The sequence below is a fragment of the Plantactinospora sonchi genome (assembly GCF_036422035.1).
GTDB classification, from domain to species: Bacteria; Actinomycetota; Actinomycetes; order Mycobacteriales; family Micromonosporaceae; genus Plantactinospora; species Plantactinospora sonchi.
In genome coordinates this window covers 57,672-115,342 of the sequence record NZ_JAZGQK010000019.1, presented here as the reverse complement: position 1 = coordinate 115,342, position 57,671 = coordinate 57,672, and the positions used below count along the sequence as shown (strand labels likewise).

General features: G+C 70.9%; 48 protein-coding genes (2 of these 48 cut by a window edge). 15 read left to right on the top strand and 33 right to left on the bottom strand.

Features of this window, described 5'->3' with window-relative positions; translation table 11 throughout:
* Both V1633_RS22365 and V1633_RS22360 read right to left on the bottom strand, forming a co-directional pair.
* Positions 1-351, bottom strand: the 5' portion of a protein-coding gene (locus tag V1633_RS22365) for an anti-sigma factor family protein (protein ID WP_331216337.1). It extends 336 nt beyond the left edge of the window; only the first 351 of its 687 coding nucleotides appear in the window; it begins with the start codon at positions 349-351; the stop codon falls past the left edge of the window.
* Positions 348-863, bottom strand: coding sequence for a sigma-70 family RNA polymerase sigma factor (locus tag V1633_RS22360; RefSeq protein WP_331216378.1), 516 nt, complete (start codon positions 861-863; stop codon positions 348-350). The genes V1633_RS22365 and V1633_RS22360 overlap by 4 nt, the downstream gene beginning before the upstream one ends.
* Before the next feature lie 282 nt (positions 864-1,145).
* On the opposite strand from V1633_RS22360, the gene V1633_RS22355 reads away from it, so the two are divergent.
* Positions 1,146-3,272, top strand: a complete 2,127-nt coding sequence (locus tag V1633_RS22355) for a PhoX family protein (RefSeq protein WP_331216336.1) — start codon at positions 1,146-1,148, stop codon at positions 3,270-3,272.
* Between the two features lie 187 nt (positions 3,273-3,459).
* Here V1633_RS22355 and V1633_RS22350 read toward each other — a convergent pair whose 3' ends face one another.
* Positions 3,460-4,242: an IclR family transcriptional regulator gene (locus V1633_RS22350; protein ID WP_331216335.1), complete on the bottom strand. Its 783-nt coding sequence runs from the start codon at positions 4,240-4,242 to the stop codon at positions 3,460-3,462.
* A gap of 153 nt (positions 4,243-4,395) precedes the next feature.
* Here V1633_RS22350 and V1633_RS22345 point away from each other — a divergent pair, with 153 nt between their 5' ends.
* Positions 4,396-5,571: an MFS transporter gene (locus V1633_RS22345; RefSeq protein WP_331216334.1), complete on the top strand. Its 1,176-nt coding sequence runs from the start codon at positions 4,396-4,398 to the stop codon at positions 5,569-5,571.
* 71 nt (positions 5,572-5,642) lie between these two features.
* Here the strand turns inward: V1633_RS22345 and V1633_RS22340 are convergent, their stop codons facing one another.
* The 22 genes from V1633_RS22340 to V1633_RS22235 form a co-directional block, all read right to left on the bottom strand.
* A complete protein-coding gene (locus V1633_RS22340; RefSeq protein WP_331216333.1) occupies positions 5,643-6,425 on the bottom strand; it encodes a DUF1963 domain-containing protein in 783 nt (260 codons plus the stop codon).
* A 268-nt stretch (positions 6,426-6,693) separates the two neighbouring features.
* Positions 6,694-7,692, bottom strand: a complete 999-nt coding sequence (locus V1633_RS22335; protein WP_407952083.1) for a polyprenyl synthetase family protein — start codon at positions 7,690-7,692, stop codon at positions 6,694-6,696.
* 101 nt (positions 7,693-7,793) lie between these two features.
* Complete coding sequence (gene nuoN, locus V1633_RS22330; protein ID WP_331216377.1) at positions 7,794-9,350, bottom strand: NADH-quinone oxidoreductase subunit NuoN; 1,557 nt, start codon at positions 9,348-9,350, stop codon at positions 7,794-7,796.
* Positions 9,351-9,411: 61 nt separating this feature from the next.
* Entirely contained in the window at positions 9,412-10,947 is a 1,536-nt protein-coding gene (locus V1633_RS22325; RefSeq protein ID WP_331216331.1) for an NADH-quinone oxidoreductase subunit M, read from the bottom strand.
* An 82-nt stretch (positions 10,948-11,029) separates the two neighbouring features.
* Complete coding sequence (gene nuoL, locus V1633_RS22320; protein ID WP_331216330.1) at positions 11,030-12,946, bottom strand: NADH-quinone oxidoreductase subunit L; 1,917 nt, start codon at positions 12,944-12,946, stop codon at positions 11,030-11,032.
* A 13-nt stretch (positions 12,947-12,959) separates the two neighbouring features.
* A complete protein-coding gene (nuoK, locus tag V1633_RS22315; protein ID WP_331216329.1) occupies positions 12,960-13,277 on the bottom strand; it encodes an NADH-quinone oxidoreductase subunit NuoK in 318 nt (105 codons plus the stop codon).
* A gap of 1 nt (position 13,278) precedes the next feature.
* Positions 13,279-14,046: an NADH-quinone oxidoreductase subunit J gene (locus tag V1633_RS22310; RefSeq protein ID WP_331216328.1), complete on the bottom strand. Its 768-nt coding sequence runs from the start codon at positions 14,044-14,046 to the stop codon at positions 13,279-13,281.
* Positions 14,043-14,633, bottom strand: a complete 591-nt coding sequence (gene nuoI, locus V1633_RS22305) for an NADH-quinone oxidoreductase subunit NuoI (protein WP_331216327.1) — start codon at positions 14,631-14,633, stop codon at positions 14,043-14,045. The genes V1633_RS22310 and nuoI overlap by 4 nt, the downstream gene beginning before the upstream one ends.
* A gap of 1 nt (position 14,634) precedes the next feature.
* Positions 14,635-16,032 (bottom strand): NADH-quinone oxidoreductase subunit NuoH, encoded by a 1,398-nt coding sequence (gene nuoH, locus V1633_RS22300; RefSeq protein ID WP_331216376.1) that lies wholly within the window; start codon positions 16,030-16,032, stop codon positions 14,635-14,637.
* Positions 16,033-16,037: 5 nt separating this feature from the next.
* Positions 16,038-18,533: an NADH-quinone oxidoreductase subunit G gene (locus V1633_RS22295; protein WP_331216326.1), complete on the bottom strand. Its 2,496-nt coding sequence runs from the start codon at positions 18,531-18,533 to the stop codon at positions 16,038-16,040.
* Complete coding sequence (gene nuoF, locus V1633_RS22290) at positions 18,533-19,852, bottom strand: NADH-quinone oxidoreductase subunit NuoF (RefSeq protein ID WP_331216325.1); 1,320 nt, start codon at positions 19,850-19,852, stop codon at positions 18,533-18,535. Before nuoF ends, V1633_RS22295 begins: the two co-directional genes overlap by 1 nt.
* Positions 19,849-20,727, bottom strand: a complete 879-nt coding sequence (nuoE, locus tag V1633_RS22285; protein ID WP_331216324.1) for an NADH-quinone oxidoreductase subunit NuoE — start codon at positions 20,725-20,727, stop codon at positions 19,849-19,851. The genes nuoF and nuoE overlap by 4 nt, the downstream gene beginning before the upstream one ends.
* On the bottom strand, positions 20,727-22,073 hold the full coding sequence (locus V1633_RS22280; RefSeq protein ID WP_331216323.1) for an NADH-quinone oxidoreductase subunit D: 1,347 nt from the start codon (positions 22,071-22,073) through the stop codon (positions 20,727-20,729). The genes nuoE and V1633_RS22280 overlap by 1 nt, the downstream gene beginning before the upstream one ends.
* Positions 22,070-22,834, bottom strand: a complete 765-nt coding sequence (locus tag V1633_RS22275; RefSeq protein ID WP_331216322.1) for an NADH-quinone oxidoreductase subunit C — start codon at positions 22,832-22,834, stop codon at positions 22,070-22,072. The genes V1633_RS22280 and V1633_RS22275 overlap by 4 nt, the downstream gene beginning before the upstream one ends.
* Entirely contained in the window at positions 22,831-23,505 is a 675-nt protein-coding gene (locus tag V1633_RS22270) for a NuoB/complex I 20 kDa subunit family protein (RefSeq protein WP_331216321.1), read from the bottom strand. The genes V1633_RS22275 and V1633_RS22270 overlap by 4 nt, the downstream gene beginning before the upstream one ends.
* A gap of 13 nt (positions 23,506-23,518) precedes the next feature.
* Entirely contained in the window at positions 23,519-23,884 is a 366-nt protein-coding gene (locus V1633_RS22265; RefSeq protein WP_331216320.1) for an NADH-quinone oxidoreductase subunit A, read from the bottom strand.
* A gap of 120 nt (positions 23,885-24,004) precedes the next feature.
* Complete coding sequence (locus V1633_RS22260) at positions 24,005-25,282, bottom strand: geranylgeranyl reductase family protein (RefSeq protein ID WP_331216319.1); 1,278 nt, start codon at positions 25,280-25,282, stop codon at positions 24,005-24,007.
* A gap of 310 nt (positions 25,283-25,592) precedes the next feature.
* A complete protein-coding gene (locus V1633_RS22255; protein ID WP_331216318.1) occupies positions 25,593-26,207 on the bottom strand; it encodes a hypothetical protein in 615 nt (204 codons plus the stop codon).
* 216 nt (positions 26,208-26,423) lie between these two features.
* Positions 26,424-27,134 (bottom strand): demethylmenaquinone methyltransferase, encoded by a 711-nt coding sequence (locus V1633_RS22250; RefSeq protein ID WP_331216317.1) that lies wholly within the window; start codon positions 27,132-27,134, stop codon positions 26,424-26,426.
* 108 nt (positions 27,135-27,242) lie between these two features.
* Positions 27,243-28,460 (bottom strand): hypothetical protein, encoded by a 1,218-nt coding sequence (locus tag V1633_RS22245; RefSeq protein ID WP_331216316.1) that lies wholly within the window; start codon positions 28,458-28,460, stop codon positions 27,243-27,245.
* A 537-nt stretch (positions 28,461-28,997) separates the two neighbouring features.
* A complete protein-coding gene (mqnC, locus tag V1633_RS22240; RefSeq protein ID WP_331216315.1) occupies positions 28,998-30,197 on the bottom strand; it encodes a cyclic dehypoxanthinyl futalosine synthase in 1,200 nt (399 codons plus the stop codon).
* 170 nt (positions 30,198-30,367) lie between these two features.
* The gene (locus V1633_RS22235) at positions 30,368-31,657 is read right to left on the bottom strand and encodes a phospholipase D-like domain-containing protein (RefSeq protein ID WP_331216314.1); all 1,290 of its coding nucleotides are present in this window, start codon (positions 31,655-31,657) and stop codon (positions 30,368-30,370) included.
* Between the two features lie 105 nt (positions 31,658-31,762).
* On the opposite strand from V1633_RS22235, the gene V1633_RS22230 reads away from it, so the two are divergent.
* On the top strand, positions 31,763-32,239 hold the full coding sequence (locus V1633_RS22230; protein WP_331216313.1) for a YcxB family protein: 477 nt from the start codon (positions 31,763-31,765) through the stop codon (positions 32,237-32,239).
* A gap of 161 nt (positions 32,240-32,400) precedes the next feature.
* Positions 32,401-33,168 carry a GNAT family N-acetyltransferase gene (locus V1633_RS22225; RefSeq protein WP_331216312.1) on the top strand — a complete coding sequence of 256 codons (768 nt, stop codon included), beginning with the start codon at positions 32,401-32,403 and terminating at the stop codon, positions 33,166-33,168.
* A gap of 47 nt (positions 33,169-33,215) precedes the next feature.
* Here the strand turns inward: V1633_RS22225 and paaE are convergent, their stop codons facing one another.
* From paaE to paaA, 5 genes are all read right to left on the bottom strand, one after another.
* Positions 33,216-34,325: a 1,2-phenylacetyl-CoA epoxidase subunit PaaE gene (paaE, locus tag V1633_RS22220; protein WP_331216311.1), complete on the bottom strand. Its 1,110-nt coding sequence runs from the start codon at positions 34,323-34,325 to the stop codon at positions 33,216-33,218.
* The gene (paaD, locus tag V1633_RS22215; protein ID WP_331216310.1) at positions 34,322-34,798 is read right to left on the bottom strand and encodes a 1,2-phenylacetyl-CoA epoxidase subunit PaaD; all 477 of its coding nucleotides are present in this window, start codon (positions 34,796-34,798) and stop codon (positions 34,322-34,324) included. Before paaD ends, paaE begins: the two co-directional genes overlap by 4 nt.
* A 193-nt stretch (positions 34,799-34,991) precedes the next feature.
* Positions 34,992-35,750: a 1,2-phenylacetyl-CoA epoxidase subunit PaaC gene (gene paaC, locus V1633_RS22210; RefSeq protein ID WP_407952081.1), complete on the bottom strand. Its 759-nt coding sequence runs from the start codon at positions 35,748-35,750 to the stop codon at positions 34,992-34,994.
* Positions 35,747-36,049 carry a 1,2-phenylacetyl-CoA epoxidase subunit PaaB gene (paaB, locus tag V1633_RS22205; RefSeq protein ID WP_331216309.1) on the bottom strand — a complete coding sequence of 101 codons (303 nt, stop codon included), beginning with the start codon at positions 36,047-36,049 and terminating at the stop codon, positions 35,747-35,749. The genes paaC and paaB overlap by 4 nt, the downstream gene beginning before the upstream one ends.
* Positions 36,050-36,122: 73 nt before the next feature.
* The gene (gene paaA / locus V1633_RS22200; protein ID WP_331216308.1) at positions 36,123-37,340 is read right to left on the bottom strand and encodes a 1,2-phenylacetyl-CoA epoxidase subunit PaaA; all 1,218 of its coding nucleotides are present in this window, start codon (positions 37,338-37,340) and stop codon (positions 36,123-36,125) included.
* A 290-nt stretch (positions 37,341-37,630) separates the two neighbouring features.
* On the opposite strand from paaA, the gene V1633_RS22195 reads away from it, so the two are divergent.
* Together V1633_RS22195 and V1633_RS22190 are read left to right on the top strand one after the other, a co-directional pair.
* Positions 37,631-38,626 carry a hypothetical protein gene (locus tag V1633_RS22195; protein WP_331216307.1) on the top strand — a complete coding sequence of 332 codons (996 nt, stop codon included), beginning with the start codon at positions 37,631-37,633 and terminating at the stop codon, positions 38,624-38,626.
* Entirely contained in the window at positions 38,626-39,561 is a 936-nt protein-coding gene (locus V1633_RS22190; protein WP_331216306.1) for a hypothetical protein, read from the top strand. The genes V1633_RS22195 and V1633_RS22190 overlap by 1 nt, the downstream gene beginning before the upstream one ends.
* A 55-nt stretch (positions 39,562-39,616) precedes the next feature.
* Here the strand turns inward: V1633_RS22190 and V1633_RS22185 are convergent, their stop codons facing one another.
* The 3 genes from V1633_RS22185 to V1633_RS22175 are packed head-to-tail and all read right to left on the bottom strand — an operon-like array spanning position 39,617 to position 42,489.
* Complete coding sequence (locus V1633_RS22185; RefSeq protein WP_407952080.1) at positions 39,617-40,465, bottom strand: menaquinone biosynthetic enzyme MqnA/MqnD family protein; 849 nt, start codon at positions 40,463-40,465, stop codon at positions 39,617-39,619.
* A gap of 33 nt (positions 40,466-40,498) precedes the next feature.
* Positions 40,499-41,851, bottom strand: coding sequence for an MFS transporter (locus V1633_RS22180; RefSeq protein WP_331216305.1), 1,353 nt, complete (start codon positions 41,849-41,851; stop codon positions 40,499-40,501).
* A 56-nt stretch (positions 41,852-41,907) separates the two neighbouring features.
* Positions 41,908-42,489, bottom strand: coding sequence for an ArsR/SmtB family transcription factor (locus V1633_RS22175; protein ID WP_331216304.1), 582 nt, complete (start codon positions 42,487-42,489; stop codon positions 41,908-41,910).
* Between the two features lie 188 nt (positions 42,490-42,677).
* Here V1633_RS22175 and V1633_RS22170 point away from each other — a divergent pair, with 188 nt between their 5' ends.
* From V1633_RS22170 to V1633_RS22130, 9 genes are all read left to right on the top strand, one after another.
* Complete coding sequence (locus V1633_RS22170) at positions 42,678-44,792, top strand: HelD family protein (protein ID WP_331216303.1); 2,115 nt, start codon at positions 42,678-42,680, stop codon at positions 44,790-44,792.
* Between the two features lie 191 nt (positions 44,793-44,983).
* Entirely contained in the window at positions 44,984-46,729 is a 1,746-nt protein-coding gene (locus V1633_RS22165; protein ID WP_331216302.1) for an SMI1/KNR4 family protein, read from the top strand.
* 221 nt (positions 46,730-46,950) lie between these two features.
* Positions 46,951-48,234 (top strand): serine hydrolase domain-containing protein, encoded by a 1,284-nt coding sequence (locus V1633_RS22160; RefSeq protein ID WP_331216301.1) that lies wholly within the window; start codon positions 46,951-46,953, stop codon positions 48,232-48,234.
* Positions 48,235-48,383: 149 nt separating this feature from the next.
* Positions 48,384-49,079, top strand: a complete 696-nt coding sequence (locus V1633_RS22155; protein ID WP_331216300.1) for a transporter — start codon at positions 48,384-48,386, stop codon at positions 49,077-49,079.
* Positions 49,076-49,402, top strand: a complete 327-nt coding sequence (locus tag V1633_RS22150) for a transcriptional regulator (protein ID WP_331216299.1) — start codon at positions 49,076-49,078, stop codon at positions 49,400-49,402. Before V1633_RS22155 ends, V1633_RS22150 begins: the two co-directional genes overlap by 4 nt.
* On the top strand, positions 49,399-50,349 hold the full coding sequence (locus tag V1633_RS22145) for an ABC transporter ATP-binding protein (RefSeq protein ID WP_331216298.1): 951 nt from the start codon (positions 49,399-49,401) through the stop codon (positions 50,347-50,349). The genes V1633_RS22150 and V1633_RS22145 overlap by 4 nt, the downstream gene beginning before the upstream one ends.
* A gap of 12 nt (positions 50,350-50,361) precedes the next feature.
* Positions 50,362-51,099 carry an ABC transporter permease gene (locus V1633_RS22140; protein WP_331216297.1) on the top strand — a complete coding sequence of 246 codons (738 nt, stop codon included), beginning with the start codon at positions 50,362-50,364 and terminating at the stop codon, positions 51,097-51,099.
* Between the two features lie 532 nt (positions 51,100-51,631).
* On the top strand, positions 51,632-56,815 hold the full coding sequence (locus V1633_RS22135; protein WP_331216296.1) for a DEAD/DEAH box helicase: 5,184 nt from the start codon (positions 51,632-51,634) through the stop codon (positions 56,813-56,815).
* On the top strand, positions 56,812-57,671 hold the 5' portion of the coding sequence (locus V1633_RS22130) for a helicase-related protein (protein ID WP_331216295.1). Its footprint extends 1,984 nt past the window's final position; the window shows 860 of its 2,844 coding nt (coding positions 1-860); the start codon lies at positions 56,812-56,814; its stop codon lies off the right edge, out of view. Before V1633_RS22135 ends, V1633_RS22130 begins: the two co-directional genes overlap by 4 nt.

Sequence of the window (57,671 nt, the reverse complement as noted above, 5' to 3'; positions counted from 1 at the left end):
GTCGCCCCGGTCGAAGGGCCAGGCCAGGCCGAGGGCGACAACCACGGCCATCGCGGTGGCAGCCAGCGCCACCCCGACAGCCCGGGCGTTACGCCGTTCCCGGCGACGCTGTTCCCGGGCCGCGTCGAGCAGCTCCGTCAGCCGCTCCTCCCCGCTCGGCGGCACGGCGATCCGGTCCAGGTTGGCCGGATCCAGCCGCCCCAGCAGACCCGGCAGTACGGCGATCTCGGCGACCGCCTCGCGACAGGTCGCACAGGTGGCGAGGTGCCGCTCGTAGGCTGCCCGCTCGGCGGGAGAGAGGGCACCGAGCACGTACGCGCCATCGTCGTGGGCGTGTTCACACCGCATCACCCGGTCACCCCCATCTCGGCGAGTATCAGACGTAGAGATCGCAGCGCGTAGTGCGTCCGCGATTTGACCGTGCCCGGTGGAATACCCAGCCGGGCTGCCGCCTCGGTCACCGAACGGCCCTGGTAGAAGCACTCCACCAGCACCTCCCGGTGGGACGCCGAGAGCCGGTTGAGCGCCTCCGCGACCGTCCACGCCTCCACCGCCCGGTCCGCCTCGTCAACCACCGGCGGCGGCTCGGGAAGGTCGTCGGTGACCACCTCGCCGATCCGGGAGCCCCGCTTGCGCCAAGCGTCGATGGCGAGGTTGCGGGCGATGGTGAACAACCAGGCCCGGACCGAGCCACGGTCCGGGTCCATCGCCTCCGGATGCCGCCAGGCGCGGAGCAGGGTCTCCTGCACCAGATCCTCGGCCCGCTGCCGGTCGCCGTTCATCAGGCGCAGCGCGTGCCCGAGCAGCGCGTCGGCGTGCTCGGAGTGCATGGCGCGCAGCAGTTCGGCGTCCTGGTCGCTGATGGTGCCACCTCACATCCGCTGCCCGTCACAACCTGCCCCGCCCGTTCCCATCGAACCGACGGCCGACCACCACAACCTGCCTCCGCCCGTTCCCACGGAACGTACGGCCGAGCGGTTCAACGCCGAACGGCTGAACCTGCCGCTCCTGAGACGTTGTTCACCTCCGCTTCACCCGAGGGCCGGTCTTCGATCATGCCGCGCTCCTAGCGTCCGCTGGCATCCGCCCGCACTCCCGTTCTCCGTCCGGGTGGATCCCTCGACCAGCAGAGAGGCTCCATGACGATGAGCGAGCGACCCCGGCTGCTTCCCCTGCTCGGCCACACCGGACACGGCGGCCGTAGCGCCATGACCTGCATCTACCGCTGCGGCAACGCCTGTGCACACCCGGTGCCGAACGAGTCGGACAACCCGTACTTCGGTGACGTCGTCAACGGTGAGGTCACCCGGCGGGGCGTGGTCCGGGCCGGCGCGGTCGGCGCCCTGGTGCTCGGCTTCGGCGGTGCCGCCGCCGGCGCGCTGACCGGCTCTCCCGCCCTGGCCGCCCCGGGCGACCCGACTCCGGCGCTGCCGGAGGTGGACAGCTTCACCCCGGCCCGGCCCGGCTCCGGCAACGGCGCGCTCACCTTCAAGCCGATCCCGCCGAACAAGCTCGACAACCTGGTCGTCCCGAACGGGTACGACCACTCGGTGGTGATCCGGTGGGGTGACCCGGTGCTGCCCGGCGCGCCCGGTCTGGACGTGCACCGGCAGACCGCCGACCGGCAGGCGCAGCAGTTCGGCTACAACAACGACTTCGTCGGCGTACTGCCGCTGGACCGCAGGGGCGAGCGGGCGCTGCTGGTGGTGAACCACGAGTACACCAACGAAAACCTGATGTTCCCGAACTTCACCACCCTCGACGCGCTGAGCGTGGAGCAGATCCGGATCGCGATGGCGGCGCACGGCCTGTCCGTGGTGGAGCTGGAACGGGTCGACGAGACCGGTCAGTGGAAGCCGGTCCGCAAGGGACGGCTGCCGTACAACAAGCGGATCACCGCCTGGACGAAGTTCGCCTTCACCGGCCCGGCCGCCGGTTCGGCCTGGCTGCGGACCAAGGCCGACCCGCAGGGTCGCAGCGTGCTCGGCACCCTGAACAACTGCGCCGGCGGCATCACCCCGTGGGGCACCGTCCTCTCCGGTGAGGAGAACTTCAACCAGTACTTCGTCGGCGCCGACGCCGCCCCGGAGACGCTCAAGCCGAAGCTCGCCCGGTACGGCATCAGCACCACCGCCCGCTACCCCGCCGACAGCCGCAAGTGGGACCGTGCCGACGCCCGGTTCGACCTGGCGAAGCACCCGAACGAGGCGCACCGGTTCGGTTGGATCGTCGAGGTCGACCCGTTCGACCCGGAGGCCACCCCGCGCAAGCACACCGCGCTGGGCCGGTTCAAGCACGAGGGCGCGAACGTCATCGTGGCGAAGAGCGGGCACGTGGTGGCGTACATGGGTGACGACGAGCGGTTCGACTACCTGTACAAGTTCGTCTCGGACAAGAAGTTCATGAAGGGCGACTCCTGGGCCGCCCGGAAGAACAACCTGAGCCTGCTCGAGTCCGGCACCCTGTACGTCGCCAAGCTCGACTACACCAGCGCCGACGAGATCGACGGTTCGGGCACGGTACCGGCCGACGGTGCGTTCAACGGTCGCGGCAAGTGGATCAGGCTGGTCCGGGGCAACACGTCGTACGTCCCGGGGATGACCGCGGCGGACGTGCTCACCTTCACCCGGCTCGCCGGCGACGCGGTCGGGGCGACCAAAATGGACCGCCCGGAGGACGTCGAACCGAGCCACCTGACCGGCAAGGTCTACGTCGCGTTGACCAACAACACCAACCGTGGGGTGGGCAGCAACCCGAAGGCGGACGAGGCGAACCCGCGGACCAACAACAAGCACGGGCACGTGCTGGAGCTGGTCGAGGACCGCGGCGACAACACCGCGGAGTCGTTCGCCTGGTCGGTGCCGATCGTCTGCGGCGACCCGACCGACCCGTCGACCTTCTTCGCCGGCTACGACAAGACCCGGGTGTCGCCGATCTCCTGCCCGGACAACGTGGCGTTCGACGGCGCCGGCAACCTCTGGATCTCCACCGACGGCAATGCGTTGGGCAGCAACGACGGCCTCTTCGCGACCGCGATCGAGGGCCCGGAGCGCGGCCACCTCAAGCAGTTCCTGACCGTGCCGCTCGGCGCCGAGACCTGCGGGCCGTTCATCACCACGGACAACCGTTCGGTCTTCGTGGCGGTCCAGCACCCGGGTGAGATCACCGGTGCCTCGCTGGAGAACCCCGCCTCGAACTGGCCGGACGGGGACTTCGCCAAGCCGGGCGTGGTGGTCACCTGGCGGCTCGACGGAGGTGTGGTCGGCAGCTGAGCCCGTCCGGCCGGCGTCCCGTCCGTCATCCGGCCTCCGGTCACCCCTGCCGTGGGGTGGCCGGAGGCCGCTTCCGTCGCACCCGGCCCGCCGGACCCGCACACCGGCACCGGCCGCCGGCGCCGGGTTCGGCGCCGCGTTCCGGACCGGCGCCGCACCGGGACCGGCGCTCCGACGTACCCCGGGGTCAGGGTTCGGTGGCGAGGCCGTCGGCGACGGCGCGGGCCACCGCTAGCAGCTTGGCCCGGACCACCCGGGCCGAGGTCATCATCTCGGCGGCCGGCAGCGCGCAGGCGAGCACCGTACGCCGCTCCATGTCCTTGTCCGGTGCCACCAGTACGGCCGCACACGCCACCCCGGACCGGAACTGTCCCAGTTCCAGTTGCATGCCGCGGCGTTCCCCGGCGGCCAGGTCGGCCTCGAAGGCGTCGGCGGCGACCAGGGTCTGCGGGGTGAACGGTCGCATGCCGTACTCCCGCAGGTAGCGGAACCGCTGCTCGGGGGTGAGGGTGGCGAGCAGCGCCTTGCCGAGCGCGGTGGCGTGCGCGCCCTCGTCGAAACCGGGCACCAGGTCTTCCAGGTACGGCGACCGGGGTCCCTCGGCGAGCGCGGTCAGCGCCACCTGGCCGCCGACGAACCGACCCAGGTAGTGGCTGTACCCGGTTTCCGAGGCGGCCCGCCGCAGCGACTCGCCGACCGCCGGCGGCCCTCGGAACGCGGTCACCAGCTCGCGGTACCGGTCGGCCACCTCCAGCCCGACGATGTAGGTGCCGTCCTCACGTCTGATCACGTAGCCCTCGTAGGCGAGGGTGCGCACCAGGTGGTACGTGGTCGCCACGGTCAACTCGCAACGCCGGGCAATCTGTTTCACGGTCAGACCCTTCGGTGCCCGTCCAACCGCCTCAAGCACGCGCAGGGCGCGCGACACGCTGCGGATCAGGTCCGAAGGTTCCGCCAAGGGGTCGCGCACAACCACCTCCGACGCCGGGGGACTTACAGAATATGAAAAACCGGGCGCCAGCGAAATGCCCGTTCGGATCGAGGATGCCAGATCTACAGCGACCGTGTGTGCACCCACCGACACGAACGGTTCATAAGGGCGGCTCGCGTAGGCTCGTCGCAAATGGCCGAATTACCTCTCACGTCCCCGCCTCCCGCCACCTTCGCCCACCCCACCCGGACCGTGCTCGGCGCCACCGCCACCACCGTCGCCTGCGTCCTACCGGTCTTCCTGGTCGGTGGGCTCGCCGTACAACTCGGCGACGAACTCCGGTTCTCACCGGCCGGGCTCGGCCTCGCCGTCGCCGTCTACTTCGGCGTCAGCGCGCTCGCCTCCATCCCGTCCGGTGCGCTCGTCGAGCGGTACGGCCCGGTTGTCGTCGCCCGGGCCGGCATCCTGCTCGCCGCCGTCACCACCCTCGCCATCGCCACCCTGGCCCGCTCGTACGCCTCCCTGGTCGGCCTGCTAGCGATCAGCGCCGGAGCGAACACGCTCGGACAGTTCGCCAGCAACACGGCCCTCGCCCGGGGCGTACCGCCCGGCCGGCAGGGTCTCTCCTTCGGCATCAAGCAGTCCGCCATCCCGACCGCCACCCTGCTGGCCGGTGCCGCCGTACCGGCGGTGGCGCTGACCATCGGCTGGCGCTGGGCGTTCGTCATCGCCGCCGGACTGGCCCTGGCCACCCTGCCGCTGGTACCCGGCGACCGGACGCCGGCCGCCCGGGCGACCCGGCAACGCGGCGGCCGGCCCACCGGCGCCCTGGTCGCCCTCGGCGCCGCCGCCACCCTCGCCGCCGCCTCCGCGAACGCCCTCGGCGCGTTCGTCGTCGACTCGGCGGTGGCCCGGGGTCTCTCCCCCGGGCTCGCCGGCCTGATGCTCACCCTCGGCGGCGCGCTCTGCCTGCTCGGCCGGGTCGGCACCGGCTGGTGGGCCGACCGGCGCGGCGGCGGCCACGTCGCGGTCATCGCCGGCATGCTGGTCGTCGGTGCCGGCGGGCTGGCCCTGCTCACCCTGGGCGGCACCGTGCCGCTGATCGTCGGCGTCGCCCTCGGCTTCGGCATCGGCTGGGCCTGGCCCGGACTGCTGAACTTCGCGGTGGTCCGGCTGCACCCGCAGGCACCGGCCGCCGCCACCTCGATCACCCAGACCGGGGTGTACGCCGGCGGCTGCCTCGGCCCGCTCGGGCTCGGCGCGACCGCCGGGCACTTCGGGTACCCGACGATGTGGCTGGCCGCTGCGGTGGCGATGCTGATCGCCGCGACCTTCATGCTGCTCGGCCGCCGCCTCCTCCGGGTGTAAGGAAGGGCCCCCTGTTAACAGTCCTGACCCGGCGACCCGCCCCGCGCGGCCCCGGCGCGCCCCCGGCCACCTCAGTACGTCTCCTGGGTGACCACTGCCTGGCTGAAGTCACCTGCCCGGAACGCCTCGGTGGGGATCGAGAAGTACAGCGTCGGAACCTCTGACGGGCCGTCGGTGAGTGTCAACAGGTGTGTGTGGCTGTCCTCCCAGTTCACGATCGAGCCGAGTTCGCCGACCGGCCAGCCGAACGCCGAAGCGCCGGTCGACAGCTCGCCCATCTCGGGGCAGGAGGCGTAGAGGTCTTCGAGCGCGTCCGCGACCGCCATCGGGTGCTCGTCGCCGAAGTCGACGCCGCGGACCGCCTCGCTCCAGACGTCCGGCATGGTCAGCAGTGGTACGGCGGACAGCGGGCTGTGGTCGAAGACGGCGGCGTCGCCCGGCGGGGTCGGCGCCGGTACGGCCCGCGCCGGATCGGCCGGGAGCACCCGCAGCCAGCGCGGGTCGGCGAAGTCCGTCCCCGGCGGGTACGACACACCCCGCGCCGGCTCCAGGATGAAGACGTTGAGCAGTCCGGCCGGCCGGGGCAGGTGCTCGCCGAGCCACCCGGCCAGCGCCCCGGTGTCCAGTACGGCGAGGAGACTCAGCGGGAAGCCGTCGTACTCCGGCCACGGGGTGCCGGGTTCGAGCAGTGCCGGGCCGCCGAGTGCGCACCGACCGGTCGCGGCGCGTTCGTCGGTGACCTCCTCCAGCTCGAAGCCGGGCCGGGCCAGCGCGGCCAACTGGGAGCCCGCCGGCTCGCCGAAGCGCGCGACGGCGGCGTCCCGGAACCGATCAAGTGCGATTCGAAGATCCACGTCGACATCACAACACGGCGTCCCGATCCGTACCACCCCGCCGGAGGCCGAGCCGGGTCGATCCTCGCCGGAGAACCGACCCGGTCAGTCGTGCCGGCGAGCCTAGCCGGTCCATCGCCGGGGCGGGCCGACCCGTCGGCGGCGGCGAGCCGAGCCGGTCTGTCGTCGGGGCGGGTTGGTCCGTCGTCGGCGGGCGAGCCGACGCGGGGTGGTTAACAGGGGGCCCTTCCTATACCGAAAACGTTGATAGGGGGCCCTTCCTTACACCTCAGCCGGTGCGGTCGGCCATGAAGTCGCAGAGGCTTTCCAGAGCCCGCCGGGGGGCACCGTCCGGCAGCGGGGCGAGGCGGGCGCGAGCCTCCTCGGTGTAGCTGCGTACGGTCTCCGAGGCCCGCTTCATCGCCGGCGACTCCCGCAGCAGGCCGAGCGCCTCGGCGTGCAGCGCGTCGTCGGTGACCGGCCCCTGGGCGAGGATCTCCCGTAGCCGGACCGAGGCGGCGTCGCCGTCGTCGGCGGCGAGTGCGTACAGCACCGGCAGGGTGGGCACACCTTCCCGCAGGTCGGTGCCGGGGGTCTTACCCGACTGCACCGATTCGGAGGCGATGTCCAGCAGGTCGTCGGAGAGCTGGAAGGCCATTCCGATGGTCTCGCCGTACCCGGCCAGCGCCTCGGTGTACTCCGCCGGGGCGCCGCCGAACATGCCGCCGAAGCGCAGCGAGGTGGCGATCAGCGAGCCGGTCTTCTCGGCGATGACCTCCAGGTAGTGCGCGACCGGGTCGACGCCGTCACGCGGCCCGACCGTCTCGGCGATCTGGCCGTGCACCAGCCGGGCGAAGGTCCGGGCCTGCAATCGGACCGCCTCGGTGCCGAGGTCGGCGGCGATGTCCGCGGCCCGGGCGAACAGGAAGTCGCCGACCAGGATCGCCACCGAGTTGGTCCACCGCAGGTTCGCGCTCGGTGTGCCCCGGCGTACCGGGGCCTCGTCCATCACGTCGTCGTGGTAGAGCGTCGCCAGGTGGGTGAGCTCTATCACCACCGCAGCCGGCACCACCTGAGGAGCGTCCGGATCACCGAACTGCGCGCCGAGCGCGACCAGCAGCGGCCGGAACCGCTTGCCGCCGGCGTCCAGCAGGTGCCGGGCGGCCTCGGTCACCAACGGATCGGCGCTGGTGACATTGCTCAGCAGCTGCGCTTCCACCGCGGTGAGCACCCGGGTCACCGAAGCCTCAACCTGTTCATCGACAAAGTCGAGCCCGAGCGCCGTCATCCCGTCAGCCGTTCCCCCCACGCCCTCAACCATGCCACACGCTTCGGCGATCACCCGGTGGGGGGAGGCCGGCGGTGACGGCGCGGGTGCGGGGGAACCGGTCATCGGCCCACGAACTCCGCGGCACCGTTGGCGAGATCGAGCAGCGGCGCCGGGGCGACCCCGAGCACCAGCGTGGCGAGCACGCCGATCATCAGCGCCGCGGTGGTCAGCCCACCCGGCAGCGAGACGGTCGGGGTGGCGTCACCCGGCTCGGAGAGCCACATCATCACCACCACCCGCAGGTACGGGAAGGCAAGGATCATGCTGGTCAGCACACCGGCGATCACCAGCCAGGACTGCCCGGCGTCCAGCGCCGCCCCGAAGACCGCGAACTTGCTGGTGAAGCCGCTGGTCATCGGAATACCGGCGAAGGCCAGCAGGACGAGGGTGAACACACCGGCGTAGAGCGGGGAACGGCGGCCCAGCCCGGCCCAGCGGGACAGGTGGGTCGCCTCGCCGTCGGCGTCCCGGACCAGGGTCACCACACCGAACGCGGCGAGCACCGTGAAGCCGTACGCCACCAGGTAGAACATCGTGCTGGAGAGGCCGTCGCGGGACAGCGCCAGGACGCCGACCAGCAGGTAGCCGGCGTTCGCCACCGACGAGTACGCGAGCAGTCGCTTGATGTCGGTCTGGGTGACCGCCAGCACCGCCCCGACCAGCATGGTGAGAACCGCGATGACGCCGAGGACCGGCTTGAAGTCCCAGTTCGCCCCGAAGAACGCGACGTAGAGCAGCCGGAGCAGACCACCGAACGCGGCGACCTTGGTGCAGGCGGCCATGAAGGCGGTGATCGGGGTCGGCGCGCCCTGGTAGACGTCCGGGGTCCAGACGTGGAACGGCGCTGCCGCGATCTTGAACAGCAGACCGATGGCGAGCAGGGCGAGCCCGGCGAGCAGCAGGATCGGGCTGGCCGTCGAGTTGCCGACCGCGTCCCGGATGGTCTGGAAGTCGACCCCGCCGCCCTGGTTGCCCGCACCGACCGTGAAGCCGTAGACCAGCGCCATGCCGAACAGGAAGAACGCCGAGGCGTACGAGCCGAGCAGGAAGTACTTCAGCGCCGCCTCCTGGCTCAGCAGCCGCCGGCGGCGGGCCAGCGCGCAGAGCAGGTAGAGCGGCAGCGAGAACGCCTCCAGCGCGATGAACATCGTCAGCAGGTCGTTCGCGGCGACAAAGAGCAGCATGCCGGAGACGGCGAAGAGGGTCAGCGGGTAGACCTCGGTCAGCCCGTTCTCCTTCTCGGCCTGCCGGCTGTCCTCGGCGGAGCCGACGGTGACCGCGGCGTGGGCCACGAAGGCGCCGCCCCGCTGCACCGTACGTTCGCCGATCAGCAGCAGCGACATCCCGGCCAGTACCAGGATCGCGCCCTGCAGGAAGAGCGTCGGCCCGTCGACCGCCACCGCGCCGCCGATCGTGATCACCCGGTCGTCGGCGTTCAGCACCACCATCACCAGCGCGGCGACGACGGCGAGCAGGCCCAGGACGAGTTGCACCAGATGCCGCCGGGCCCGGGGCACGAACGCCTCGACGAGGACGCCGAGCAGGGACGCCCCGAACAGGATCAGGATCGGCGCGAGTGCCGCGTAGTCGATCGCCGGAAGCTTGAAGTCCATTATCGGACCTTCCTTACGTTCGCGACTGGGGGCCGTACGACGGCGCCCGACGTGAGGAGGCGGCTCACCGGTGTGCCTCCTGGACGGTGCCCACGGTCGGAGCCGGATCCTGGGTGTTGAGGTCCTGCTCCATGGTGGCCTGGACGGCGGGGTTGATGACGTCGGTGACCGGCTTCGGGTAGAAGCCGAGGACCAGCAGGAGCGCGATCAGCGGGGCGACCACGACCTTCTCCCGTACCGACAGGTCCCGGCGCATCCCCTCGACGCCGGTCAGCGCCGGGTTGAGGGTGCCCTGGGTGGTGCGCTGCACCATCCACAGCACATACGCGGCGGCCAGGATGATGCCGGCGGTGGCGATGATCGCGACCGGCTTGTTCACCGTGTACGTACCGATCAGCACCAGGAACTCGGAGATGAACGGTGCCGTGCCGGGCAGGGCCAGCGAGGCGAGACCGGCGAAGAAGAGCACCCCGGCCAGTACCGGGACGAGCTTGCCGGCGCCACCGAAGTCGCTGATCAGCGCGGAGCCGCGCCGGGCGACCAGCATGCCGACCACCAGGAAGAGCAGGCCGGTGGCGAGACCGTGGTTCACCATGTAGAGCACCGCGCCGGTGCCGGCCTGGCTGGTGAAGGCGAAGATGCCGATCCCGATGAAGCCGAAGTGCGCGATCGAGGTGTACGACACGAGCCGCTTCAGGTCGTTCTGCCCGACGGCGAGCAGCGCCGCGTAGATGATCCCGACCAGTGCCAGCGCGATCGCCCACGGGGCGAACCACTTCGACGCCTCGGGGAACAGCGGCAGGCAGTACCGCAGGATGCCGAACGTGCCCACCTTGTCCATCACGCCGACCAGCAGCGCGGCGGAACCGGCCGGGGCGGCGCCACCGGCGTCCGGCAGCCAGGTGTGGAACGGGAAGAACGGTGCCTTGATCGCGAACGCGATGAAGAAGCCGAGGAACAGCCAGCGTTCGGTGCCGGTGGAGATGTCGATCTGGGTCAGCGCCTGCCAGTCGAAGGTCTTGCCACCGACGACCCAGAGGCCGATCACCGCGGCCAGCATGAACAGACCGCCGACCAGCGAGTAGAGGAAGAACTTCACCGCGGCGTACTGGCGCTGGTGGCCGCCGTAACTGCCGATGAGGAAGTACATCGGCACCAGCATGACCTCGAAGAACACGTAGAACAGGAAGACGTCGGCGGCGGCGAAGACGCCGATCATCGTGGCTTCGAGGAAGAGCAGCAGCGCGAAGTAGACCGGAACCGACCGCTTCAGGTTGTCCGCGTCGTGCCAGGAGGCCAGGATCACCAGCGGTACGAGCAGCGCGATCAGCGCCAGCATCACCAGGGCGATGCCGTCCGCGGCGAAGGTGAAATTCACCCCCCAGCGCGGAATCCACGAGTACGACTCGCGCAGCTGCATTCGGTCGCCGCTGGCGTCGAACGCGATCCACATGAAGACCGCCAGCACCAGGACGGCGAGCGACCAGCCGAGCGCGATGCGCTTGGCCAGTTCACCCCTGCTGGCGGGCAGGAACACCACCAGCAGACCGCCGACCAGCGGTGCGACGGTGAGCACCGAGAGGAAGGGGAAGTCGGACATTATGCGGCCTTACCTCCGTCGTCAGTGCCCGGCCGGATGAGCCCGGCCGGCTGGATCGGCGCGGCCGGTCGGTTCAGGTGGGTCACGCGAACCACCCCGCCTGCACGGCCAGGAACGCCGCAACCACCAGCAGGGCGCCGGTCAGAATGGACGTCGCGTACGACCGGACGAAGCCGGTCTGCAGCCGGCGCAGTCGGCCGGAGCCGCCACCGACCGCGGCGGCGAGTCCGTTGACCAGCCCGTCGACGCCCCGGTTGTCGAGGAAGACCAGCGCCCGGGTGAGGAAGATGCCCGGCTTCTCGAAGACCGCGACGTTGAACGCGTCGGTGTACAGGTTGCGCCGGGCCGCGGTCACCAGCACGCCGGCCGGCTGCTCCTGCGGGGCGGTGCCCTTGCGGAACAGCGCCCAGGCCAGTCCGGCACCGAGCACGGTCAGGCCGAGCGAGAGCACGGTGATCACGGTGTGCGAGAGCACCGGCTCGTGGTGCTCGCCGTGCCCGAGCACCGGCGTCAGCCACTGGGCGACCGGCGACTTCATCAGGAAGCCCGCGACCACCGAGCCGAGACCGAGCAGGATCAGCGGCACGGTCATCAGCAGCGGCGACTCGTGCGGGTGGTGGATGTCCTCGGTCCACCGCTTCGGGCCGTGGAAGGTGAGCACGAAGAGCCGGGTCATGTAGAACGCGGTCAGTCCGGCACCGAGCAGCGCTGCACCGCCGTACAGCCAGGCGGTCCAGCCCTCGCGGGCGAACGCCTCGACGATGATCGGCTCCTTGGTGAAGTAGCCGGAGAACGGGAACATGCCAATGATCGCCAGCCAGCCGAGGCCGAAGGTGACCCAGGTGATCTTCATGTACTTCGCCAGCCCGCCGAAGCGGCGGATGTCGACCTGGTCGTTCATGCCGTGCATCACCGAACCGGCGCCGAGGAACATGTTGGCCTTGAAGAAGCCGTGCGCCAGCAGGTGGATGATGGCCAGCGCGTACGCCCCGCCGCCGAGCCCGACGCCGAGGAACATGTAGCCGATCTGGCTCACCGTCGACCAGGCCAGGACCCGCTTGATGTCGTCCTTGGCGGCGCCGATGATGCAGCCCATCAACAGGGTGAGGGCACCGACGCTGACCACCACGGTCTGCAGCGTCGGGTCGAGCGAGAAGATCGGGTTGGACCGGGCGATCAGGTAGACGCCGGCGGTCACCATCGTGGCGGCGTGGATCAGCGCGGAGACCGGGGTCGGGCCCTCCATCGCGTCCGGCAGCCAGGCCTGGAGCGGGAACTGGCCGGACTTGCCGGCCGCGCCGAGCAGCAGCAGCAGGCCCATCACCAGTACGGTGCTCCCGGCCAGTGCGCCCGCGCCGTTGAAGACGTCGGCGTACTGGGTGCTGCCCAGGGTGGCGAACATGATGAAGATGGCGATGGCCAGGCCGGCGTCACCGACCCGGTTCATCAGGAACGCCTTCTTGCCGGCGGTGGCCGCGCTGGGCCGGTCCTGCCAGAACGAGATCAGCAGGTACGACGCGACACCGACGCCCTCCCAGCCGACGTAGAGCATCACGTAGTTGTTGCCGAGCACCAGCAGCAGCATCGCGGCGACGAACAGGTTGAAGAACCCGAAGAACCGCCGCCGGCCGGCGTCGTGGCGCATGTACTCGACCGCGTACAGGTGGATCAGGAAGCCCACACCGGTGATCAGCAGGACGAAGACCGCGGCCAGCGGGTCGAAGAGCAGGCCGAAGTCGACGTGCAGGTTGCCGACCGTGATGAACTCCCAGAGGCTGCGCTCGACCGAGCGGTTCTCCAGGCCGCGCAGCTGGAAGAAGTAGGTCAGGCCGAGCACGAAGGCGACGCCGACGCTGGCGACGCCGAGCCAGTGCCCCCACTTGTCCGCCCGCCGGCCGAGCAGCAGGAGGATCGCCGCGCTGACCAGCGGGATCGCCACCAGCAGCCACACGCTGCCCAGCAACCCCGTGGCCTGGGCGTACTCCACAGTATGTTCCACTGGTGGGCCCCTCTTAGTACTTCAACAGGTTGGCGTCGTCGACGCTCGCCGAGCGCCGAGTCCGGAAGATCGTCATGATGATGGCCAGTCCGACCACGACCTCGGCGGCGGCCACCACCATGACGAAGAACGCCATGATCTGACCGTTCAGGTCGCCGTTGATCCGGCTGAACGTGACCAGCGCCAGGTTGGCCGCGTTCAGCATCAGTTCGATGCACATGAAGAGGACGATCGCGTTCCGCCGGACCAGCACCCCGCCCGCGCCGATGGTGAACAGCACCACGGAGAGGATCAGGTAGTGGGTCGGCGAAACCGAGAAGAAGTCCGACATGTTATTTCTCCGTCCCCTTCAGCGCGATCTCCTCGTCGGCCAGCTCGCGCTGCGGCAGGATCTGCGGAACGCTCCGGTCGGTCACCGCGCCGTCGGGCAGCCGGGCCGGGGTGGCGACCGAGGACGAGGTGGCGTAGACGCCGGGGCCGGGCTTCGGGCCGGGGTAGTTGCCGGGCCGGAACCGGGCCTTCATCGTCGCCACCTGGTCCATCCGGTCCTGGCGGCGCCGCTCGACGTGGGCCAGCACCATCGCACCGACCGCCGCCGTGATCAGCAGCGCGGAGGTGATCTCGAACGCGAAGACGTACTTGGTGAAGAGCAGCGTCGCGATCCCCTGCACGTTGCCGCCGGTGTTCGCCTGCTCCAGGCCGGCCGCGTCCACCTGGCCGAGCGCCCGCCACAGTCCGGTGGCGACCAGGATGCCGAAGCCGAGGCCGAGAACGATCGCCGCGATCCGCTGCCCGCGCAGCGTCTCGATCAGCGAGTCCGAGGCGTCCCGACCGACCAGCATCAGCACGAACAGGAAGAGCATCATGATCGCGCCGGTGTAGACGATGATCTGCACCATGCCGATGAACGGCCCGGCCTGGAGCACGTAGAAGACACCGAGGCAGAGCATCGTCAGCACCAGCCAGAGCGCCGAGTGCACCGCGTTGCGCGCCCACACCATGCCGAGCGCGCCGAGCAGGGCCAGCGGGGCGAGGATCCAGAACGTCACCTGTTCCCCGCCGGTCACCCCGCCGGCCGCCGCGAGCACCGAGGTGTTCATGGCCTCTCTCCCGTCGTACCGGAGCCGTCCAGCGTGCCCGTCTCGGACCAGGGCGCCCGCTCGGCTCCGGCCGAGGTGCCCGGGTTGGTCAACGCGCCGACGTAGTAGTCCTTCTCGGTGTCACCGAGTCGCATCGGGTGCGGCGGCTGCTCCATCCCCGGCAGCAGCGGCGCCAGCAGCTGCTCCTTGGTGAAGATCAGGTCCTGCCGGGTGTCCCGGGCCAGCTCGTACTCGTTGCTCATGGTGAGCGAACGGGTCGGGCAGGCCTCGATGCAGAGCCCGCAGAAGATGCACCGGGCGTAGTTGATCTGGTACGTGCTGGCGTACCGCTCGCCCGGGGAGAACCGCTGCTGCTCGGTGTTGTCGCCACCCTCGACGTAGATCGCGTCCGCCGGGCAGGCCCAGGCGCACAGCTCACAGCCGATGCACTTCTCCAGCCCGTCCGGGTGCCGGTTGAGGATGTGCCGCCCGTGGTAGCGCGGCGCCGAAACCGGCGGCTTGAACGGGTAGTCGGTGGTGACGACCTTCTTGAACATGTGCGAGAAGGTGACCCCGAACCCCTTGAACGTTCCGGTGATCGCGCCCACGTCACACCTCCTTCTCGTCGAGGCCGGTAGCGGCCCCGCCCTGTCCGGCGCCGACGGCGGCCGGCTCGCCGGTCCCGAGGTTGGCCGGTTCGCGCTCGGCGACCGCCCGCTTCATCCGCGGGCTCGGCGGCACCTGGAGATCCATCGGTGGCAGCGGGAAGCTGCCCGCCGGTCGCCGGTCCGCCTGCTCCTGCAACGTCCGCTTCGGAGGCTGCTGCTTGCTCGGCCAGAGCAGCGAGATCAGCAGTACGGTCAGCACCAGGCCAGCGGTGATCAGGGCCTTGGTGGTGGTACCGAAATCTTCCTTCTGCAGGGTGCGGATGCCGGCCAGCACCAGGATCCAGACCAGGTTGATCGGCAGCAGCACCTTCCAGCCGAGCCGCATGAACTGGTCGTACCGGAGCCGGGGCAGCGTGCCGCGCAGCCAGATGAAGACGAAGACCAGCGCGATGACCTTGCCCATGAACCAGAGCAGCGGCCACCAGCCGGAGTTCGCCCCCTCCCAGAGGGTGATCGGCCACGGCGCCCGCCAGCCGCCGAGGAAGAGCGTCGTGGTGACCGCGGACATGGTCACCATGGCGACGTACTCGGAGAGCATGAAGAGCGCGAACTTCAGCGAGCTGTACTCGGTCATGAAGCCCGCGACCAGCTCCGACTCCGCCTCGGGCAGGTCGAACGGCGCCCGGTTGGTCTCACCGACGGTGGAGATGAAGAAGATGATGAAGCTCGGCAGCAGCAGGATCGCGTACCAGCCGGGGGCCGGCAGGTCCACGCCGGCGATGTTCAGCCGGGTGCCGTCCCCCTGGGCGGCGACGATCCCGCTGGTCGACATCGTGCCGGCGGTCATGAAGACCGCGACGATGGAGAGCCCCATCGCCACCTCGTACGAGATCATCTGCGCGCTCGACCGGAGACCGCCGAGCAGCGGGTACGTCGAGCCGGACGCCCACCCGCCGAGCACGATGCCGTAGACGCCCATCGAGGAGCAGGCCAGCAGCACCAGCACCGCCACCGAGACGTCGGTGACCTGCAGCGGGGTCCGCTCGCCGAAGATGCTCACCATCGGGCCGAACGGCACCACCGACAGCGCGGTGACCGCGCTGATCACCGAGATGGTCGGGGCGAAGAAGTAGACGACCTTGTCCGCCGCCTTCGGCAGGATGTCCTCCTTGAAGGCCATCTTGAGACCGTCGGCGAGGGTCTGCAGCAGACCGAACGGGCCGATCTGGTTCAGACCGGGGCGCTGGGCCATCCGGGCCACCACGCGGCGCTCGAACCAGACACCGAGCAGGGTCGCCAGGACGGCGAAGACAAACGCCCCGACAATCTTGATCAGGACGAGCCACCACGGATCCCTGCCGAAGTCCTGCAGTGTCGGATCCTGGGCGAGATACGTCAGACTCCTCATCGCGCACCCCCAGCGCTGTTCAGCAGCGGCCCCGGCGCGCCGGCCGCGTCGGCGGCGACCGGTCCGGCGGCACCGGCGGTCAGCCGGACGATCGCGCCGGAGGTCACCCCGAGGCTGCGCCGTACGGTCGCGCCGGGCGAGTTGGTGGGCAGCCAGACCACGCCGTCCGGCATCTCGGTGATCGCCGCCGGCAGGGTGATCGCGCCGCGGTCGGTACCGACCGTGACCGCCTCGCCGTCGGCGACGCCGAGCGCCTCCGCGGTGCCCTTGCCGAGCCGGACCAGCGGCGGCCGGGCCGTGCCGCCGAGGTGCGGGTCGCCCTCGGTCAGGGTGCCGTTGTCGATCAGCTGGTGCCAGGTGGCCAGGACCGCCTCGCCGGCACCGGGCCGGACCGGCTCGGCCGGTGCCACCGCCGGGGCGGCGGTCCGGGAGGCCCGGGTCGTCGGCAGCGCGCCGAGCTCGCGGCGGATGCTGTTCACGTCACCGGTGCCGAGCCGTACGTCGAGCTGGGCGGCGATCGCGTCCAGTACCCGGGCGTCGGTCATCGCCGTCGTGTTGAGTACCGCCTCGAAGGTGCGCAGCCGGCCTTCCCAGTCCAGGAAGCTGCCGGGCTTCTCCACCACCGGGGCGACCGGGAAGACCACGTCGGCGCGGCGGGTGACCGCGCTGTGCCGCAGCTCCAGGCTGACCAGGAACGGAACGTTCTCCAGCGCCTCGTCGGCCAGCCTCGGGTCGGCCAGGTCGGCCGGGTCGACCCCGGCCACCACCAGCGCGCCGAGTCCGCCGGACGCGGCGGCGGCGAGGATGCCGTCGGTGTCCCGGCCCGGCGCGCTCGGGATGACCCCGGCCGCCAGGTCCCAGAACTCGGCCAGCTCGCCCCGCGCCGCCGGGTCGGTCACCGGCCGGCCGCCGGGGAGCAGGTTCGGCAGCAGGCCCGCGTCGACCGCGCCGCGGTCGCCGGCCCGCCGGGGCACCCAGGCCAGCCTGGCCCCGGTGGTCTCGGCCAGTTCGGCGGCGGCGGAGAGCCCACCGGGTACGGTCCCGAGCCGCTCGCCGACCAGCAGCACCGCACCCGGCTGGCGCAGCGCCTCGGCGACCGTCGGGTCCTCGGCCAGCAGCCGGGCCTCGTCGCCGGGAACCGCGGTCAGCACGGTCGCGCCGAGCTTGACCAGGCCCCGGCTGGCGAACGGCGCCAGCGCCACGACCCTGAGGCTGCCCTTGCTGTGTGCCTTGCGCAGCCGCAGGAAGAGGATCGGGCACTCCTCCTCCGGCTCCAGCCCGGCGATCACCACGACCGGAGCGTTCTCCACGTCGGCGTAGCTGACGTCGGTGCTGCCGGCGACCGTACTGGCCAGGAACTGGGCCTCCTCGGCGGAGACCGGCCGGGCCCGGAAGTCGACGTCGTTGCTGTGCAGCGCCACCCGGGCGAACTTGGCGTACGCGTACGCGTCCTCGACGGTGAGCCGGCCGCCGGTCAGGACGCCGACGCCGCTGCCCGCGTCCCGGGCCTCCCGCAGCCGCTCGGCAGTGTGCACCAGCGCCTCGCTCCAGGACGCCTCGCGCAGCTCACCGGTCTTGGCGTCCCGCAGCAGCGGAGTGGTGATCCGCTCGTTCGCGGTGGCGTACCGGAAGCCCCAGCGGCCCTTGTCGCAGTTCCACTCCTCGTTCACCGCCGGGTCGTCGCCGGCCAGCCGGCGCATCACCTTGCCGCGCCGGTGGTCGGTGCGCTGGGCGCAGCCGGCCGAGCAGTGCTCGCAGACGCTCGGGGTGGAGACCAGGTCGAACGGGCGGGCCCGGAACCGGTACTGGGCGCCGGTCAGCGCGCCGACCGGGCAGATCTGCACCGTGTTGCCGGAGAAGTAGGAGTTGAACGGGACGTCGCCCTCGTCGCCCTCCTCGCCGCCGTAGACCTCGTCCCGGTAGACGTTGATCTCCTCGGCGCTCGACCGGTTCATCAGGTCGATGAACTTGTCGCCGGCGATCTCCTCGGAGAACCGGGTGCAGCGCTGGCAGAGCACGCAGCGTTCCCGGTCCAGCAGCACCTGGGTGGAGATCGGCAGTGGCTTCGGGTACTCCCGCTTCTGTTCCTGGAACCGGCTGTCGGTCCGGCCGGTCGACATCGCCTGGTTCTGCAGCGGGCACTCGCCGCCCTTGTCGCACATCGGGCAGTCGAGCGGGTGGTTGATCAGCAGCAGCTCCATGATCCCCTGCTGCGCCTTCTTGGCGACCGGGGAGCTGAGCTGGGTTCGGACCACCATGCCCTCGGCGACCGTCTGAGTGCAGGAGGCGACCGGCTTGCGCTGTCCCTCCACCTCGACCAGACACTGCCGGCAGGCGCCGGCCGGCGCGAGCAGCGGGTGGTCGCAGAACCGCGGGATCTCGATGCCCAGCTGCTCGGCGACCCGGATCAGCAGCGCACCCTTCGGCGCGGTGACCTCGATGCCGTCGATGGTGAGCGTGACGGTGTCGGCCTTCTTCGCGACATCAGTCATTAGTGGGCTCCTACGAGCTGCTTGTCCGACAGCTTCGGCGCCGTCCGGCCCTCGATGTAGTCGAGGTAGTCCTGCTTGAAGTACTGCAACGAGGAGGTCACCGGGCTGGTCGCGCCGTCACCGAGACCGCAGAACGAGCGGCCGAGGATGTTGTCGCAGGTGTCCAGCAGGGTGTCCAGGTCCTGGTGGGTGCCCTGGCCGGCCAGGATCCGCCGGTAGGTGCGGACCATCCAGTAGTTGCCCTCCCGGCACGGCGTGCACTTGCCGCACGACTCGTGGTGGTAGAACTCCAGCCACCGGTAGGTGGCGTAGACCGGGCAGTCCTGGTCGGAGAAGATCTGGGTCGCGGTGGTGCCGAGGATCGACCCCGCCGCCGCCACCCCCTCGAAGTCCAGCGGTACGTCGAGGTGCTCCGCGGTCAGCAGCGGGGTGGACGAGCCACCCGGGGTCCAGAACCGCAGGTTGTGGCCGGGCTGCATGCCGCCGGCCAGCTCGATCAGCTCGCGCAGGGTGATGCCGAGGCCGCACTCGAACTGGCCCGGGTTGTTGATCCGGCCGGAGAGCGAGTAGATCATTGGCCCGGAGGACTTCTCCGTACCCATGGTCTTCCACCAGGCCGCGCCACCGAGCACGATGTACGGCACGCTGGCGATCGTCCCGACGTTGTTGACCACCGTCGGGGAGGCGTACAGGCCGGCCACCGCCGGGAACGGCGGACGCAGCCGGGGCTGGCCCCGGAAGCCCTCCAGCGAGTCCAGCAGCGCGGTCTCCTCGCCGCAGATGTACGCCCCGGCGCCGCTGTGCACCACCAGTTCCAGGTCGAACCCAGAGCCGAGGATGTTCCGGCCGAGGTAGCCCTTGGCGTACGCCTCGTTCACGGCGCTGCGCAGCCGGCGGGCGGCGTGCACCGCCTCGCCCCGGATGTAGATGTAGGCACGGTTGGCCCGGATCGCGTACGACGCGATGATGACCCCCTCGACCAAGGAGTGCGGGTCGTGGGTCATCAGCGGCAGGTCCTTGCAGGTGCCCGGCTCGCCCTCGTCGGCGTTGACCACCAGGTAGTGCGGCTTGCCGTCACCCTGCGGGATGAAGCCCCACTTCAGACCGGTCGGGAAGCCGGCACCACCCCGGCCGCGCAGGCCGGAGTCCTTGACCAGCTGGATCAGGTCGTCCGGGTGCGCGGCGAGCGCCTTGCGCAGCGCGGCGTAGCCGTCGAGCCGCTCGTAGACGTCGAGCTGCCAGGCGTCCGGCGACAGCCAGCGCTTGGTCAGGACCGGGGTCAGCTTCTCCAGCGTCTCCCGGCGCGGCGTGCTGCTCATTTGGCCTCCTTGAGCGCCTGCTCCTGGGGCTGCGGGGCGTCACCGGCGGGCTTGCGGTCGCTGGCCGGCTTGCTGGTCCCGGCGCCGGCCGCCTCGGCCGCGGGCGCGCCGCCGGTCGGTGCCTTGATCGGGGTGTTCGGGTCGAAGCCGGCCACCGAGATGCCGTGCTGCTGCGCCAGGCGCAGCCCGCGCAGTGTCGGGTCCCCGGCCACACCGTCGGCCACCGCTTCCGGTCGCGGGTCGGCGAACCCGGCGAGCTGCAGCGACATCTCCTTGAGGGTGCAGAGCCGGCCGCCCCGTGCGGGCTGCGGCCGGCCACCGGCCCGCAGCTCGTTGACCAGTGCGACCGCGGTGTCCGGGTCGACCTGGTCGAAGAAGTCGTAGTTGACCGTCAGGACCGGGCCGTAGTCGCACGCCGCCAGGCACTCGGCGTGCTCCAGGGTGACCTTGCCGTCCGGGGTGGTCTCGTCGTGCCCGACGCCGAGGTGCTCGCTGAGCGTGTCGTAGACCTGCTGGCCGCCGAGCACGTTGCACATCGTGTTGGTGCAGACGCTGACCAGCCAGTCACCGGTCGGCCGGCGCTTGTACATGGTGTAGAAGCTGGCCACCGCGCCGACCTGGGCCTTGTTCAGGCCGAGGACCTGGGCGCAGAACTCGACGCCGGCCGGGGAGACGTACCCCTCCTCGGACTGGACCAGGTGCAGCAGCGGCAGCAGCGCCGAGCGGGACCGGTCGGCCGGATAACGGGCGATGATCTCCTTCGCCCGTTCCGACAGTTTCTCGACGAGGTTCTCCGCGCGGTCCAGGCTGCTCCGCGGCCCGGGGACGTTGCCGGGTCCGGACGCCGAGGCGCCGTTGAGCTGAGTCTCGGTCATTAGCGATCACACCCACCCATCACCGGGTCCAGCGACGCGCCGCCCGCGATCACGTCGGCGATCAGGCCGCCCTCGGCCATCGCCGGCAGCGCCTGCAGGTTGACGAAGCTGGGCTCGCGGTAGTGCACCCGGTACGGCCGGGTGCCCCCGTCGGAGACGGCGTGCACGCCCAGTTCGCCGCGAGGCGACTCGATGCCGACGTAGACCTGGCCCGGCGGCACCCGGAAGCCCTCGGTGACCAGCTTGAAGTGGTGGATCAGCGACTCCATCGACTGACCCATGATCTTGGCCACGTGCTCCAGCGAGTTGCCCATCCCGTCGACGCCGATGGCGAGCTGCGCCGGCCAGGAGATCTTCTTGTCGGCGACCATGATCGGGCCGGGGCGGAGCCGGTCCAGCGCCTGCTCGACGATCTTCAGCGACTCCCGCATCTCGGCCATCCGGACCAGGTAGCGGCCCCAGACGTCACCGGACTCGGTGGTCGGCACGTCGAACTCGTAGTTCTCGTAGCCGCAGTACGGCATGGTCTTGCGGATGTCCCAGGGGAGCCCGGCGGAACGCAGCACCGGGCCGGTGACGCCGAGCGCCAGGCAGCCGGTCACGTCCAGCACCGCCACGTTCTGCGTCCGCTCCAGCCAGATCGGCTGGCCGGAGAGCATGTCCTCGTATTCCTTGAGCTTCTTCGGCAGCAGCTTGAGGAACTCGCGGATCTTGATGATCGCCTCGTCCGGCACGTCCTGCGCGACGCCGCCCGGCCGGATGTACGCCATGTTCATCCGCAGGCCGGTGATCAGCTCGAAGATCTCCAGGACGTACTCGCGCTCCCGGAAGCCGTAGAGCATCACGTTGACCGCGCCCAGCTCCATCGCCGTGGTGGCGATCCAGACCAGGTGCGACGAGATCCGGTTGAGCTCCATCATCAGCACCCGGATGGTGGTGGCCCGCTCGGTCACCTCGTCGGTGATGCCGAGCAGCTTCTCCACCGCCAGCGCGTACGCCGTCTCGTTGAACAGCGGCGACAGGTAGTCCATCCGGGTGACGAAGGTGCTGCCCTGCACCCAGTTGCGGTACTCGAGGTTCTTCTCGATCCCGGTGTGCAGGTAGCCGACCACCGCCCGCGCCTCGCGGACGGTCTCGCCCTCCAGCTCGAGGATCAGCCGGAGCACGCCGTGCGTCGACGGGTGCTGCGGACCCATGTTGACGATGAGCCGCTCGTCGTTGATCGGGTCGTGCCCGCTGACCACCTGGTCCCAGTCGCCACCGGTGACGGTGAAGACCCGCCCCTCGGTGGTCTCCCGGGACTCGGCGTAGCTCGGGGTGCTCGTGCTCGGGTTCGTCGTGCTCACTGGTACGACCTCCGCTGGTCCGGCGGTGGGATCTGGGCGCCCTTGTACTCGACCGGGACGCCGCCGAGCGGGTAGTCCTTGCGCTGGGGGTGCCCCTCCCAGTCGTCCGGCATCAGGACCCGGGTCAGGTTGGGGTGGCCGTCGAAGACGACACCGAACATGTCGTAGGCCTCCCGCTCCTGCCAGTCGGCGGTCGGGTAGACGGCGGTGACACTCGGTACGTGCGGCGCGTCGGCCGACACCGCGACCTCCAGCCGGACCTGACGCCGGAACGTCATCGAGGTCAGCTGGTAGACGACGTGCAGCCGTCGGTCGTCGCTGCCGAGGTAGTCCACACCGGAGACCGAGGAGCAGAGCTCGAACCGGAGTGCCGCGTCGTCCCGCATCACCTGGCAGACCTCGGCGATCCGCGCCGGGCGTACGTGCAGGGTCAGCTCGCCCCGGTCGACCACGACCTTCTCGATCGCGTCCGCGAACCCCGGGTACGCCTCCTCCAGCGCGTCGTGGACCTCGTCGAAGTAGCCGCCGTACGGCCGGGGGCTGCCGGCCACCGCGACCCGCTGCCGGACGAGCCCGCCGAAGCCGGAGGTGTCCCCGGAGCCGTGGATGCCGAACATCCCCTGACCGGCTTTCGTGGCCGGCGGGAACTCGGCCGGGGCACCGCTGGTCGCGCCGACCGGCGGCCGAGCCACCGGCACGCCGCCGCCCGGCTGCTCGCTGGGCCGATTCGGCGTGGCGCCGTTCTGACCGGAGTCACTCACCGACCCGACCCCCCTACCAGGTGGTTCTGTGCCTTCATCCAGTTCTCGATCCGCAGCTGCTCCTCGCGGCCCTCCGCGACGGCCCGGGTCCACTCGGCCCGGCGGGCCTTGTCGTTGCGGTACGACGAGGGCATCGAGCCCGGCGCCACCAGGGGTACGTCACCGCGTGCCTGGCGTGCCTCGAGCATCTTGCGGCCGTTCGGGCCGAGCGGCTCGTGGCCGATCTTCTCGCGCAGCTTGAGGATGGCGTCGATCAGCATCTCGGGCCGGGGCGGGCAGCCGGGCAGGTACATGTCGACCGGCACGATGTGGTCGACGCCCTGCACGATCGCGTAGTTGTTGAACATGCCGCCGCTGCTGGCGCAGACGCCCATCGAGATCACCCAGCGGGGCTCGGCCATCTGGTCGTAGATCTGGCGCAGTACCGGGGCCATCTTCTGACTCACCCGACCGGCCACGATCATCAGGTCCGCCTGCCGGGGCGAGGCCCGGAAGACCTCCATGCCCCACCGGCCGAGGTCGTAGTGGGCGCCGCCGGCCGCCATCATCTCGATGGCGCAGCAGGCCAGCCCGAAGGTGGCGCCCCAGAACGACGACTTGCGGGACCAGTTGACCAGCTTCTCCACCGAGGTCAGCAGGATGCCGGCCGGGAGTTTTTCCTCGATACCCATCTGACGACCTCCCTCAGTCCCAGTCCAGGCCGCCGCGACGCCAGACGTAGGCGTACGCGACGAAGACCGCGACGATGAACAGCACCATCTCCACGAAGGCGAAGGTCCCCAGCACGTCGAAGGAGACCGCCCACGGATACAGGAAGATGATCTCGATATCGAAGACGATGAACAGCATCGCCGTCAGGTAGAACTTGATCGGGAACCGGCCGCCGCCGACCGGCTGCGGGCTCGGCTCGATGCCGCACTCGTACGCGTCGAGCTTGGCCTTGTTGTAGCGCCGGGGGCCGGCGAGGCGCGCGGAGGCGACGGAGAAGAGCGCGAAGCCCGCGGCGAGGGCGAACAGCCCGATGATGGGTACGTACGGCGAGAGCGACATCGTTTTCCCCTGCTCGTCCTTCCCGGCCCTCGGTCAATGCCAAATTCACACTATTCACAGTCCTCCGGGCGACGCTGCCCGGGGTGCCGCTGACGCCCGCGTGCGGGCCCCGACGGCGGTCTACACGGCCGGAGCCGCCTTTGCCAACGCGTTGATGACCCGGTCCATGGCGTCCCCGCCGCGCGGGTCGGTCAGGTTGGCCATCAGCTTGAGTACGAACCGCATCAGGGTCGGATGCGGCATGCCGTGCCTGGTCGCGAGCCGCATCACCTGCGGATTGCCGATCAGCTTCACGAAGACGTTGCCGAGCCGGTAGTAGCCGCCGTAGCGGACCTTCAGCTCGGTCGGGTACGCGGCCAGCGCCCGCTCCCGCTCCGCGCCCGCCGGTCGGGCCAGCGCCTGCACCGCCACCTCGGCGGCGAGTTCACCGGACTCCATCGCGTACGCGATGCCCTCGCCGTTGAACGGGTTGACCATGCCACCCGAGTCGCCGACCAGCAGCACACCCCGGGTGTAGTGCGGTACCCGGTTGAAGCCCATCGGCAGCGCGGCACCGAGGATCGGGCCGTCCGCGTTCGCCTCGTCGGCGAGGCCCCAGTCCTCCGGCGTGTTGCCGAGCCAGTCGGTCAGCAGGCGGCGGTAGTTCGTCTTGCCGAAGCTCGGCGACGAGTTCAGCGCGCCGAGCCCGACGTTGACCCGGCCGTCGCCCATGCCGAAGATCCAGCCGTAGCCGGGCAACAGCTTGTCCGGGTGCTCGCGGCTGCGCAACTCCAGCCAGGACTCCAGATAGTCGTCCTGGTGCTTGACCGCTGACCGGTAGTAGCGACGGACCGCGACGCCCATCGGCCGGTCGTCCCGCTTGGTCAGGCCGAGGGCGAGCGGAAGCCGCCCGGAGACGCCGTCGGCGGCGACGACCAGCGGCGCATGGAAGGTCGCGGGGGTCTTGTCCGGACCGACCTCGGCGGTGACCCCGACCGACCGGCCGGTCTCGTCGAGGACCGGGCCGGTGACGGTGACCCCGGTACGCAGCGTCGCGCCGGCCTCGACGGCACGCTTGGCGAGCAGGTCGTCGAAGTCGAGTCGGGTTCGGACCAGACCGTAGTTGGGGAAGCTGGCCAGGTCGGGCCAGTCGAGTTCGAGGCGTATCCCGCCGCCGATCACCCGCAGGCCGCGGTTGCGCAGCCAGCCGGCCTCGGTCGAGGTGTCGACGCCGAGCTTGACGAGCTGCTTGACCGCGCGCGGGGTGAGCCCGTCGCCGCAGACCTTCTCCCGGGGGAACTCGGTCTTCTCCAGCAGCAGCACCCGGACGCCGTGTCGGGCCAGGTGATAGGCGGTGGTCGAACCGCCCGGACCGGCGCCGACGACGATGACATCCGCGTCGTGTTCGACTGCGGCCATCTGCGCCTCCCCTGCCGGTCGCTCGTGAAATGCTTCACAAGCTTGTTTCGGGGAGGAGTCTAAGACCGCGACGAGGCCGGCAACCGGTTAGGTGACCCTAAGTCGTCGAGGTAGGCGTGGTGGCTACCTTCCGACCTACCCGACGGTGTTGTTCCGCCGTACGTCCTGCCGTCCACTGTGGTCGACCGACGGAGGGCGCCACGTGCGGCGCGTCATCGCCGACGACGTGTGCCCGGTGCGGTTCGGGCCCGACCGCGCCAGCTGGGGCGACGTACCGACCGGGCGTACGACGACCGGCGACCGGGCCGGCTCAGGTGCGGTCGTCGCCGTCCCGCTGCTGTGGTCGGCCGCGCTGGGCGGGACCTCGGCGCAGCGGACCCGGCGTCACCGGCCCCGGCTCCGCCGGATGCGGGTCGGTCGGCCCGGGTTCCACCGGATGCGGGTCGGTCGGCCGGGGTTCGACCGGATGCGGGTCGGCGGGGCCGGGCCGTTCGGGATGTGGATCGGCCGGCCCGGGACGCCCCGGCTGCGGGTCGGTCGGGCGCGGTTCGACGGGATGCGGTGACGGCGGGAACGGCTCGGCCGGGTGCGGTTCCACCGGGTGCCCGTTGGTCGTCGCCGCCGGGCGTGCCCCGGTTGTCCCCGCCAGCTCCGTCCCTTCCGTCGCGGCCCGGTCGCGGCGCAGTTCGCTGTCGTACGGCAACTGCTCGCGTAGGGCGCCGCCGCTGACCCGGTCCAGCGCGGCGAGTACGTCGGAGACCACGGTGCGCACAGTGGCCGGATCCGGCCCGGCCAGCTCCCGGAGCTGGGCGATCAGTTCGGCGGCCTCCGCCTCGGCGTCCGCCTCCGTGGCACCCGACCGCGCCGGTGATCCACTTCGGTCGATCGGCTCCTCACCGTCGGTTCGCCGGTCTGCCCCCGTCATGGGCGCAGCCTACGGGGTCAAAACCGACCATGCGGATCAAACTGGCTAAAGACATTTACCACAATAACCTTCACAATCGACCGTCGCTCCCCTGTCGACGAGGTCGAAGGAGGTGCCGGCAACGCCCGCTGACCGGCCGCCGGCGAACGTGACGACCGGACGGCGCGGATTCCGCCCGCGGGGTCGCGAGACGTCACGACCGGATGACGCGAGACGTCACGCCCGGATGGCACGGTGCAGGGCGACCACCCCGCCGGTCAGATTCCGCCAGGCCACCCGCTCCCAACCCGCGTCCGCGATCCGGGCCGCCAGCCCGGCCTGGTCAGGCCAGGCCCGGATCGACTCGGCGAGGTAGACGTACGCGTCGGGGTTGCTGGCCACCGCCCGCGCCACGACCGGCAGCGAACGCATCAGGTAGGACAGGTAGACGGTCCGGAAGGCCGGGTTGGTCGGCGTACTGAACTCGCAGACCACGAGCCGGCCGCCGGGACGGGTCACCCGGGCCATCTCCCGCAGCGCCGCCGTCGGGTCCACCACGTTACGCAGTGCGAGCGAGATGGTCACCGCGTCGAAGGACTCGTCGGGGAAGGGCAGCCGCAGCGCGTCACCGGCCAGCAGCGGCACCTCGGGGCGTACCCGCCGGCCGGCCCGGAGCATGCCGATCGACAGGTCCATGCCCACCGCGTACGCCCCGGAGGTGGCCAGCTCGGCGGTGGAGACACCGGTGCCGGCGCCGACGTCGAGCACCCGGTCACCGGGGTTCAGGTCCAGGGCGGCCAGGGTCAGTCGGCGCCAGCGCCGGTCCTGGCCGAACGAGATGATGGTGTTGGTCAGGTCATACCGGGACGCCACCTGGTCGAACATCGCCGCGACCTCGTGCGGCTGCTTGTCCAGGCTGGCGCGCCGTCCGGACGGAGTACGGGTCACGTCGCGAGTCTGCCACCGTGGACACACCGAGGGCGAGGTGGTCGCCCACCTCGCCCTCGATGCCGTGCGTTATGTGAACGGCCCTCGCGGACCGATAGGGAACGACCGTCAGGCGTCCGACTTCTCGTCGCCCGGGGTCACCAGGACCACCCGGCGTCGCCGGCTGGCCACGAACATCAGCACACCGGCGGCCACCACGGCGAGCCCGACGCCGCCGGTCAGGCCGGCCTGCACGCCGGTGACCGGCAGGCCACCGCCGTCGCCCTCGCCGGCCCCGCCGCCACCGCCGTCACCGGCGCCGTCGGAGACAACAACCGCGAAGCCGTCCGAGTTGTCGCTCGCGTCGACCTCGGTCACGCCGGCCTCCCCGACGTTGACCATGGTGACGTTCTCCGGCAGTTCCGGGGCCGCACGACGGGCCGCCGGGGAGCCGACCGGCTCCTGCCGCAGCGCCTGCACCGTCCACGAACCGTCCGGCAGGGTCACCGGCCCGGTCACGTCGGCGTCGACGGTGACCGGCCACCAGAACCGGGCGGCCAGGTCGTGGCCCAGCTCGGGGTTGGCGTCCAGCACCACCTCGGGGTACTCGCAGGTCGCCACCCGGTTGTCGGCGCTGTAGTCACAGTCCGGCTCGACCTCGGCGAAGGTCACCCGCTCCGGCAGCCGTACGGTCATCTTGACACCGACGGCGACCGCGTCGCCCCAGTTCGTCACGTATCCGAGCAGCGACGTGGTGTCGCCGGCCCGCAGCGGGGTGCCCGCCGCGGCAGCCGGGGTGGCCTGCCTGTCCTTCACGTCGGGCACCAGTACGCCGAGGTCGACGCCGCCCTCCTCGGTGAAGGTCACGTCGACGGTGCGCGAGTTGTCGTCTCCGCTGGAGTCGCCGGGCGACTCGATGGTGAAGGTGACCGGCGCGCTGTACGCACCCACGTCCGGCATCCGTCGGAAGAGCACCAACGGGAACTCGGCGGTCTGGCCCGGTCCCGGGATCTCCGCCTTCGGTACCTCGCAGTCCCACAGCTCGGGCCGGGGTCCGGTGGCGCCGCAGTCCTCGACGACCGGGATGACGACGGCCTTGTCGTAGTCGACCTTGGAGGTGTCCACGAAGATCGTCAACGACTCCGGGGTGTCGGTGCCGTTGTTGGTGACCTTCACCCACCCTTCCTTGTCCGGGGCGTTGGCGGCCAACCGGGTTCCGGCGACCGAGAGTTCCAGGTCTGTCCCGGCACCGGCGGCGTACGACGGCGCCCCGGCCATGGCCACCGCACCGACCGCGAGCAGTGCGGCTCCGCCGGCCCTGAGCAGGCCGGCACGAACTGTCGTCACGAAGATGACTCTCCCCCGCAGAAAGATCGGAAGTACGAGCCGGGACGTTATCCGGTCCGACTCGGAGGCCGCGACACTCTTGACGGAACCGTTATCCCCCGCCGTACGGCGCCGAAGCCAAGGAATGTCCGGAATTAATCGGCTTCGCGGCGGCCCATTTCTCCGGGACCCAGGACAATGGGCAGAAATTTCATTCACATCGACAGCCCGTGATCCACCATTCGGATGATCACGGAAACCCGCCGACGACCCCCGGACCCACCTGCGGTCGGCGACCACCCACGTCCGGGTCCGCCCCGGCACGCAACCGGGCATCGGGACGCCGACCGGACCGTGCCCGACCGCCGGGCCGGTTGGCCGCTTCGCCGCCCCGGAGGAGATCGACCGGAACGGGGCGGCCCGGAACGGGGCGGCCCGGAACGGGCGGAATCGTCCCGGAACGAAGCGACCCGGCCCGGTCCACGGCCAGGCGTGGACCCGGACCGGGCCGGATGCGATGCGGAAGCTCCCGTCGCGGATGACCCCGGGAGTGACGATTCAGTGGGCCGGCTGCGCCTCGACCAGCGGCAGCGCCCTGCCCACCCCGCCGCCGGGCAGGGCGATCGAGGAGAAGTGCGACACCACGCGGTCGTCGGTCGGGTCGTCGGCCGGCGTCCGGTGCACCCTGAGGTGCCGGTAGAGGGTGTCCCGCTGGGCGGGGATCCGGTCGGCGGACCGGATCATCCAGATCAGCTCGTGCAGGTTGGAGCGGTGCCGGGCGCCGGCGGAGGAGATGACGTTCTCCTCCAGCATGATCGAGCCCAGGTCGTCGACCCCCATGTGCAGGGCGAGCTGGCCGACGTCCTTGCCGGTGGTGAGCCAGGACGCCTGCAGGTGCGGAACCGTCTCGAAGAACAGCCGGGCCACCGCGATCAGCCGCAGGTACTCCGTGGTGGTCGCCTGGGTCCGCCCCTTGAGGTGGTTGTTCTCCGGCTGGTACGTCCACGGGATGAACGCCCGGAAGCCCTGGGTGCGGTCCTGCACGTCACGGATCATCCGCAGGTGCTCGATCCGCTCGGCGTTGGTCTCGCCGGTCCCCATCATCATCGTGGCGGTGGACTCGACGCCCTGCCGGTGCGCGAGCTCCATCACCTCCAGCCAGCGGGCGCCGGACTCCTTCAACGGGGCGATCGCCTGACGCGGCCGTTCGGGCAGCATCTCCGCGCCGGCTCCCGCGATGGAGTCCAGCCCGGCCGCCTTGATCCGGCTGATCGCCTCGTCGAGCGAGACGCCGGAGACCTTCGCCATGTGCAGGATCTCGCTCGGCCCGATCGAGTGGATCGCCAGTTGCGGGTACGCCTTCTTCACCGAGGAGAAGAGTTCCTCGTAGTACTCGACGCCGTAGTCGGGGTGGTGGCCACCCTGCAGCATCACCTGGGTCGCGCCCAGCTCGACCGCCTCGCCGCACCGACGGAGGATCTCCTCGGTGGGGTGGGTCCAGCCCTCCCTGTGCTTCGGCGCCCGGAAGAAGGCGCAGAACTTGCAGGCGGTGACGCAGACGTTGGTGTAGTTGATGTTGCGGTCGATCAGGTACGTGACGATGTTGTCCGGGTACCGGCGTCGCCGTACCGCGTCGGCCGCCTCACCGAGGGCGTGGAAGGGCGCCTCGGTGTAGAGGAGCAGTGCCTCCTCCGGCGTGATCCGTCCGCCGTCCGCGCCGCGTTGCAGGATGTCGTCGATTTCCCGGCTCACCGTCACAGCCCCGAGGGTACGCCGCGCCCGGTCGGGGCGGCAGGCACCGCCCATCCCTGTCAGCCGGACCACCCCTGTCGTCGACGATGCGCCGCGGGGTCGGGTGGGCGGCGGCCGACGTACCTTGTCGCGGCCGGAGAGCGCCCAGCGGGACGACGACGTGGTGACGGCCGGGGTCAGGTGGTGCAGCTGCCGTTGTCCGGGTTGACGCACTTCGCCCGGCTCCACAGCGTCTCGAAGTTGGCCCGGAAGTCGTCCCAGACCGCCGGGTGCTCGATTTTCACCAGCGTCTCGTCGTGGTCCTGCAACGCCGGTCCGGTGATGTTGTGCGAGCCGGTGAAGACCACGCTCCGACCAGGCACGCCGGCGAAGGTGCCCCGGATCACGATGTTCTTGGAGTGCACGGTGACCACCCGGCCGTCGTAGTTGCTGGCCTCGGCGTCGTGGTACTTCTTCAGCGAGATGTTCGGCTGCCCGTTCAGGGTGGCGTACGTGGTGCTGCCCATCGAGCCGTACACCACCCGGACCCGGCAGCCGAGCCGGCCGATCCGGCGCAGCTCGGTGGCGACCTCGGGCCGGGCGTTGGTGATCTGGGCGTGCGCCACGTCCACCGAACAACCGGACTCGTACGCGGTCACCTCGGCCAGCCGGTTAGCCAGGGTGTCACTGTCGGAACGGGGCGAGTGGTAGACCGTCACCGCGGTGTTCGGCGACTTGTAGTAGCCGTTCGTGGCGTTGAAGTAGTTGTTGTTCTTGCGCTGCGCCCGCATGTCGTTGAAGTACGCGGTGAAGTGGTCGTACAGCTCGTAGTCCTCGTGCACGACCAGCGCGGTGTTGAAGTAGTTGTTCTGGCTGAAGGTCAGATTCTGCGAGCTGACCACGACGACCCGTTTCATGGTGCCGCTGGTCGAGAACGTGAAGACCTTGTTGTGGTTGATCGAGTTGCTCTGGTTGCCGATGCAGGCCGTCGACCCGGCCACCGTCGAGGAGGTCTTGCCGCAGATCACCAGGTCGTCGAGGTTGGCCGCGCGGAGCACCTGCATCGCGGCGTTGTCCGCACCGGTGTTCACCCCGCCGCCGGTCTCGTCCAGCACCACCCGGACCACCGCACCCCGGGCCGCCGCGCGGGCCAGTGCCTCGGCCACCACCGGCGAACTCCAGCTGAACATGATGCCCCGGATGTAGCCGCCGGCCGGTACCCCGTCGGCGAGCCGGACCAGCTCGTCCTCGATCGCCCGGTCGCGGGTGCCGTCCTCGGCCGGAACGTTGAACACGGTGTACGCCGGGAACGGGTCGGCGGCGGCCACCCTGCCGGGCACGACGGCCGCCGGCACGGCGGCCGGGCCGGTGACGACCGCGGCGCCGGCCGCCGCCGAACCGGGCAGCGCGGCAGCCAGCACCCCCACCGTCAGGCAGCTCGCCAGCACGACACGGACCGGGGTACGACGCGGGCCAGAACTCCTCATCCGCTCTTACTAGTATAAATCCTTCGATCTGACAACGCCCTGCGCAGGAATTCTTCATCTACCATCCGTCCTGGCCCACCGCACGACAACCCCGACGGAGGACAGATGCAGGTGACGTTCGAGGTGCCCTCGGACCGGAGGCACTGGGTACGGGCCACCCGGCGGGCGATGCGGCCGTACATGGTGACCATCACGGTCGCGTGCCTGATCATCGTGTTGGCCGGCGCCACCCTCGTCGCACTCGACCCGGACGAAGCCGGCCAGGGCATCGGGTTCATCGTGCTCGGCCTCGTCCTGCTGTCGTTGGGCCCGCTCCTGCCCTGGCTGACGGTACGGATGCAGAAGTGGATGCTCACCCCGCCACTCACCATCACCGTGACCCCGGAGAAGCTGGCCAGCCGCTCGGCGACCACCTCCTCCGAGTTCGCCTGGTCGGCGGTACGCCGGGTGCAGGAGACCAGCGACATGTGGCTGGTCCGCCTCGGCCGCTCCCACCTGCTCATGCTGCCCAAGAACGGCACCGACGAGACCGGCCGCCAGGAGTTCCGGCACCTGCTCGTGGAGCGGGGACTGGCCCGGTAGTCGCCCGACCCGCGACGGCCGGCACCCGGCGAGGGGCGGCCGGCACCGCCCCGGCGAGCGGCGGCCGGCCGGGGGCGTCGCCGGCACCGCCCGACCCGACGGCGCCGTACCGTGCGCAAATCCGTTGGCCGTCGGGTGTCCGCTCCCGCTATGGTCCGGCGATGCCGCTGCACCCGGACCCGGACGAGCCCGCCGACTCCGTGCTCCGCACGGTTCGCGGCACCCCCCTCGCCCGGTTGCGCATCAGGGACGACGACGGTGAGCGGATCGCCACCGACGTCCGGCCGCTGCCCGGGGCGGACCTGCCCGAGGTGGTCGACCAGGCCCGCCGGGACCTCGCCGGGCTCCGGCTGGAGACCCCGGACGACAACCTGCTGGCGGCCCTGCTGGCCAGCGGCCTCGAACGTCGCCGGGCCGCCACCGACCTGCGACACGACCTCGCCGACCTGCCGGCCGTCCCCGAACCGCCGGTCGGATGGACGCTGACCGCCGCCGGCTGGGACGACGACCTGGCCGAGGCGTGTGCCGCCGCGTACGGGCCGGACCATCCGGACGGCTCCTGGTCGGACGAGGACACCCGGTACATCCAGGCGATGTACGACACCGGAGAGCCGGTACCACCGCTGCGTACCGCCTCGGCCCGGGTGGTGGGGCCGGACGGACGCAGCGCCGGTCACGTCCTCTGTGCCGGCCCGGTTCCGTGGACCGACGACGTCTGCGCCTGGATCCTCAACATCGCGGTGGCACCGCACGCCCAGGGGCACGGGCTGGGCCGGGCACTGCTGATCCACGCCCTGCACGGCACCCGTGCCGCCGGGCTGCCGACCCTCGGCCTCCAGGTGGCGGACGGCAACCCGGCCCGCGCGATGTACGACCGCACCGGCTTCCGCGTCCGTACCCGGATACTCGCCGTCCAACTGCCGGCCTGAGCCGCACGCCGGGCCCAGCCGTCGTGGTCGATGCCGTCGGGCCGGGCTCAGCCGTCGTAGTCGATCTCCAGGGTGTCGGTCACCGGGCTGGCCTGACAGGTCAGCACGTACCCGGCGGCCAGCTCGTCCGGTTCCAGGGCGTAGTTGCGGGCCATGGTGACCTCACCGGAGACGACCTTCGCCCGACAGGTCGAGCAGACCCCGCCCTTGCAGGCGTACGGCAGCTCGCCGCGGACCCGCAACGCGGCGTCGAGCACCCGCTCGTCCCGCCCCATCCGGAAACTCGACGTCCGGCCGTCCAGCCGGATCGTCACCTCGCTGCCAACCTCGGACCCGCCCACCGGCCGGACCGGCGGGGCGGGCGGGGCGTCCACGTGGAACAGTTCCGCGTGCACCGCCTCCGCCGGCACCTCCCGGGCGGCCAGCACCTCCCGGGCGTCGACCACCATCCCGTACGGGCCGCAGAGGAACCACTCGTCGATCCGGTCGGCCGGCACCAGCGTGTCCAGCAGCCGGCCCAGACGGTCGGCGCCGATCCGGCCGGAGAGCAGCGGCGACTCGCCCGGCTCCCGGGACAGCACGTGCAGCAGGTGCAGCCGTTCCGGATACCGGTCCTTCAGGTCCGCCAGCTCGTCGGCGAACATCACCGTACGGGCGTGCCGGTTGCCGTACACCAGGGTGAACGTGCTGGCCGGTTCGACCGCGAGCGCGGTCGCCACCAGTGAGAAGACCGGGGTGATCCCGGAACCGGCGACCACCGCCGCATAGTGCCGGGCCCGGTCCGGGGAGAACGCCGAGGTGAAGTGCCCCAGCGGTGGCAGCACCTCGACGGTGTCCCCGGCCCGCAGCGCGGTGACCGCGAACCGGGAGAAGGCGCCGCCCGGCACCTCCCGCACGCCGATCCGCAACCGACCGGTCCCGACCAGCTCCGCCGGGGTCGAGCAGATCGAGTACGACCGCCGTACCTCCAGGTCGTCCGCGTCGAACCGGCGCACGGTGAGGTGCTGGCCGGCCCGGAAGGCGAAGCTGTCCCGCAGTTCCGCCGGCACCTCGAAGGTGACCGCGACCGCGTCCTCGGTCAGCCGGTCGACGCTCCGGACCGGCAGCGGGTGGAAGACCGGCCGGCGACGTACCGGTCGGGTGATGGTCACACTCACAGCGCCCTCAGATGGTCGAAGGGTTCCCGGCAGGCCCGGCACCGCCACAGCGCCTTGCATGCGGTCGAGCCGAACCGGCTGAGCTGCTCGGTGTCGGCGGTCCCGCAGCGCGGGCAGCGTACCGAGAGGGTCAGTGCCACCGGGCCGCCGGAACCGGCCGCCGGGCCGGGTGGGGCGATGCCGGCGGCGGCGAGTTTGGCCCGACCGGCCTCCGAGATCCAGTCGGTGCTCCAGGCCGGGGCGTAGATCGTGCGTACCTCGGCGTCGGGGTGCCCGGCGGCGGCGAGCGCGGCCCGGATGTCGGCCCGGATCACGTCCATCGCCGGACAACCGGTGTACGTCGGGGTGATGGTCACGGTGACGCGCCCGGTCTCCGGCTCGACCGTCACGTCGCGCAGGACGCCGAGGTCCTCGATGGTCAGTACCCGCAGCTCCGGATCGACCACCGCCGCCACCGCCGCCCGCGCGCTCACAGCGCTGACCTTTCGTTCGCGACTGCGGGGCTTGGTCGCTGGGCTCCCGCACTCCTCGCGCTCACCAGCGCTGACCTTTCGTTCGCGACTGCGGGGCTTGGTCGCTGCGCTCCCGCACTCCTCGCGCTCACCAGCGCTGACCTTTCGTTCGCGACTGCGGGGCTTGGTCGCTGCGCTCCCGCACTCCTCGCGCTCACCAGTTCGCCCCGGGGTGGGCGCGGTGCAGGACCTGCATCTCGGCGAGCAGGTAGGAGAGGTGCTCGGTGTGCCGTCCGGCACGTCCGCCATCCGGGGCCCAGCCGTCCGCCGGCCGGTCCAGCGTCGCGGTCGCCAGCACCGGCTCGACGACGGCCAGGAAGTCGGCCCGCAGCCCGGCCGGGTCGACCGGCGCGGTCGGATCGGCCGCGAACAGCTCGTGGGTGTACGGCCAGACCTCGTCCACCGCCGCCTGCATCCGCCGGTGCGACTCGGCGGTGCCGTCACCGAGCCGAAGTGTCCACAGTCGAGCGTGGTCGAGGTGGTACGCGACCTCCTTGCCGGCCTTGCCGGCGATGGCGGCGAGCCGCTCGTCGGGGCAGCCGCGGAGCCGGGTGTAGAGCGGTAGCTGGTAGGCGGAGAGGAAGAGCAGTTTCGCGATGGTCACCGCGAAGTCGCCGTTCGGCAGCTCGACCAGCAGGCAGTTGCGGAACTCGCGGTCGTCCCGCAGGTATGCGAGCGCGTCCTCGTCCCGGCCGGCCCCTTCCAGCTCGCCCGCGTACGTCAACAGCAGTCGGGCGGCGCCGAGCTGGTCCAGGGCGATGTTGGCCAGCGCGACGTCCTCCTCCAGCTCCGGTGCGGCAGCCACCCACTCGCCGAGCCGTTGCGCGGCGACCAACGCGTCGTCGCCGAGCGCCAGCAGGTGCTCCACGGTGGTGACCCCGGGCGTGCCGGTGCCGTTCACAGACGTGTTCACAGGTGCGCCGCCCCGTCCGGTACCTCGTAGAAGGTCGGGTGCCGGTAGACCTTGTCGGCGGCCGGGGCGAAGAAGGCGTCCTTCTCGTCGGGGCTGGAGGCGGTGATCGCGGCGGCCGGAACCACCCAGATCGACACCCCCTCCTGGCGTCGGGTGTAGACGTCCCGGGCGTTGCGCAGCGCCAGCTCGGCGTCCGGGGCGTGCAGGCTGCCCACGTGGTTGTGCGACAGCCCGCGCCGGGGGCGGACGAAAACCTCCCAGAGCGGCCAGCCACGCCGGTCCGTCGAGTCACCACTCATGCCGTCACCCCGCTACGCTCGGCGGCCCCGTGGGCCGCGACACCGGGCCGACCGGTTCGCTCGCCACGCCCGCTCACACCGCCACCTCCAGTTGGTCGGCGGGCCGGGCCGCCCGCTTCGCCGCGTACGCCTCGGCGGCCTCCCGGACCCAGGCCCCGTCGGTGTGGGCCCGGCTCCGGTGCGCGGCCCGCTGCCGGTTGCACGGCCCGTCGCCGGAGATCACCCGCATCAGCTCGGCGTAGTCCGGCTGGGTGAAGTCGTACGCCTGCCGTTCGGTGTTCCAGCGCAGGTCCGGGTCGGGAATCCGGAGACCGAGCACCTCGGCCTGCTGCACGCACATGTCGACGAACCGCTGCCGCAGCTCGTCGTTGGAGAAGCGCTTGATCTTCCACGCCATCGACTGCTGGGAGTGGGTGGAGTCGCCGTCCGGTGGGCCGAACATCGCCAGTGACGGGTACCACCAGCGGTCGACCGCGTCCTGGGCCATCTCCCGCTGGGCCGGGGTGCCGTGCGCCAGGATGTGCAGGATCTCGTAGCCCTGCCGCTGGTGGAAGGACTCCTCCTTGCAGACCCGGATCATCGCCCGGGCGTACGGCCCGTACGAGCACCGGCACAGCGGCACCTGGTTGACGATCGCCGCGCCGTCCACCAGCCAGCCGATCGCGCCGACGTCGGCCCAGCTCAGCGTCGGGTAGTTGAAGATCGAGCTGTACTTCTGCCGGCCCGCCAGCAGCAGGTCGACCAGTTCGTCCCGGGTCACCCCGAGGGTCTCGGCGGCGGCGTACAGGTAGAGGCCGTGCCCGGCCTCGTCCTGGACCTTGGCGAGCAGGATCGCCTTGCGCTTGAGCGACGGCGCCCGGCTGATCCAGTTCCCCTCCGGCTGCATGCCGATGATCTCGGAGTGTGCGTGCTGGGCGATCTGCCGGATCAGGGTCTTCCGGTAGGCGTCCGGCATCCAGTCCCGGGGCTCGATCTTCTGGTCGGCCTCGATCAGCGCGGTGAAGTACGCCTGCGGGTCGGTGTCGGCGGCGGGGCCGTCCGCGACGTCGGGACGGCCCTGGGCGGCGGCGGCCCGCAGTGCCGCCTCCGCCGCCTCGACCTGGCCGAGCAGGCCGTCGGCCGGCCCGTCGCCGGGTCCGGCGTGGGGCCCGTCCGGGGGTCGGACGTCCGGGTCGGGAAAGTGATGTCCGTACACAGAGTAAGTGTTACAGCTCAACCGGCCGGTTACCAAGACGTGTAACAGAAATGCGGCCCGAGGCCGGAGCGGTGCCGGTCGTGACCACGAGACCATTTGTCCCGGTGGCGGGTGAATGACCCCGGTCACAGTGGCGCCGATCTTTCGGCATCAAACGCTGGATAAGAGGTTATTTCAGGGCACCTCATGCCAATTTCACAATCGCGCGCCCTGGCAGATCGGCCCGGGCCACGTAAACTTTTCCCGTCCCGTACAGCCGTTTCACCCCGGTGGTACGGAGGCGCGGAGCGCCGGTGTGAGGCCTGCGGACGCGCCGACGCGCCCCAGCAAGACCCCCGGTGCCCTGGACTCGCGGCCCCCCGCCCTCACGCTTGGAGCCCCTTCTCATGCGCTCCCGCATGCCCCTGGTGCTCGCCATGGCGACAGTCGTGCTTGGCGGGCTGCTGCTCGTCCCCCTCGCCCACGCCAAGCTCACCCCGTCGAACCCGCCTCCGGACGCCCCACCCACGACGGAAGCGCCGGAGAAGCCGGTTCCGGCAGGGATCACACCCGCCGCGCCACCCGCGCCCACCCTGGTCGCCGGGCCGGTGACCGTACCGGACGTGGACGGCTTCTTCTCCTGGGCCCTGCTGGACCGCCGGAGCGGCAGGATCTCCGGCGCCCGGAACATGACGGCGACCAACTCGACGGAGTCGATGATCAAGGTCTGGATCGTCTCGGACTACCTCCGCCGACTCGGCGACAGGAAGCCGCCGGCCGAGATGCTCAAGGCCGCCAGCACCGCGATCCGGGACAGCAACGACAACGCCACGGAGTTGCTCTTCAACCAGGGCGGCGGGGGCCCGGTGATCGACCGCCTGATCAAGGTGTGCGGACTCACCGACACCAAGAAGGTGGTTCCACCCAGGTCAAGGACTGTCTGGTGGAGTTACACCCGAATGTCCGCTCGGGACGCCGTCCGGATGGGAGAGTGCATCAAGGACGGCACCGCTGCCGGCAAGAGATGGACCAAATGGGTGCTCGACGAGATGACCAAGGTACGCGGTAGCACCGCCAAGAAGGACCAGAAGGCGAACCAGGGTGGGGGCCGCTGGGGCATCATCGACGGCCTGCCGCCGGAACTGGCGAAGGGCGTGGCCATCAAGAACGGCTGGACCCGGATCGGTGCCGACGGGAAGTGGCACCTGAACTGCCTCGCGGTCTCGGACGACTGGGTGCTGTCGGTGCTGACCCGCTACCCGGTGAACAAGAGCCTCGACTACGGCGCGAACCTCTGCGCCAGCGTCGCCAGCCAACTGGTCGCGGCGCGTCCGGGCGCCGTACTCAAGATCCCGCCGCCGATCGGCAACGCGGCGGCCAAGCCCGGTGGGGGACCGTCCTGATGGCCGCCAGCCAGCGACGCGGCACGTCCGCGCCCGACTCCAACCGTTCCACCCTGGTCCGACTGGGCCTGATCACCGGCGTCCTGCTGGTCCTGGTGCTGGTCGCGCTCCGCTTCCTGCCCGGATCCCCGTTCGCCGAGACCGCCGCCGCCAGGTGGGGTGAGCCGGCCGGCTCCGGCGCGACCGCCGGACCGGGGCAGGCGACCCCCACACCGACACCGAGCCCCGCCCTGCCGGCGCTGCCGGTGGCGCCGACCGACGTGGAGATCGACACCGACGGCTGGTGGAACTGGGCACTGATGGACACCCGGACCGGCAAGATCACCGGGTCGGACAACATGGACGAGACCAACCCGACCGCCTCCATGATCAAGGCGTGGATCGGCGCCGACTACCTGCGGCGCGCCGCCGAGAAGAACCAGACGCCGAGCGACGCCCGGCTGGACGAGGTCTCGATCATGATCCGGGACAGCGACAACAACGCCGCCTCGGATCTCTACGAGGTCAACGGCGGCACGGCGTCGATCAAGCGGCTGATCAGCATCTGCGACCTGACCGACAGCAGCCCCGCCCCGGACGGCGGGTGGAGTCGTACCGCGCTCTCGGCCCGGGACGCGGCCCGGATGGGCGCCTGCATCGCCGACGGCCGGGCCGCCGGGCCGAAGTGGACCTCGTGGCTGCTCGACGAGATGCGGGCGGTCCGCGGCGTCGGCAACTTCGGCATCCGCAAGGCGTTCCCGACCTCGGTGCAGAAGACCATCGCGGTCAAGAACGGCTGGGTGGACCGGACCCCCGAGCAGAAGTACACCGTCAACTGCCTGGCCGTCGGCGACGGCTGGACCATGGCGGTGGAGACCCGCTACGCGATCGACCTCGGCTACACCTACGGCGCGAAGATCTGCGAGGAGGTCGCCGCGCAACTCCGTACCGACTGAGGTGTCAGGAAGGGGCCCTTCCTATACAAAAAGCGATAGGAAGGGCCCCTTCCTTTCAGCCGACGAAGAAGGCCGGGCCGTCGGCCGGCAGCGCCGGCAGGTCGGCCAGCGAGGAGGCCCGCCGGGCGAACTCCCGCAGGCCCGCCACCTGGCGGTCGCCGAGCGAGAAGTCCAGCGTCCGGAAGTACGTCGCCAGCGTCGCCGCGTCGAACGTCTCCCACCGGGCCGCCGCCTCGGCCACCTCGTCGAGTTCGGCGAGGCAGAGGTCCCGGGACCGGAGGAACGCCTGGTGCACCTCCTTGACCAGACCCGGGTGGTCGGCGGCGAAGTCACGACGTACCGCCCAGACGGCGAAGACCATCGGCAGCCCGGTCCAGTCCCGCCACGCCTGGCCGAGGTCGGTGACCTCGAGCCCCCGGCCCGGTGCCTCGTGGAGGGCGCGCAGCGCCACGTCACCGATCAGCACCCCGGCGTCGGCCTCGAGCAGCATGGTGGTCAGGTCCGGCGGGCAGCTGAAGTACTCCGGGTGCACCCCGTACTTCTCGGCGAGCATCAACCGGGCCAGCATCACGCCGGTCCGGGAGGTCGAGCCGAGCGCGACCTTGGCGCCGTCCAGTTCCGCGAGCGGGCGGGTGGAGACCACGTTCACCGAGAGCACCGGCCCGTCGCTGCCGACCGCGAGGTCGGGCAGGAGCAGCAGTTCGTCGGCGTACCGGAGATACTCGACCAGCGTGATGGGCCCGATGTCGAGGTCACCGGCGACCAGCTGGGCACTCAACCGCTCCGGTGAGTCCTTCTGCAGGTCGACGTCGATCAGCGCGCCGGAGCGCATCAGGCCCCAGTAGATCGGCAGACAGTTGAGGAATTGGATATGTCCTACCCGGGGTCGCCGTAGCTCGGTCATGATCCGACCGTAACCGGCGGATCGAGCGCCTGCTCAGCTGACCGGTGCGGAAGTGGCCGGTGCCGCATCCCCCGGTTCCGGCTCCCGGCGCCGGTCCGACTCCCGGCGGACCGCCCGGAGCACCACCGGTACGACCATGAGGATCACCGCCAGACCGGTCAGCCCGGTCGCCGCGACCAGCGGACGCGGCGCGAACCGGGCGAGCAGCAGACCGCCGGCCAGGTAGCCGAGCATGCCGGCGCCCTGGATCGCCGCGTTCTGGGTGGCGTAGGCCCGCCCTCGTACCGCCGGCGGCACCCGCTCGACCATCACCAGGTTGCTGAACACGTTGAGGCCGCCGTTCGCGACGCCGCCGAGCAGCCAGAGCGGGATCAGCCAGCCGGCCGTCGGGACCGTGGCACCGGCCAGCACCGCCAGGCAGGCCAGGCCGAGCATGGCCAGCACCCCCCAGACCCGGGCGCCGTCGTCGGGTACCCGCCGGGAGGCGCCGGCCAGCAGCCAGGTGCCGGCCAGCATCCCGGCGGTCCAGGACATGGTCACCAGGCCGTACGTCGTCGTGCCGGCGCCCAGGGTCTCGCGTACGTAGAACACGTCGATCACGTTGACCGCGCCCACGCCGGCCACGGTCGCCGCGATGGCGGCCACCATCGTCCAGAGCAGCGGATCCTGCCGCAGTCGCCAACCGGTGCCGGTGGACCGGCCGGCACCGGCGGGCCGGCGGGCGCCGGTTTGCGCAGGGCCGCCTGGCGCACGGGGCGGTGACCCGCCCGCCCCGGCCGTCGCCGTGCTGTGCCGCCCACCCCGACGGGTACGCAGCAGCAGCCCCGCCACGACCAGGGCCAGGTAGCTGGCGGCGTCGAGCAGCAGCGGCGGCCGGACCCCGAACTCGCCGACCAGCAGTCCCGCCAGGGCGGGCGCGAGCAGCAGGCCCAGGGACCCGGCGGTCTGGTTGACCGCGCTGGCCCGCGCCAGGTCCTCGCGACGCACCATCTCGGGCAGCAGCGCGGCCAGGGTCGGCTGGGTCACCGCCAGTCCGCAGGCGAGCAGTGCGACCAGTACCAGGATCACGTCGACCCGTTCGGCGTACGCCAGCGCGACACAGCAGCCGGCCTGGGCGAACCCGGCCCAGACGAGCAGCGTACGGCTGTCCACCCGGTCGGCGAGCCGGCCGGTCAGCGGGCTGAGCAGGACCAGCGGGAGGGTCGCGGCCAGCAGCACCCCGGACACCGCCAGCCCGCCGGCGCCCGCTGTCTGGAGCGCGAGCGCCAGCGCGGTGGCGGCGAGGAAGTCGCCGCAGGTGGAGACCGCCCGGGCGGCGGCGGCCAGGTGGACGTCGCCCCACCGGGTGGTGGGCAGCCCGCCGTCGCCGGCAGTTGCGAAGGACATATTTCGAAAGTAATCCTTCATAACCGCCGACGGCAAGACCCGGCATCCCGCCAGGGTCAGTCCATCGGCATCGCCGCGTAGTGGACCACCACCGCCCGAGCGCCCTCCGGCGGCCTGGTGCGATCACTACGCCGGTACGGCCGCATCAGCTCCCGTACCGCCTCGTTCAACGTGGTCAACTCCTCGGCGGTCAGCATCAGCACGGACCCGCCGTAGGTGGTGGCGTCGTACCACTCCTTCGACTCATCCCCGAGCCGCCGCGCCCACTCCCGGATCCGCTGGTAGTCCCGGGCGGCGTAGACCTCGATCAGGGTCTCCTGGGCGGCACGCGCCTCCTGCGACGAGTCCGGTCCGGCCTCCACCCCGAACGAGCGCGCCTTGCTCCGCCACAGCCGCTCCCGGGCGTCACCCCGGCTGGGCGCCTGCTCGACCAGGCCGAACCTGGCCAGTTCCCGCAGGTGGTAGCTGGTGGCGCTGGGCGACAAGCCGACGATCTCGGCACACTCGGTGGCGGTGATCGCGCTGTCGGTGGAATTCAGGTGATCCATGATCTCGACCCGGGCCGGATGCGCCAGTGCCCGCATCACCTGCGGATCGCTGATCACCAACGGACGATGCTCCACGGACTCCTCGCTCATGACCCCCATGATTCCGCCCCGGCCCGGACCGAGCTAAATCACTCGCCGCCGGACCGGCCCCGGCGTACGCTTATCGGCCCTGCCGACGGCCGCGGTGAGCACGCACCGCAGCGGACGTCCCCGCGCCGGGGCTGGCCATCCAGCCCGACGGACACGCGAGCAGAGATCGTCGTACCCGAGGACCCACGATGACCGTGCCCGTGCCCGCGCCCGACCTCGCCACGCCGACCACCACCGACCCGGGCGGCGACCCCGACCCCACCGCCGGACCCGACCTCGCCGCCGACCTCGCCGGCGAACGGGCCCACCTGACCGCCTCCCGGGCCGCGCTGCGCCGGATGCGCGAACACGCCGAGGCGCTGTTCCGCGCCGGCCAGGAGGTCGCCGGTGACGCGTACACCGCCGAGACCCTCGGCAGCACGCTCTCCCGCCGGGTCGCCGAACTCGCCGACGACCCGAACACCCCGCTCTTCTTCGGCCGCCTCGACTTCGCCGACGGCGACTACCACATCGGCCGACGGCACGTCTCCGACGAGGTCGGCGAACCGATGGTGCTGGACTGGCGGGCCCCGATCTCCCGGTCGTTCTACCGGGCCAGCGCCCGGGACCCGCAGGGGGTACGCACCCGGCGCCGGTTCGGCTTCCAGACCGGCGAACTGACCAGCTTCGAGGACGAGCACCTGGACCGGGGCGAGGAGTACGGCACCACCAGCCGGATCCTCACCGCCGAGATCGAACGTCCCCGCGTCGGACCGATGCGCGACATCGTCGCCACCATCCAACCCGAGCAGGACGAGCTGGTCCGGGCCGACCTCGCCGACTCGATCTGCGTGCAGGGGGCACCCGGGACCGGGAAGACGGCGGTCGGGCTGCACCGCGCCGCGTACCTGCTCTACCTGCACCGGGAACGGCTGCGCCGCTCCGGCGTACTGGTCGTCGGGCCGAACCGGGCGTTCCTGTCGTACATCTCGGCGGTGCTGCCCGCCCTCGGCGAGGTCGAGGTCACCCAGTCGACCGTGGAGGACCTGGTGACGTCGGCGACGTACCGGCCGGACGGCACCGCCACCGGTACCGCCCTGGTGGTCCGGGGCACCGACCCGCCGGAGACCAGCGTAATGAAACACGACCCCCGGATGGCCGACGTGCTGCGCCGGGGGTTGGAGGGGCTGATCCGCGAACCCGAGGACCCGATCATGGTCTCCGACGGGTCGTACCGGTGGCGGATCACCGCCGAGGCGCTGCGCCGGGTGGTCGCCGAGGCCCGCCGGGAGGAACTGCCGTACGGCACCGGCCGGGAACGGGTCCGGACCCGGGTCGTCGGGCTGCTGCAACGCCAGGCCGAGGCGCGCCGGGGCGACTCCCCCGGCGACACCTGGCTGCGCCGGATGGGCCGGTCGGCGCCGGTCACCGGGTTCCTCGACCGGTGCTGGCCGGCGGTCACCCCGGCCGGGCTGCTGCACCGGCTGCTCAGCGATCCGCGGGTGCTGGCGGAGGCGGCCGACGGACTGCTCACCGACGCCGAGCAGGCGGTGCTGGTGTGGCCGAAGCCGCCGCGTACCCCGAAGGCGGCGAAGTGGAGCGCGGCGGACGCCGTACTGGTCGACGAGGCGGCCGGACTGATCGAACGGCTGCCCAGTTTCGGGCACGTGGTCGTCGACGAGGCGCAGGACCTCTCCCCGATGCAGTGCCGGGCGATCGCCCGACGCAGCGAACACGGCTCGCTGACCCTGCTCGGCGACCTGGCGCAGGGCACCGCCCCGTGGGCCGCCACCGACTGGCGGGAGTCGCTGCGCCACCTCGGCAAGCCGGACGCCTCGGTGGTGCCGTTGACCATGGGATTCCGGGTACCGGCCGTGGTGGTCGCCTTCGCCAACCGGCTGCTGCCGGCGCTCGCCGTCGACGTACCGCCGGCCGAGTCGCTGCGCCGGGACGGCGCGCTCGACGTCCGTACCGTGGCCGACCTGACGGTGGCGACGGTGGCCGAGGTCCGGGCGGCGCTCGCCTACGACGGTTCGGTCGCGGTGATCGCTGCGGACAACGACGTCGACCCGCTCCGCGCGGCGCTCGCCGAGGCCGGCGTGCCGACCGCGACCGCCGACCAGGTCGATGCCGGGACGCGGGTCTCGGTCGTGCCGGCCACCCTGGTCAAGGGCCTGGAGTACGACCACGTGATCGTCGCCGAACCGGCCCGGATCGTCGCGGCGGAACCACGTGGCCTGCACCGGCTCTACGTGGTGCTGACCCGGGCCGTGTCCCGGCTCGCCGTGCTGCACACCGCCCCGCTGCCGGCGCCCCTCGGCTGAGGCCGGCGCCCGCTCGCGGGCCGGAGCCGACCGCCGGCGGTCGGGTGCCGGCGTCCGTCGTCGACGAGTCGGCGGTCGCCCGCGGGTCGGTCGTCGGGCGCCTCGGTCGATCATCGGGTGGGCGGTCGATCAACGGGGCGGCGGTCGCGGCGACGCCTCGGTAGGCTCGGCCGGTGCCGAGGGGAGGCCGAGTGTCCTGGCCGGACGGTGGTCCGTGGATCGTCACCACAACGTCGACAGCCGCGAGCTGGACCCTGGCCACCGCCGTGCTGGGCGCGGCGGCGACGGTCCGGGTGGCGGTGCTCCGGATCGTCGCGCCCGACGAGGATCACGCCGACGACCAGGAACCCCGGTACACCGGAGGACTGGCCAGCCACCTTGAGGTGCGGGCCGGCGGCAGTCGTCCGCTCACCGTCGACGACGTCGTCGGGATCGTCCGGTCGCTGGCCGGCGGCCACGGTCTGGTGCTGGTCGGCGCCACACCTGGGCTGCTCGTTCCGCTCGGCGCCGACGGCTGGACCCTGGCTGACCTGGCCTGGGCGTTGGGTGCGCCGGTCGTGGTGGTGACCGACTCGGGGCCGGACTCGACCAACCACACCACGCTGATCCTCGACGCGCTGGCCAACCGGGAGCTGCCCGCCACGGTCGTCGCGATCGGCGAGGGCAACACCTTCGACACGCTGCCGGTCGCACTGGCCGGGCGGATCCCGGCCGAGGCGGTGCAGCGCCCGGAACTGGTCGGCACCCAGGCCGTACGGTGGCTCGACCCCCTGCTGCACGCCGGCCCTGACCGGCCCCGGGTGGCCGCCGACGCTGACCGGCCCGGTGCCGCGGACACCACCCGGCCGGGTACGTCCGGTGCCGCCGAGCCGGCAACGCCCGGCGCCGACACCCCGGATACCGCCGATGTCGACGGCACCACACCCTCCACCGATGTCGGCGATGGCACGACGCCCTCCGCTGATGTCGACGGCACCACTGCGCCCGTTGTCGTCGAGCCGGCCCCGACGAAGGTGGCCTCCCCTGCCCCGACCGTCAGCGGTGGAACCGTCCGCCCCCGAACCGCCGGTACGGTCAGCGGCAAACGGGTCCTGGTCGTGCTGCTCGGCATCTTCCTGGCGCTGGTGCTGGTGCTCTGCGGCATCACCGTCAACGGTCTCGGCGAGGAGGACACCAGCCTCACCCAGATCTCCGTCGGGCCACGAGAGGTCGGGCCGGACCGTCCGGTGGTGGAGCGGGCCTCGGCGTACGCCGTCCCGGTCACCCCGCCCGGGCTTCCCCGGCCCGTCCGGCCCTCCGGCGGCACGGTCTGCCCGCAGCACGCCGGTACGGTGAAACCGACCTCGCCGAACCGGCGGACCACGGCCCGGGTCAACGCCGCCTGGCAGCGGATCGAGCGCTGGCTGGCCGACCACGCGCCCCGGAGTCGGGCGTCACTGCGGCCACCCGCCCCGGCGAAGCAGATCGACGCAGTGCAGGTACGGATGTCTGTCGCCTTCCCGCCCGACCTGGTCGCCTCGCTGCGCCGGCACGACGGCACGACGCCCGGCGGCCTGAGACTGACCTTCCTCTACCGGCTCATGCCCCTGCAGGAGATCGTCCGCAGTTGGGAGGTGTCCTGCACCGTTCTCGCCGACAGCCCGACGGACGACGACTGGTGGCACCGGTCGTTCGTACCGTTCGCGGAGGCCGGTGACGGCGGTGCCCTGCTGGTCGACCAGCGCTCCGGTGGGCACGGCCGGGTCGGCGAGTTCTATCCCGAGGACGGCACCCGGTTCGACGGCTGGCCGCCGTCGGTGGCGGACCTGCTGGAGGGCGTGGCGCGGTCACTGGAGAACGGCGAACCGTACCTGGGTCGGTTCCGGCCGGTCGTCACCGGGGACGGCGTACTGGAGTGGGAGGTCGTGGTCCCGCCGACCACCGGGGCGCCCCGGTAGCTGGCCACCCGCCGGGTCACCGGTCCGTCGGAAGGTGGAGCCGGACGACGGACGCGGGGGTAGAGACTCCGTCGTGACGCGGAACGGTGAATCGTCACCGGGGCGGACGACTTCCCCGGGTTGGCCGGAGAGGCTGGGACGGACGTTCCGATGTAGACCTGGGAGGGCCCGTGCACGCGCCTCATGTTTTCCGGTCGCGACGCGACTTTCTGCGTACCGCGGTGGGATCGACCGTCGCGCTGACCGCGATCGCCACCGGCGCGGTCCCGGCGGTGGCCGCACCGGCCGCCGGCCCGGACGCCGCCGGCGGCCCGCCCGGGGACGCGCTGCGCGCCGGCCTGCGGGCGATCACCGACGCCGGCATGCCCGGGGTCTTCGCCGAGGTACGCGACGGGAGGGCGACCTGGCGCGGGGCCGCCGGGGTGGCGGACGTGACGACCGGCCGCCCGATGATGCCGCACTTCCAGCACCGGATCGGCAGCATCACCAAGACGTTCGTGGCGACCGCGCTGCTACAGCTCGTCGGCGAGCGCCGGCTGTCGCTGGACGCGCCGCTGCGCCGCTACCTGCCGGAGTTCGCCACCGCCGGGGTGACCGTGCGGATGCTGCTGAACCACACCAGCGGGATCAACGACTACGACCACGTCGTGTTCGGCACGGTCGAGGGGATCGAGAGGTACCAGCGCGAGACGATCACGCCGGTGGAGCTGGTCCGGATCGGACTGTCGCAGCCGCCGACCAACGCGCCGGGCGAGCGGCACGTCTACTCGAACACCAACTACATCCTGGCCGGGCTGCTGCTGGAGCGGATCACCGGCCGGTCGGCGGAGCGCGAGATCGGGCGGCGGATCCTGCGGCCGCTGCGCCTGCGGCAGACCTACTTCCCGGGTACGGACCGGCGCATCGACGGACCACACGCCGGGGGGTACGTCCCGTGGGTGGACGGCACCCTGCGGGACTTCAGCGTCTACAACATGTCCTGGGCCTGGACCGCCGGCGCGCTGGTCTCCACCACCGCCGACCTGAACCGGTTCTTCCGCGGCCTGCTCGGCGGTGAGCTGCTGCGCCCCGCCGAACTGGCCGAGATGCGTCGGACGGTGGTGGTGGACCCGACGCACCCGGACGCGGCCGGTTACGGGCTCGGGCTCATGGGCCTGACCACGTTGGGCGGCCACAGCTGGGGGCACGACGGCGTGGTGCTCGGGCACCAGACGATCTCACTGCACTCGCCGGACGGTCGCCGGCAGGCCAGCGTGGCACTGAACGCCACGCACTACTGGGTGCCGGGGCAGCCCGACCCGATCGGTGCCGCGCTCTTCGACTTCCTGGCGGTGGCGCTGGGTACGCCGTCCGGGGCAGCGGGCACCTCGGCCGAGGTGTGGCGGCAGCGGGACGGCGCCGCGCGGGACGTACGGCGGGGTCCGCTGAGCGCCGTCCCCGGTCAGGCCGTACTCGCCGGCGCGCTGCCGGGTACGGCCGGTTCCGGGCGGGTCGGCGAGGGCTGACACCGGTCGTGTTCTGTGCGCGGGGAGCCGTCGAGCGAGACGGCTCCCCGTCGCCGTGCCACGCCGAGACGTGACAGGTGGTCGGGCCTCGGTCTCCGCCGTCAAACTAGTTGATGCCGTCATGGACTTTGTGTCGTAAACTTATCTACGTGACCGGGAACTTTGAATACGATGAAGTCGACGACAACGACGAACGGCCCCCCGCCGACGCCGCCGCCGCACTGCGCCTGATCGTCGAACAGCAGGCGGAAGCGGCCCGGCGACTCAGCCCGAACATGCTGTTCTACTACTGGCCCTGGGGCCTGGCCTGGTTGATCGGCTTCGGCCTCTTCTTCCTCCGCTTCGGCCCCGACGACCGGGTCCTCGTGACCCTGCCCGCCTGGCTGCCGCTGCCGGCCCTGCTGGCCCTGCTCGTCGCCGCGTCCCTCGTCTCCGGTTTCGCCAGCGCACGGACGTACGGGCGGGTGAGCGGCGACTCGAACCGGCGGGGCGCCTGGTACGGCATCTCCTGGGGGCTCGGCTTCGCCACCCTCAGCACCGTGCTCAGCCGGATCAGCCCGCACCTGCCCGACGACCTGAGCACGCTGCTGTGGGCCGGTGCCACGGTCGGGCTCACCGGCGCCCTGCACATTGCCGGCGGCGCGGTCTGGCTCGACCGCAACCTGTTCACCCTCGGCGCCTGGATCAGCGTGATCAACATCGTCGGGGTCGTCGCCGGCCCGGGCTGGCACGCCCTGATCATCGCGCTCGGCGGCGGCGGCGGCATGCTGCTGGTCGGCGCCGTGGTGGAGCTTCGCCGTCGTCGGCCAAGCCCAGTGACCCGGCTCAGCCCGGACGTCCGATGACCGACGCCCCGGTTCCGGAACTCGACCCGGTGATCCACGCACAGGCCCGACTCCGGGTGATGGCCACCCTCGCCACCCTCCCCGACAGCGACCAGATCACCTTCCCCCGGCTCCAGGAGATCCTCCGGATGACCGCCGGCAACCTCTCGGTCCACCTGCGCAAGCTCGAAGAGGCCCAGTACGTCGAGATCGTCAAGACCCACCACGGACGTACCCCGGCGACCCTCGTCGGGCTGACCCGACGCGGCCGGTTCGCCTTCGAGGAGTACACCGCGGCGGTACGTGCCCTGCTCGATCCCCCCTCAGCCGAGGAGACGTCATGATCGTCGCCCGAGCCATCCAGGCCACCCGCCGGTACGGCGAGGTGACCGCCCTCGACCAGGTCGACCTGGACCTGCACGCCGGTGAACTCGTCGGACTGCTCGGCCCCAACGGTGCCGGCAAGAGCACCCTGCTGAACCTGCTCGTCGGGCTGCGTCGGGTCAGCGCCGGCCGGGTCGAACTGTTCGGCGGCGACCCGCGCGACCCCGCGTACCGGCGGCAGATCGGGATGACCCCGCAGGAGACCGGCCTGCCGCCCACCCTGCGGGTCGGCGAGGTTGTCGACTTCGTCGCCGCGCACTACCCCGACGCGGTGCCCCGGGCCGAACTGCTCGGCCGGTTCGGTCTCGACGACCTGGTCCGCCGGCAGACCGGTGGCCTCTCCGGCGGTCAGCGGCGCCGGCTCGCCGTCGCCCTGGCCTTCGTCGGCCGCCCCCGGCTCGTCTTCCTCGACGAACCGACCACCGGCCTCGACGTCACCGCCCGTCGGGAACTGTGGGACGGCATCCGTCACTTCCACGCCGAAGGCGGCACCGTTCTGCTCAGCAGCCACTATCTGGAGGAGATCGAGGCGCTCGCGCAGCGGGTGGTCGTACTCGGCCAGGGCCGGGTGCTGGCCGACGACACCGTCGGCGCGGTCCGTGACCTGGTCGGGCTGCGTCGGGTCAGCCTGGTCGTACCGGAACTGCCGGCCCTGCCCGGGGTACGGAACGTGTCCCAGGTCGACGGGGTGACCCACCTGCTGACCAGCGACTCCGACCAGCTGGTCCGGGACCTGGTGGGCAGCGGCGTCACCTTCTCCGACCTGGAGATCCGGGCCACCTCACTGGAGGACGCCTTCCTGGCCATCACCACCGGATCCCCTGCTGCCGGTGCCGGTGCCGGCGCCTCCCGTGGCGGTGCCGGTGCCTCCGCTGACGCCCCCGCCGCCCAGCCCGTCGAAGCCTGAGGAGACCGGACCGTGCGCCTCGCCCTCGTCCACGCCAGATTCCAGCTGCTGGAGACCATCCGGATTCCGATCGCACTGGTCGGCAGCGCGTTCTTCCCGGCCGCGTCGATGCTCTTCTTCGTCGTGCCGTTCGCCGGTGACGACCCGGTCGCGGCGACGTACGCCACCGCCTCGATGGTCACCTTCGCGGTGATGAGCACCAACATCTTCCAGTACGGCATCGGGGTCGCCGAGGACCGGGCGCAGCCCTGGGACCCGTACCTGCGTACCCTGCCGGCCGGGGCGGCTCCCCGCTTCGCCGGTCGGATCCTGGCCGGCCTGCTGATGACCGTCTTCTCCCTGCTCCCGGTGGTGGTCATCGCGGCGGTGGGGACCGAGGCCCGGATCAGCGGGCCGGCGTTCCTGGCCGCGCTCGGCACCACCGTCGTCGTCGCGGTGCCGTTCACCCTGATGGGACTCGCGATCGGCTACTCGCTGCCGAGCAAGGCGGCGATCGTGGTCGCCCAGGTGCTCTTCTTCCCGCTGGCCTTCGGCGGTGGCCTGATCCTCCCGCCCGGCAGCTCGCCCGGGTTCATCGAGGCGATCGCGCCCTACCTGCCGACCCGGGGTGCGGCGGAGCTGATGTGGGCGGCCGTCGGTGACTTCCGGGTCAACCCGACCGCGCTGGTGATGCTCGGCGTCTGGGTGGTGGTACTGGCCGGTCTCGCCGGTTGGGCGTACCGCCGGGACGAGGGCCGCCGGTTCAGCTAAACGCTCGCCCGAGCATCGGCGTGGGGAACGGCAACAGCCTCGGCTACTGGCGTTGACGTCCGGCCAGCCGGACGTCGCTAGCTGCGAACCCGCGTCTGGTCATAAACGTGGCTGCTCTTGACTCAGCCGAGTCGGCGAGGGCACCGCCTGGGGTGATGGCCTTGGGCGGAGCGCCGCCGTCGTTGGAAGTGGCAGCCTCGGCGATCGGCCGGAGCGACGGTACCCACTATCGAACGGTTAGCTGAGCCGGCCAAGTCCGAAGGCGATGCTTGCTGGCACCTGGTTGGAGGGCCGGTACATCGCGCTGATGCAGCGGGCCACCGCGCTGCCGGCCCCGACCGTCGGCGGCTGACCTACAGTACGGGCTTCGCAGACCGACGACGGTAGGTCAGGCTCACTGGACACGGATCTATACGGTCGGCCGAGACAGGGTCACCGACTCGTTCTGATCCGCGCTGATTGGACTCTTACGAGATTGACTCGTGGGTGATTGAATCGACCGTCTGTCAGCAGCGATCTGCGGGGAGTAGCGGTGGATGTCTTCGATGTACGGGAAAAACTCATCGAGGACTACAAAGAGTTCACCTCGAGCTTCGTGGATCCGCGTGACCCCCAGATCCATGATCACGTCGCCCGGTTGACCGCCCTCGGCTACCAGTGGCCCGCGCCGTACCTGTCTCTCAACCCGAACTTCTCCTCTGGCGGATCGGTCGAGGAACTGGTCCGGGACGGTCTGCTGCATGCGGACAGCGAGCGGGTGTTCCGGATCAAGGCGGACGAAGACGACCCGGGCAGTCAGCCGCTCCGCCTACACCGGCACCAGCGGAAGGCGATTGAGGTCGCTCGGGGTGGCCAGAGCTACGTACTGACGACCGGTACCGGATCCGGCAAGAGCCTGTCGTACATCGTGCCGATCGTCGACCGGGTGCTGCGGGCCAAGGCGTCCGGCATCTATCAACCTGGGGTCAAGGCGATCATCGTCTATCCGATGAACGCCCTGGCCAACAGTCAGCTACGGGAGCTGGAGAAGTTCCTCTGCTGGGGCTTTCCCAAGCACGAGCCGCCGGTCCGGTTCGAGCGCTACACCGGACAGGAGAGCCAGGAGGACCGGCGACGGATTCTCGCCGACCCACCGGACATCCTGCTCACCAACTACGTGATGCTCGAACTGGTGCTGACCCGGCGAAGGGAACGGGACAAGCTGGTCCGGGCTGCTCGGGGGCTGTGGTTCCTTGTCCTAGACGAACTGCACACCTACCGAGGGCGGCAGGGTGCGGACGTGGCGTTCCTGGTGCGCCGTACGCGGGATGCCTGCGACGCCGCTGAGCTGCAATGCGTCGGCACGTCCGCGACGATGAGCAGTGAAGACGTAGCGACCAAGGACCAGCGTGCGGACGTGGCCCGGGTGGCCGGTCGACTCTTCGGCACTCCGGTCGAGCCGGCCAACGTGATCGGTGAGTCCCTGCAACGGGCGATCACACTGCCCTCGAATAGTGGCCCAGAACTCACAACGCTGCTTGCCGAGCAAACCCGACGATGGTCCACCGAGCCCTCGTCCGCCGCAAGCCTGGACGAATTCCGGACCGATCCGCTCGCGTACTGGGTGGAGAGCGTCTTCGGTGTCGAGGAGCGATCCGGGGGGCAATTAAGGCGCCGACGGGTGCCGAGCACGTTGCCACAGGCAGCGGATAATCTCGCGGAGTTGACCCGGGAGACCTCCGAGACATGCCGGCGCGCGATCCAGGCCGTCCTCCAGGCCGGTGCCGCCTTGGTGGACCCGAAAACGAACCGGCCGATCTTCGCCTTCCGCCTACACCAGTTCCTCTCCAAGGGCGACAACGTCTACGTCACGATCGAACCGCCGAAACAACGACACATCACCAGCCGGTACCAGGCCGTCTCGCCGCTGAGCACCGAGACCGATCGCAAGGTCCTGGTACCACTGGCATTCTGCCGCGAGTGCGGGCAGGAATACCTGATTGTCCGGCGTACTGGACACGGCTTCGAGGTGGGCAACGAAGCTGACAGCGGCGCCGGAGACTCGGGTTACCTCTACATCAGTGACGACCAGCCGTGGCCGGACGACAACGAACTCGTGCTACACCACGCCCGGCTGCCCTACTCGTGGACCATGTCGGCTGACGACGGTCGTACCATCGTCGCCCCCGGCAAGGAAAAGTATCTGCCCGAGGTGGTGCACGTCGCCCCCGACGGCTCTGAGGTGCCGGCCGGGCGCGGTGTGGCAGCAGCCTGGGTCACCACCCCGTTCCGGTTCTGCCTGCGTTGCCAGGTCTCTTACGAACGCCAGCGAGGCAAAGACTTCGCCCAGCTCGCCAAACTCTCTGTCGAGGGGCGCAGCTCCGCCCTATCGGTGATCGGCGCCAGTGTGGTCCGGGCGCTGCGTGCCGCGCCGGAGCTGGACAAGCGGGCCCGAAAACTGCTGTCCTTCGTCGACAACCGGCAGGATGCCTCACTACAGGCCGGGCATTTCAACGACTTCGTCCAGGTGGTCCAGCTTCGCGGCGCTCTGTATCGAGCGGCGGCTGCCGAGCCTGACGGACTGACCCACGAACGCGTGGCACAGCGGGTCACCGAGGCGTTGCGGCTGGAGCTACCACAGTTCGCCCGCCGTCCCGATGTCCGGTTCGGCAGGGACGAAATCTGGCGGGCCCTGCGTGAAGTGGTCAACTACCGGCTCTATCTCGATCTGGAGCGGGGTTGGCGGGTGACGATGCCCAACCTCGAACAAACCGGGCTGCTCCGCATCGACTACCGCTACCTGGACGAGGTCGCTGTCGACCGGGAGATCTGGGAGTCCCGCCATGTGCTGCTGCGGGACGACCAGCCCGAGCACCGGTACGAGATTGCCGCCACCTTGCTCGACGAACTGCGCCGCAACCTGGCCATCGATGTTCGCTGTCTGACGAACGATGGATTCGACGAGATCCGCAAGCTGTCCCAACAGCATCTGGAGGAACCCTGGAAGCTGGGCGACCGGGAGCGGCCCGTCGTCGCGGGTATCGCCTTCCCACAACCCAGCGGCAAGGGTCGCCCCCGGAACCACCTCCACCTGTCGGGCCGGGGCGCGTTCGGCAAGTATCTGATCCGGCAGTACGGCGCGCACTGCACGGTCAACGATGCGCAGGAGGTGATTCGGGATCTACTGGCGGTCCTGGCAGAGGCCAGTCTGGTCATCGAGGTGCCGCCAGAGGACCGGTACGACATGACCGGCGGATACCGGCTCAAGTCCGATGCGCTGATCTGGCGAGCCGGCGATGGAAAGGTCGGCGCCGAGGACCGGGTTCGCAAGGTGCTCTCCGGCGAGGCGGGGGCCAGGGTGAACACCTTTTTCCGAGACCTCTACCGGGACACGTCGCTGTTGCTGGCTGGGCTTCAGGCGAAGGAACACACCGCCCAGGTGGATCCGAAGCGGCGTCAGGAGCGTGAGCAGGAGTTCCGTGACGGCGATCTGCCCCTGCTCTTCTGCTCACCCACCATGGAGCTGGGGGTCGACATCAACGCCCTCAACGCGGTGGCGCTACGCAACGTGCCGCCCACCCCGGCGAACTACGCCCAGCGGGCCGGCCGGGCAGGGCGGTCCGGCCAACCGGCGCTGGTGGTCACGTACTGCTCCACGGGCAACCCGCACGACCAGTACTACTTCAAGCGTCGCGAGTTGATGGTGGGTGGCGCCGTCCGGCCACCCCGGCTGGACCTGGCGAACGAGGATCTGGTCCGCTCGCACCTTCAGGCGATCTGGCTCGCCGAAACCGGTGAGGAACTACCCAGCTCGCTGGTGGACCTGATGGAGAGCGGCGGGGAGCAGCCGACGCTGACGCTCAAGACCAAGATCGAGTCAGCGTTGAACGATCCTGCCGCCAGGCAGCGGGCGGTGTTGCGGGCAACCGCGACGTTGGCCGGCGACATCCACACGGAACTTCGTGAGGCCCCGTGGTGGCGGACGAACTGGATCAACGACAAGATCGAGCGCGCCTTTGTCGAGTTCCAGAACGCGCTGGACCGCTGGCGCCGGCTCTATCGTGCGGCTCGTAAGGAGTACGAGGTGCAGAGCCGCCGGGCGGTCGACACCAACGTGTCCGCGCGAGCCCGGGAAGAGGCCAGACGCCGCGCCGACGACGCTCGGGTGCAGCTCAACCTGCTCGGCAACGAAGACTCCGACGAACCACAGACCGACTTCTACACGTACCGCTACCTCGCCTCCGAGGGCTTTCTCCCCGGGTACTCGTTTCCACGGCTTCCGCTGGCGGCGTACATCCCCGGGCTGCACGGGCAGCGGCAGGGGGACTACATCCACCGGCCGAGATTCATCGGCATCAGCGAGTTCGGCCCCGGTGCGCTGATCTATCACGAGGGCGCGCGCTACATGGTGCGGGGCGTCCAACTCCAGCAGGCGGCGGCGCCCGGCCAGGAGGGCCTGCTGACCACAAAGTCCCGGCGTTGTGTGGCCTGCGGTCACCTGCACGACGACGTGGTGGGCATCGACGAGTGTGACAACTGTGCGGCAACCCTCGGTAACGCCGACGCGAACCTCCTCCGGCTCTACACCGTACGCACCCAGCGCCGAGAGCGGATTTCCTCGGACGAGGAGGAGCGGCGCCGGGCCGGCTTCCAGATCGAGACGTCATACCGCTTCCACCACCATGGGAGCCGGCCGGGCAAGCTGACCGCAGCCGTTGTCGGAGAGGACCTTCCGGAGTTGGCAACCCTGGTGTACGGGGACGCGGCCACCGTACGCCGGGCCAACCTCGGGTTGACCCGGCGCAAGGACGAGAAGGTCCGGGGCTTCTGGCTGGACACGACCAGCGGGGAGTGGCTGTCGGAGAAGAAGGGCACCGAGCCGACCACCGACGAGGAGGATGTCGACTCGGCGGAGACGGTAAAGCTGAAGCAGCGGGTAATCCCGTACGTCGAGGACCGGCGCAACATCCTGGTGCTCCGGCTGGCCGGCAAGGTGTCGGTGGAAATGGCCCGATCCCTGCTGTACGCGCTGGAGCGAGGCATCGAGGCGACCTTCCAGTTGGAAGACTCGGAGTTGACCGGCGAACTGCTGCCCGATCCTGAGGAGCGGGGCCGGATGCTGTTCATCGAAAGCGCCGAGGGCGGGGCCGGGGTACTGCGTCGGTTGGTGGAGGAGCCGGACGCGTTGGCGCGCGCGGCAGTTCGCGCTCTCGAAATCGCCCATTTCGACCCGGCGACCGGGGACGAGGCGGACCAGGGCGTCGAGGGCGTCGAGGACCGGTGTGTGCAGGGCTGCTACGACTGTCTGCTGTCGTACGCGAACCAGCCGTACCATCGGCAGATCGACCGGCACCTGGTGGTCAGCCTGCTGCTGGACCTGGCCGGCGCGGTGGCGACCCGGACCGGCGGACCGCTGGCGACACCGGTCACCGAGGCGGGTCTCGCCGGACCGGTGGCGGATTTTGTCGCGTGGTTGGCGGAGTCCGCCTACCGTCCGCCAGACGAGACGTCGGGAAGGGTCGCCGAGGCTTGCCCGGATCTGATTTACCGGGAGGCCCGGGCGGCGGTTTTCGTCGACCTGCCCGGCGAACCGTACGGCGACGGCCGGGACGCCGATGCCGAGGAGAGCCTCTATGACGCCGGCTGGACCCCGATCCGGGTGACGGCAGGCGACTGGGCGGCGGTTGTCGCCAAATATCCGAGCGTGTTCGGTAGCCACCTAGGGGGAGTCGAATGACAGTGACGGCGGAGCGGTTCGAGCCGGGCACGCTGGTACGGGCGCGTGGCCGGGAGTGGGTGGTGCTGCCGGAGTCCGAGCCGGAGCTGCTGGTGCTGCGGCCGCTGGGGGGTTCGGACGACGAGCGGGCCGCTGTGCTGCCGGGCCTAGAGCAGGTCACCTCGGCGACGTTCGCGTTGCCGGACCCGACCGACGCCGGCAACGCGAGCCGGGCCGGGCTGCTGCGCACCGCGCTGCGGATCGGTTTTCGGTCGACCGGTGGCCCGTTCCGCTCGCTGGGCGGCTTGGCGGTGGAACCGCGTCCCTATCAGCTCGTACCGCTGCTGATGGCGCTGCGCCAGGACACCGTACGGCTGCTGGTCGCGGACGATGTCGGGATTGGCAAGACCGTGGAGAGCGGTCTGATCGCGGCCGAGTTGATGGCACAGGGCGACGCCGACGGGCTGGCGGTGCTGTGCAGCCCGGCGCTGGCCGAGCAGTGGCAGCGGGAGCTGGCCGAGAAGTTCGGCATCGCCGCCGAGCTGGTGCTGCCGGGCACTGTACGCCGGTTGGAGAAGGACCTGGTCGGGGCGCAGTCGGTCTTTGACCGGTACCGGCACGTGGTGGTCTCCACCGACTACATCAAGCGGCCCGAGCTGCGGGACCAGTTCCTGCGCGGCTGCCCGAACCTGGTCATCGTGGACGAGGCGCACGCCTGCGTGCTGGACGACAGCACCCGGGCCGGCCGGTCCCGGATGCTGCGGCACGAGCTCGTCCGCCGCTTGGCGGCCCGACCGGACCGGCACCTGATTCTGGTCACCGCGACTCCGCACAGCGGCAAGGAAGCCGGCTTCCGCAACCTGGTCGGGCTGCTCGA

Excerpts from the sequence above, each read along its gene's own strand:
- V1633_RS22355 (WP_331216336.1), top strand. The coding sequence starts at position 1,146 with ATGAGCGAGCGACCCCGGCTGCTTCCCCTGCTCGGCCACACCGGACAC.
- V1633_RS22345 (WP_331216334.1), top strand. The coding sequence starts at position 4,396 with ATGGCCGAATTACCTCTCACGTCCCCGCCTCCCGCCACCTTCGCCCAC.
- V1633_RS22335 (WP_407952083.1), bottom strand. The coding sequence starts at position 7,692 with ATGACGGCGCTCGGGCTCGACTTTGTCGATGAACAGGTTGAGGCTTCG.
- V1633_RS22325 (WP_331216331.1), bottom strand. The coding sequence starts at position 10,947 with ATGTCCGACTTCCCCTTCCTCTCGGTGCTCACCGTCGCACCGCTGGTC.
- nuoK (WP_331216329.1), bottom strand. The coding sequence starts at position 13,277 with ATGTCGGACTTCTTCTCGGTTTCGCCGACCCACTACCTGATCCTCTCC.
- V1633_RS22310 (WP_331216328.1), bottom strand. The coding sequence starts at position 14,046 with ATGAACACCTCGGTGCTCGCGGCGGCCGGCGGGGTGACCGGCGGGGAA.
- V1633_RS22295 (WP_331216326.1), bottom strand. The coding sequence starts at position 18,533 with ATGACTGATGTCGCGAAGAAGGCCGACACCGTCACGCTCACCATCGAC.
- nuoF (WP_331216325.1), bottom strand. The coding sequence starts at position 19,852 with ATGAGCAGCACGCCGCGCCGGGAGACGCTGGAGAAGCTGACCCCGGTC.
- nuoE (WP_331216324.1), bottom strand. The coding sequence starts at position 20,727 with ATGACCGAGACTCAGCTCAACGGCGCCTCGGCGTCCGGACCCGGCAAC.
- V1633_RS22270 (WP_331216321.1), bottom strand. The coding sequence starts at position 23,505 with ATGGGTATCGAGGAAAAACTCCCGGCCGGCATCCTGCTGACCTCGGTG.
- V1633_RS22265 (WP_331216320.1), bottom strand. The coding sequence starts at position 23,884 with ATGTCGCTCTCGCCGTACGTACCCATCATCGGGCTGTTCGCCCTCGCC.
- V1633_RS22260 (WP_331216319.1), bottom strand. The coding sequence starts at position 25,282 with ATGGCCGCAGTCGAACACGACGCGGATGTCATCGTCGTCGGCGCCGGT.
- V1633_RS22255 (WP_331216318.1), bottom strand. The coding sequence starts at position 26,207 with ATGACGGGGGCAGACCGGCGAACCGACGGTGAGGAGCCGATCGACCGA.
- V1633_RS22235 (WP_331216314.1), bottom strand. The coding sequence starts at position 31,657 with ATGAGGAGTTCTGGCCCGCGTCGTACCCCGGTCCGTGTCGTGCTGGCG.
- V1633_RS22230 (WP_331216313.1), top strand. The coding sequence starts at position 31,763 with ATGCAGGTGACGTTCGAGGTGCCCTCGGACCGGAGGCACTGGGTACGG.
- V1633_RS22225 (WP_331216312.1), top strand. The coding sequence starts at position 32,401 with ATGCCGCTGCACCCGGACCCGGACGAGCCCGCCGACTCCGTGCTCCGC.
- paaB (WP_331216309.1), bottom strand. The coding sequence starts at position 36,049 with ATGAGTGGTGACTCGACGGACCGGCGTGGCTGGCCGCTCTGGGAGGTT.
- paaA (WP_331216308.1), bottom strand. The coding sequence starts at position 37,340 with ATGGTCTCGTGGTCACGACCGGCACCGCTCCGGCCTCGGGCCGCATTT.
- V1633_RS22195 (WP_331216307.1), top strand. The coding sequence starts at position 37,631 with ATGCGCTCCCGCATGCCCCTGGTGCTCGCCATGGCGACAGTCGTGCTT.
- V1633_RS22190 (WP_331216306.1), top strand. The coding sequence starts at position 38,626 with ATGGCCGCCAGCCAGCGACGCGGCACGTCCGCGCCCGACTCCAACCGT.
- V1633_RS22185 (WP_407952080.1), bottom strand. The coding sequence starts at position 40,465 with ATGACCGAGCTACGGCGACCCCGGGTAGGACATATCCAATTCCTCAAC.
- V1633_RS22180 (WP_331216305.1), bottom strand. The coding sequence starts at position 41,851 with ATGTCCTTCGCAACTGCCGGCGACGGCGGGCTGCCCACCACCCGGTGG.
- V1633_RS22175 (WP_331216304.1), bottom strand. The coding sequence starts at position 42,489 with ATGAGCGAGGAGTCCGTGGAGCATCGTCCGTTGGTGATCAGCGATCCG.
- V1633_RS22170 (WP_331216303.1), top strand. The coding sequence starts at position 42,678 with ATGACCGTGCCCGTGCCCGCGCCCGACCTCGCCACGCCGACCACCACC.
- V1633_RS22150 (WP_331216299.1), top strand. The coding sequence starts at position 49,076 with ATGACCGACGCCCCGGTTCCGGAACTCGACCCGGTGATCCACGCACAG.
- V1633_RS22145 (WP_331216298.1), top strand. The coding sequence starts at position 49,399 with ATGATCGTCGCCCGAGCCATCCAGGCCACCCGCCGGTACGGCGAGGTG.